Raw genomic sequence first — 57,671 nt, forward strand, 5'->3', positions numbered from 1 at the left:
AATTGTAAAGTTCATGCATGAATACTACAAGGAGTCCATCAATGAAGCAAGTACAGACAGCAATCAAGCTTATATTTTCGGCAGTCAAGATGATGCGGCCAGGAGCTTCCACCTTGCAGAGATGGTCCAACAGCATGATATTGATGTCTATGCCCTCAATGAAGATATCACAGTCAATGGAGTGAATTTTCAAAAAGAAAAAGCCTACATCGTACCGCTCAATCAACCGCAGTACAACCTGATCAAAGCAATGTTCGAAACAAGAACTGAGTTTCAGGATAGTCTCTTCTACGACGTTTCCGCCTGGACAATGCCCATGTCATTTAACCTGGACTATATGGCCATGAGTAGTAGAATCATGAACATCGCCGATGTTAATAAATTGGAAAAAGACTTCAAACTTACAAATGGTCAATTGATAGGTGAGGAAAAGGATTATGCTTTTACCTTTGAATGGCATGATTACTATGCTCCAAAATTGACTTACCAATTGTTGAAAGAAGGTTACTTGGTAAGGGTCGCTCATGAGGAATTCAAATTGGCGGATGGCAAAGAAATGAAGCGGGGAAGTATCATTGTCAGCACAAAGCTGGATGCTGAACCTGAATCCAAATCTAAGCTTTACAGCATATTGAAAAGCCTTGCCGAAGAAAACGCCATTAAAGTTTATGGCATTGCCAGTGGCCTTACAGGTGGCATCAACATAGGGTCTCCCAATATAGATGTGCTTAAGGAGCCAAAAGTAGCCCTATTGGTAAGTAATGGAGTCAACAGTCTGGAGGCCGGTGAAATCTGGCATCTTTTAGACCAAAGAATAGATATGCCAATCACCCTACTCCCAACAGAAAGAATGGGTAGCGCAGACCTGGCAAAATACACGGTTATAGCAATGCCAAATGGCACCTATACCAACCTTGATAGCAATGATCTAGGTAAACTGAAAAACTGGATCAGCGCTGGAGGAACCCTGATTGCAAGGGGCAATGCCCTATCTGTCCTTAACAAGCATGAAGTGGTGACTTTCGATTTTCGAAAAGAAGATGAAGATGCAAAAAAGGAATTGCAACCCTATGAAGACTATGTCAAAAATACGGGTGCCAGATTGACAAGAGGTACGATCTTCAATGCCAAGCTGGACATCAGTCATCCATTGGGATATGGTTATAGCAAGTCAGAAATCTACAGTTTCAGAAATGACAACCAATTTCTTGCTCCATCGAAAAATCCTTATTCCAACCCACTCCTTTATACTGAAAGTCCTTTGGCAAGTGGTTATATCCATCCCGAAAACCTTGAATTCGCCAAGAATTCAGCTGCCCTACAGGTAAAATCATTGGGAAGAGGAAAAGTCATAGCCTTTGTAGACAGTCCCAACTTTAGGGCGATTTGGTACGGAACCAACAAAATGTACCTCAATGCCATATTCTTTGGAGACCTGATCAAATCGGGAACCGCTGATTAGGTTTTCACAACAAACTCTCGAAGGCACAAAGTTTTCACAAATTTCTTTGCTTCGGTTAGTGTCTCCACTAACCGAAGTATAGCTTAGTGCTCTAGTGGGTTAAAAACATTATCTTCCTTGTTGATTTCTTCGCTCCTTCGAGTCTTTTTGGATAATTGACTTTGCGGCTAAATTAAATGAACCTTTTAAGTTTAAATCTCGATTTGAAGAGACCTCTCCTAAGTCGAGGTGACAAGGTGAAGTACAATTCAGGAATAATCGAGAAATATTGACTCTGGAATAATTCACTTTAAACAAAAAAAGTGAAAGCCTTCTCTACCTCGGTTAGTGTCTCACTAACCGAAATTTAGCTTAGTGCTCTAGTGGGTTAAAAACATTATCTTCCTTTTTGATTTCTTCGCGCCTTCGGGCCTTTGTGGCAAAATCAAAGAATTAACTAAAAGTCTTCAAGTAATCTTTTCTATACGCCATAGGTGTCACCCCCATCCTTTCCTTGAACTGCCTGTTGAAATTGGACAAAGTCTGAAAACCACTTTCGTAGCAAATTTCACTCACATTGGCTTCGAGCTCATGCAACAGTTTACAGGCATGCCCGATGCGGACATCAGAAAGGAACTCAGAAAAAGGCTTGTTCATCCTTGATGTAAAATATCTGCTAAAGGCACTTTCAGTCATATTGGCAAGCGCTGCCACTTCCTCCAAAAAAATCTTTTTTTTGAAATTCTCCATCACATACTCATACACCTGGCTCATCCTGTCTTTTTCCGACTCCTTATTGGTATTGATATAGCCCGCATGCGTGATCAGTTCACAATCTTTAGAATGTGCCAAGACATGGAGAATTTCCAATAGACCTAAAATTCCACCAGCTCCCTTTTCGTGAACAATGCGCTTAAGCAATTCTCTCAACTTAAAATTAGTCGGTCCCTTGATTTCCAAACCACGTTGAGATTTCAGAAGCAAATTACGGATATCCTCGAACTCCTCCTTTTCCCAAAGGGTACCTCCTAAGAAATCCTCAGGAAAATACACCACAATCCCATGTGTGGATAAAGTTGAGTTTTTTTGAAAATATTCTTGGTCATTTCTCCATAAATGAGGAAGGTTAGGTCCCGTCAATATCATCTCCCCTTCCTTAAATGGCTTCATCTGATCACCGATAAAGCGCGTCCCTCTTCCTTTCAATACCCAGAACAACTGATACTCTGAATGGAAATGCCAGTTTTTATCAAAAAATGGAGCTATAAGCTCTTTTACCACAAAAGCTTTTGACTCAGGAATTCGTGATTTTTGAAGTGGTTGCTTCATGTATTAGTCAATTTTGTTACAAATTACAAAACTATCGTCTTTTTATATCAAAATACAGTCAGTATCGATCAAAAAACAGTGAGAAAAACTCCCTAGAATCCACCATATTAGTTTCTCCTAATCTAACTGAAACATCCCAAAATGACGGACCTCCTCAAATCATCGCTTTACACCCTTTTGGCTGCCTTGGTTTTTATCAGCTGTAGCCAGCCAAAACAAGAGAGTTTTCTTAAAGACGAACCACGTCGCGCCGAAATTCTTTTTCTAGGCCATGATAGCAAGCACCATGACTCAGAAAAGTTGCTTCCTTATCTGGCTAGACCTCTTTTTCAGAAAGGTATCAACTTTACCTACACTTCAGACCCAAACGATCTGAATGATGACAACCTGATGCACTATGACGGTTTGGCTATATATGCCAATCATGACGAAATCACTCCTTCTCAGGAAGCTGCGCTCAAGAAATTTGTGGAAAGTGGAAAGGGTTTTATTCCAATTCACTCTGCCTCTTTTTGTTTTAGAAATTCTGATTGGTTTGTAAAAGCAGTTGGTGGGCAGTTCAAGTCCCATGGTACCGGTGATTTTACAGTGGATATCATTGCTCCGGAACACCCCATCATGAGCGGAGTGGATGTATTTGAGACTTGGGATGAAACTTATCTTCATTCTCAAATCAACCCTGACATGACTGTATTGATGGAAAGGGAGGAAGATGGACACAGAGAACCCTGGACCTGGATCAGAGACCAAGGTGAAGGTCGGGTATTTTATACCGCCTATGGACACGATGAAAGGACATGGTCCAAACCTGAATTTCATACGCTAATGACCAATGGAATTCTATGGGCAATAGGGGACAAGGCTGCAGATCTTGTGGCTTCTTTTGCTATCCCTCAACCAGAATTCAGAGACGCAGAAATACCCAATTACGAGGGAAGGGATCCTGCTCCGAGATTCCAATTGCCTCTCTCCCCAGAGGAATCCATGAAATTGGTGCAAGTGCCTGTCGGTTTTGAATTGCAGCTCTTTGCATCAGAACCTGATATTGTCAACCCAATGGCCATGTGCTGGGATGAAAAAGGCAGACTTTATGTGGTAGAAACAGAAGATTACCCCAATGAAGTCAGAACAGAAGGTGGCAATGACAGAATTAAAATTTTGGAAGATACCAATGGTGATGGAAAAGCTGACAAAATCACCATATTCGCAGAAGGACTAAATATCCCAACCAGTTTGGTGGCTGTAAATGGCGGAATCATGATTTCTATGGCTCCCGACTTTATTTTTCTCAAAGATACCAATGGTGATGGCAAAGCAGACCTACGGGAAACAATCATCACAGGTTGGGGTAAAAGTGATACCCATGCGGGACCATCTAACTTGAAATATGGCTTTGACAACAAAATCTGGGGAGTGTTGGGTTATTCAGGTTTCAAAGGCACTGTTGATGGGAAAGAATTCAACTTTTCCCAAGGCATTTACCGATTTGACCCGAATGGTACCAACCTAGAATTCTTAGGTTCGACAAGCAATAATACCTGGGGTCTAGGTTTTTCTGAAGATTTCAATGTCTTTATTTCTACAGCAAACGGCCAGCACAGCGCCTATTTGGCCATGAGCAATGATTATGTGCGTAGACCCATCAGTGGAGGCATGAACAATACCGTTTTTGGTATCGATAGTCATTACGATATGCCACACCTGACACCTGCTTTGAGGCAAGTGGATTATCATGGTGGCTATACAGCAGCTGCAGGACACAATTTTTATACAGCAAGAAACTTCCCGAAAAACTACTGGAATAGAATCGCTTTCGTGGCTGAACCCACCGGAAGGGTTTTGCACAACGCAATCATTGAAAAAGATGGTTCCGGGTTTAAAGAGAAAAACGGGTTCAATATCTTGGCGAGTTCCGACGAGTGGTTTTCTCCAGTACATGCCGAAGTAGGTCCAGATGGGGCACTTTGGGTGGCTGACTGGTACAACTTTATCATTCAGCACAACCCTACACCAAAAGGTTTTGAAAATGGTCCTGGAAACGCATATATCAACCCACTTAGGGATGCCAAGCATGGGAGAATTTACCGCTTGGTGTATACAGGAAATGAGGATTACAAAACCATGTCACTAGATCCTCAAAAAAATAAAGATCTGATTGAAGGATTGAAAAGTGACAACATGTTTTGGAGAATGACTGCACAAAGACTGATCGTAGAGAACCAAAACACTTCGATTATCAAAGACCTGAACAAACTTATCCAAGACAGAAAGACCGATGAACTTGGTCTCAACACCCCTGCCATCCATGCACTTTGGGCATTACATGGCCTCGGACAATTAGCTGGAGGTGATAAAAACAGTCTACAAGTAGTGGGCAAAGCTTTGAATCACCCTTCTCCCGGTGTCAGGAAAAACGCCATAGAAGTGCTTCCAAATACTGAAGAAACCTATAAGTTGATTTTGGCAGCAAAATCTCACGAAGACAGTGACATGAATGTTCGTAAATCAGCATTCCAAAAACTGGCAATGATTACAGACGTCAAAGAACTTTCCGAAATGTTATACAAAAGCAGTTTGGATGAGTCAAATGCAAAAGATCCATATGTAGCTCAAGTGATTTTTGCAGGGGTACTCAATTCCCCGGATTATTTTGATCAAAGATTGTCAGAATTGATGCCAAGGAACAAGCCGGATTCAAGCCTTACCCTGACAGACAGGATTGCAAAAAGCCTGGTAGAAGAGGAGTACAATTTGGATAGAAGGGCACCGATTGCATTTCCTCCAAGTATTAAGGGCAAAGAAATTCGAATCCGCACCGAGTTGGCAAAGGGTCCTGAGGGCATAGAGGGAGTTATCGTTGCCCAAGGGGATAAAGAAAACGGTTATGTACTTTATGCCAAAGAAGATATTTTGAATTGGGTGGTCAAGCAAGATGGGAAGACTTACAAGGTCTCTACTGCAAAAGGGATCCCAAGCAGTCTATTTGAAGTAAATGCCACACTTCTCGAAGATGGCCTGATGGAAATGTATATCTCCGGCAATAAAGTTGGAAGTGTACAAACACCTGGCTTGTTTTCAGAAGACATTATCCCTGCCAATGTACGGGTTGGAAATGATTATGGCGGTCAAAACCAAGTTGGCGATTACGAAGGAGCTTCGTGGCTGAGAGGTAGAATGGGAAGAGACAGTTACATCAGTTTTAGGAATCCTGAATTGGGAATCGATCAGGTCATTTCTGATGATGACACCAGCGACTCCCCTCAAATCACCAGGGAAAATGCTTTGATCGTCAAAGTAGGGGTAATTCCACATGAAATGAAATATGACATCACCAGCTTCAAAGTAAAAGCAGGACAAGCTGTAATTATTGACTTTGAGAACAAAGACTTTATGCAGCACAACCTCATTATTGGCAAAATAGGCTCTTTGGAAAAACTCGGAAAAGCAGCCGATGAGATGGCCAGAGACCCGAAAGGAATGGAAAAACAGTATATTCCTGAAACTCCTGAAATCATAGTAGCTTCCAAACTTGTAGATCCAGATAACCTGGAATCCCTCATGTTCATTGCGCCAGCACAAGCAGGAGAGTATCCCTTTGTATGTACCGTTCCTGGTCATTGGCGAATCATGAATGGAAAAATGATTGTAGAATAAAACAGAAAAATATGTCTTTAAATATAAGTTTCGGAGTAAGTACCTGGTTATGGACCTCTCCTTTTCACCATGAAACCTTAGCTCTTTTTCCCAAAATCAAGTCTATGGGATTTGACGTGGTGGAAATTCCCGTGGAAGATCCAGCTTTGATTGATGTGAAAACGGTCAGTAAGGCCTTGGAAGCAAACGGGCTACAACCTGTAATTTGCGGCGCTTTTGGTCCGACACGGGATTTGACCCATGATGATCCTGCATACCATGAGACATGCTTTGAATACTTGCGGGCCTGTTTTGACATCAGCAATGCTTTGGGAGCAAAATTCGTGGCAGGGCCCATGTATTCCGCAGTGGGAAAAGCCAGGAAGGTATCAGAGGATCAAAAGAAAAAAGAATGGGAAAGGGCCGTCAATAACCTCCACAAGGTTTGTAAAATGGCAGAAACAGTTGGCCAAAAAATCGCATTGGAATCCCTCAACCGATTTGAAACTGATCTGATCAATACTACAGAAGAACTGATGCAATTGATTGCAGCCATCAACCATCCCGCAGCGAATGTTTTGATGGACGGATTTCACTTGAGTATAGAAGAAAAAAACCTGGAACAAGCTATCCGGTCTGTGGGGGATAAACTCATTCATGTGCAGGTTTCTGAAAACCACCGTGGCATACCAGGCACAGGGATGACCGATTGGGATTCCTTCCGAAAAGGATTGGATGCTGTCAATTACCAAGGGGTAGTTTCTATTGAAAGTTTTACACCACATGTACAGGAGCTCGCAGATGCTGTGTGCATCTGGAAACCCTTGGCCAAAGACCAAGACTATTTTGCCACTGAGGGAATTAAATTCCTGAAGGACTGGGCAAGCAAATAATTGAACCTTAAACTAACCAATTTTAAAAATGAGCCAGAAAAAAATCAATATAGCCATCATTGGCCTGGGCTTTGGGGCTGAATTTATCCCCATTTACCTCAAGCACCCAAATGCAAATATGTATGCCATCTGCCAGCGAAACGAAGAGCGCCTGAACGAAATCGGAGATGCTTTTGGCATTGAAAAAAGGTATACGGATTATGATGAGCTTCTCAAAGATCCAAACATTGATGCAGTGCACATCAATACTCCCATTCAAGCACATGCCGAACAGTCCCTTAAAGCACTACGGGCAGGAAAACATGTAGCGTGTACAGTTCCCATGGCTACTACAGTAGAGGAATGCAGGCAAATAGTAGAAGCATGCGAAGAAACCGGACTCACCTACATGATGATGGAAACTGTGGTGTACAGCAGGGAATATCTTTTTGTCAAAGAAATGTATGAGAAAGGCGAATTGGGAAAACTTCAGTTTCTCAGAGGCAGTCATCAACAGGAAATGGCCGGTTGGCCGGGATACTGGGAAGGCTTGCCTCCCATGCATTATGCAACTCATTGTGTAGGCCCTGTATTGGCATTGCCAAAAGCTAAAGCGGAATATGTGTCTTGCTTTGGATCAGGCAGAATAGATGAAAACCTGATCGAAAAGTACGGATCTCCTTTTGCAATTGAAACTTGTCATATCAAGTTGAAGGATTCTGACCTGTCTGCAGAGGTCACAAGATCTCTATTCAATACAGCAAGGCAATACAGGGAAAGTTTTGATGTCTACGGTTCCAAAAAATCTTTTGAATGGACCTTGATCGAGCACGAAGAGCCAGTTATCCATACCGGAGAATCTCCAGAAAGGGTGAAAGTGCCAGACTATGCCCATCTATTGCCAGAAGAAATTGCTTCATTCACTACCCAAGGAGTATATGATTCTGACGACAATCAGCACTTATCATTCATTCAGGGAGCAGGTCATGGAGGTTCCCATCCTCATTTAGTGCATGAGTTTGTCACTGCACTGGTAGAAGGAAGGGATCCATATCCGAATGCCAAAGAATCAGCCAACATCACATGTGTAGGAATTCTAGCCCACGAATCCGCCATGCAGGGTGGCAAAATAATTCCCCTGCCTGACTTTACCTTTTAAACCTATATGGCCTGTGCTCTCGCAGGCCATTTTTTTAAAACTTTTTTTGCCAATAAGACCCGAATGCACGAAGGAAACTCAAGGGCTTTGTGGTGAAAAAAAATAACCACAGAGGCACGAAGAACACAAAGAAAACGCCGTGTTTTTATTATAAAGGAATACTCTGTTTGTGATTTCTCAGTGAACTCTGTGTACCTTTGTGGTAAATAAACATACATAAAAAAAGCACTACAACATTTTGACATTACAGGGCTTTTATAATTCTTCCTTTCTTATCTAGCCGTCCCAGTACTAATAGTCTGACCAAAGAAAACCGCATTCAAAAAAAGCTTATTGGTCCCAAACCAGAATGCCCTGAAGTTAGGGTTATCAACAAAACCAATCACCTTGCCTCTACCTTGTGCTGACACTCTTATTGCTCCTGTATCTTTCATTTCTTCCAGATTGGATGGATGCACATAGCCACTGGCCAATGGTGATGAAGTATAAATCAATGGATTGGCATAAGCATTTTTTGAAGGCTCCATAAACAGGTTGCTGTTTCGGAAGGTGTACATCTCAGTTCTGGAATACCCATAACCCAAAGGATGGGTAGTATCAAGTTTCACATTGAAAATTGCTCCTCCTGTCACCTTAGCACCTGTCTCACGACTGTAGTCTGCATAGCTCCTCTGTACTTCTTCATCCTCCCTTTTTGGTGTTTTAAATTTGAATGGGCCAATACCATTACCATCCAACCACTGTAGCGCATACCCTCTTGCTACCAAGGTGCCTCCATCACTTACCCATTCCTTGAGTTTTTCCGCGGCTGATTTTCCCAATGAACTGTAATTACCATTGGACATGACAATGACATTGTACCTGCTCAAATCGACAGAAGTTATCCTATCCACAGGCAATAAAGTAGCTGGAATCTCAAACCTTTGATCAAGCAAATGCCAGGTTTCACCGGCCTCGGAACTACTTACACCACCCTCCACAAAAATGGCAATTTCAGGTTTTTCCAACACATCAATGGTTGGAGAACCAATATTCACTCCTTTGGTATATCCTGTGCTCACAGCATAAATGTCAACACCACTTGATTTTGCTGCTTTTTGCAGGTCTGCATAAAACTCCTCGTCGGTAGCTTTTGCCTGACCTTTGCTGATGAGTATGCTTCCCCTTGGCATTTTGACACCCTCTGGAATTGTGATTTCTTCATGAGCAACTCTGGTCAGGTAACCTTTATCCATGAGTGCAAAAAGGGCCTTTGGCGCATAATATTCACCCCAGCCGAAGATGTAACTGTATGCTCCCGATTCTCCAATCACCTGTCCTTCTTTCAAGGAAAGTTCTTTAGGCACTTTTTCCACATTGGCCAGGTTGTAGATTCTGCTACTCAAAGCCATGTAGTCTAAGTTGAATGCCATAGGCATAGTCCAAGCTGACACATCATAAAAGAGACTGTCTTCGAAGGTAGTCCTTGTCTCAAAAATCGACTTGATTAACCTGTATTGGGGTTGATTGAGCGGGACGATATATGCTTTTTCTTTTTTGAACTCAACGCCATTGACAGTGATATCTTCCTGTAAACTAAATACATCTACATCATGCTGCAAGATCATATCAGCCAAATGAAATGTTCTTCCTCCATCTTCGGGGGCACCAAAAATAAAAGCCCTGTTGGAATCTTCATCGTACTCAGATTTGACCTGGGTATAAAACTCCTTCATGTAGGTATTCAACTCGGTCCGCATTTCTTTGGCCGCTTCAAAAGAAGACAAAGTCGTGGTGAATTGATTGCGGATGGTAAATGCGAAGGTCAAAGGGCCATAGACACTTTCCTGAACGTGACCCCTTGAGGATGCTTGTTCAAACAAAATCCCAATAGATCCCTGCACATCAGGATAAGTAGAACCTTTCCCATAGTAAAAGTCATCAAAGCTTTCTTGGGTATAGTAAAGAGAACCTATTTTATCCAAGAATCTTGCATGGTATTGACCGATTTTCTCAGTAAGTGTAAAGTTCTTTTTAGGGGTCAAAGGGTGATTGCGGGCCGGAATCCCAGGCTGGAAAAAGAAAGTGGAGTTAGTGCCCATTTCATGATGATCCAATTGAATGTTGGGGAGCCATTCCTGAAACTTAGAAACACGGTTTCTGGACTCGGGATGCTGTACTGGCAACCAATCTCTGTTTAAGTCAAACCAATAATGGTTGGTTCTTCCTCTTGGCCAAGCTTCATTGAACTCTCGGCTGTTGGGGTCTGCATTCAATGTGTAACTTTTGTGGGTATTGACCCAAGAGGCAAACCTATTGACACCATCCGGATTCATGGCGGGATCAAGTAGGATCACGATATCATCCAAATCAGCTGCTATTTCATTGGCTGCAGCAAAATAATAAGCTGCCAAAAGTGCTGCATTTACGGCACTGGGTTCATTTCCGTGAACAGAATATCCTGCCCACATGACCAAGGGTAAATTATCCAAATCAAGGTTTTGGCTTGGATCTCTTAGTTTTTGCCTTTCTGATTTGATCTCATCCAGCCTACCATGATTGGATGGTGAAGTGATGGTCAAAATTGTCTGAGGCCTTAGTTCATAAGTCCTCCCAATGATTTCAAAGCTTACCCTTTCGGATGCCTCGGCTACCGCTTTCATGTAATTGACTACTTGGTCATGGGAAGCGTGCCAATCACCAACTTCAAATCCCAGCACTTCCTTTGGCGTAGGAATATCAGGATTGTAAGTATAGCCTTCAGGTAGGTAATAGTTGAGGTCATTTTGAGCTGACAGATGCCATTGAAAAGTCAATGTGATCAAAACCAGTATCAATATTCTTTTTATCATAATCGTTTTTGTAATTGATTTTTAAACACTTTATGGAACCGTTAACTTGGATACTTTGCTAAAATAAGTGTTAATTGCGTACATGACTAGCACAGATACAACAATGGGGATTACTTTTATTTTAGCTGTACTTTATGGCTCATTGAGTCTTTGGGCTATGTGGGATTGGTCAAAAAACAACAGACTGTCAAAAACCAACAAAATAATCTGGCTTGGTTTGATCTTGTTTTTACATCCTATAGGTCCCTTCCTATATTTCCATGCTGAATTCAACAAAAGAAAATACACAAGATTTCAAAGACACCATAACGCTTAACATATGTTCGGACTCGGAATTATAGGCTTTTTGATTTACGCTTACACCATTTATGACGTACTGACCAGTGGTTTTGGTCCAGGAAATGATAAAATTGTATGGATACTGGTAGTCATTTTTCTTCCACTCCTAGGCACACTATTGTGGTTTTTGGTAGGCAAGCGGTCGGCTCGATAAGGTCTTGACAATCCTTACACAAAAATCTTCTCCAAAGCCTCTTCCAAGCGTGGGTACCTGAATTCAAACCCTGCTTCTTGAATCTTCTTAGATGAAGCTTTATTGCCTCCCAGTACCATTTGTGCCATTTCACCTAAAATGATTTTTAGGCCAAAACCGGGAACCCCTATGTTTACAAAGAGCTTCCCTTTCTTTTTTGCTGCTTTTTCTGTGAGCTCGGCATTCGTCGCTGGGTTAGGCCCTACTGCATTGTAAATACCTTTTACTTGCTCATTTTCGATGGCATAAAAAAACATTCTAGCCAAATCGTCAACCTGAATCCAGCTCATCCATTGTTTTCCTGAACCCAGAGGTGCTGCAACAGGGGGCTTCAACATTTCCACGAGTGCACCACCTTCTTTTGCTAGTACGATACCGATACGCAACATCACAGTGCGTAATCCAAGGTTTTCGATTTTGCTCACCTCATCTTCCCAAGCTGTGACAACTTGAGCCAGAAAATCATCTCCAGGCTTGGCATTTTCATCAACCATCTCATTTTCTGTATTGAACCCATAGTAGCCCACCGCTGATGCAGACACGAAAACTGAAGGTTTTTGAGAGGATTTTTCTATATATTTTCTCAACAAAGAAGTGGACATTGTCCGACTTTGAAGTATCGCTTTTTTTCGTTCTGCAGTCCACCTTTTATCTGCCACACCCGCTCCCGCAAGATGGATTATTCCATCCGCCCAATTGATGGCTTCCTCATCCATTTCTTGATTCTGAATGTCCCATTCAAAGGATTTCTGACCTTTATTATCTGCATTTCGGCTCAACCAAGCCACTTCATAACCTTTCCTTTCCAAAAGATGGGTGATCTTTTTCCCGATCAGTCCCGAACCGCCTGTAATCAATATATGCTTCATACTTTTCTCCATAACATTACAATCCTTAAGTTATGGCTTTGTTTGGGAAAGAATAATATTCTGACAATAATTTATGGTTTTTGCGAAGAAAGGCTATTTTTGTCAGTATAAAGGTGATGGGGTTCCACCTACAACCGCTTCTTTTTGAATGCTGATGACTCCTACTTCAACACATTTTACAACCGTGGCATGCATGCCATAAAAAAAATTGAGCCTTTATGTTGAAGAGGATTTCTGATGAACTGAAAGCGAAAAAATTTTTCCAAAAAGAATTCTTTCCAAGTATCATATTCACGGCCAAATGGCTTCTCATTGCAGGAATCGTAGGATTCTTGGCAGGTTCTGCATCCGCTTTTTTCTTAGTATCACTCGACTGGATGACCAACTACAGAGAAGCAAATTTGTGGATAATAGCACTATTACCCCTCGGAGGATTGGTCATTGGATGGACTTATCACAAGTTTGGAGAGTCTGTGGTAAAAGGCAACAACCAACTTTTGGAAGAGTTCTATAATCCCCAAAAAACCATTCCACTAAGGATGGCGCCCTTGGTCCTATTTGGCACTTTGGCTACACATTTGTTTGGTGGGTCAGCAGGTCGAGAGGGTACTGCCGTGCAGATGGGTGGTGCAATAGCTGACCAGTTCAGTAAATGGCTTAAATTCACCAAAGAAGACAGGAAGATACTGATCACCATAGGTGTAGCGGCCGGATTTTCTTCCGTATTTGGGACACCTTTGGCAGGGGCGGTTTTTGCTTTAGAATGGTTGGTAGTTGGCAGAATCAGGTATGAGTCTATTTTACCGGCATTTCTTGGAGCTTATGTAGCCGATTATGCCTGTGCAGAATTCTGGTCCGTCCACCATACACAATATGCGATTCCTTTTGTCCCGAATGTTGACATCACTACTTTGTTGTGGATCATTCCAGCGGGCATTTGTTTTGGATTGGCAGGACGTTTATTTGCAAAAGCCACACACGTATGGTCAAAGCTCTTTAAAAATTACATCTCATATCCACCCTTGAGGCCTGTGATTGGTGGAGCAATTGTGGCATTATTGGTATTGGCCATGGGCACCACCAAATACATTGGACTTGGCATTCCTACAATTGTGGATGCATTTTCGGAGAATCTCCCCTGGTACGATTCATTGGTAAAAATAGGTATGACCTCCTTGACATTAGGTGCTGGGTTTAAGGGTGGAGAAGTGACGCCTCTCTTTTATACAGGCGCCACCTTGGGCAATGCACTTTCCGGCGTGATTCCACTACCAGTTGCACTTTTGGCAGGAATGGGTTTCGTAGGCGTTTTTTCAGGAGCAACCAACACCCCTTTGGCATGCACGTTGATGGGAATAGAACTTTTCGGAGCAGAGTCGGGAATTTTTATAGGTGTTGCCTGTGTGGTAGCATATATTTTCAGCGGGCATGCCGGCATATACAATTCACAAGTCATCGGAAGCCCTAAAAGCATGAAGGCCAAATCAAATAAAGGGCAAAAATTGGGGGAATTGTAGCTCTCTTGATATTTATACATTACCAACAATCCATTAAATTGGATTGATGAAATGTTACACAGAACCTAAAGTCGAATTGGACGGTTTAAATTTAGAAATCAATCAACCTCCTCATAAAGCCTCCCACGTTCCTCCCAAATTTTGAATATGATGCCAAAAAATTTAAACCCTTTCTTTTTCCTTCTTCTATTTCTATTTCCCTACTGTACCTTTGGCCAAACTGACCTCTCCCAAAAAGTTCCCCTTGATCCCAGAGTCAAAAAAGGGACTTTAGAAAATGGCTTGGTCTATTATATACAGCAAAACCCAAAACCTGAAAACAAAGTCGAACTACGACTCGCTGTCAATGCTGGGTCAGTTTTGGAAGATGAAAATCAGCGTGGACTTGCTCATTTTACAGAGCATATGGCCTTTAATGGGACAGAAAACTTCGAGAAAAATGAGCTCATCTCCTACCTGCAATCCATTGGTGTCTCATTTGGTGCTGACCTGAATGCCTATACGGGGTTTGATGAAACAGTATATATCCTTCCGATTCCATCTGATGATCCGGAAAAATTGAAAAGTGGCTTTAGGGTGTTACGTGATTGGGCGGGAGGCATATCTTTCAAAGAAGATGACATAGACGCAGAAAGAAGTATCATCGTGGAAGAATGGCGCACCGGGCAAGGCTACAGTCAAAGGCTCCGTGATCAATACCTGCCCAAACTCCTTTACCAAAGTCAATATGCCGAAAGACTCCCCATTGGTGATATGGAAGTCGTCCAAAACTTCGAGTACGAGACCCTGAGAAAATTTTACCGTGAATGGTATAGACCCAATAATATGGCTGTCATCGCAGTAGGAGATGCGGATCCTGATGAACTGGAAAAACTCATTTATGATTTTTTTGGAGATTTGGAGAATCCCATAGTCTACCCCGAAAGAAAAAAATTCGAAGTGCCGGAACACCAAGAAACCTTGGTAAGTATCGTTACTGATGAGGAAGCTCCAGGCATTCAGATACAGATTTTTTACAAACACCCACCACTCAGATTCCAAACCAAGAAAGACTATAAGGCTTACTTGATCAGAACCATGTATGCAGGTATGCTTACCCAAAGGTTGGATGAAATCCGCCAAAAACCTGATGCCCCATTCATCTTTGCAGGCACGGGGTATGGCAACTTTGTAAGGAGCATGGATTATTTCACAGCATCAGGAGTAGTCTCTCCTGGCAAAGTTGAAGACGGAATACTTTCCTTGATTGTGGAAAACAAGCGTGTAGCCTCTCATGGTTTTACCCAGCCTGAGCTAGACAGGGTCAAAAGAGCCCTGCTCAACAGTGCCGAACGGTCTTTCAAGGAGATGGACAAAACTGAATCTAGGGCAGTGGTAGGCAGGTATATCAACCATTTTTTAAAAGGAAATTTTGCAGAAGGCGAAAAATGGAAATATGCATTTTATCAGGAAATATTTCAGGAAATCAGCCTGAATGATATCAATGCCTTGGCTGATGAATTGATTACAGAGGAAAACAGGGTGATCATCATCACCGCACCTGACAGCGAAAAGGAAATGCTGCCGACAGATGGTGATATTTTGAATTTGTTTGAAAAGGCTTCTGCACTTGACCTTGCCCCTTATGAAGAAAAAGAACTTGGGGAGAAACTGATCAGCAACCCTCCATTACCTAACCCCATTACAGAAATATCGGAAGTGGAATCTGTTGGGATTTTTGAGTATGTGCTTCCAAATGGAGCCAAAGTGTTTGTCAAACCCACTGATTTTAAAAATGACGAAATTGTGTTTACCATCACGGGCAAAGGTGGGGTATCTGTTTATCCTGATGAGGATCATTACTCAGCCAGTTATGCAGGTGTGATGGTCAATGTTATGGGTGTTGGAGATTTTTCTCCCAGCGACCTAAGAAAAATGCTGGCTGGAAAAACCGTTTCTGTCACCCCCAATATTGGTACTTATGACCAAAATATTTCAGGATCTTTTTCTCCTAATCAATCAGAAACAGCCCTACAATTGATACACCTTTATTTTTCGCAACCAAGAGAAGATAAGGAGCTATTCGACATCTATATCAATAACCAAAAAACCCAACTTGCCAGCGCTCAAGCCAATCCTGATTACCAATTTTCAAAGCAACTGAATAAAATCATTGCCGATGGAAACAAAAGAGGAATGGGGGTTTTCGAACCCGAGGAACTGGATCAGGTTTCCGTGGATCGGGGCTTGGAAATATTCCGAGAAAGCTTCTCAAATGCAGCTGATTTTGAATTTTACTTTTCAGGGAATATCGATTTAGAAACCTTCATACCTCTTTTGGAAACGTATATTGCCACTTTGCCATCTGATCCTACTCAATCGAGAAATTTTAAGGACCTTGGTATCCGTCCGCCAAGAGGAACTACCAAAACCATAGAAGTGGGGACAGATGAAAAGAGCCAAGTCATACTCTTCTTTTCTGGGGAATCAGAATACAGCAGAGATAGGGCAAGAGACATCACATACCTTGGCGAAATACTCACTATCAAATTGATAGAAAGTCTAAGAGAAGAAATAGGTGGCGTATATGGTGTAGGTGCCAGAGGCAGTTTGGTCAATAAGCCTGTAGATCAATTTACCTTTTCTGTCAGCTTCCCATGTAGCCCTGACAGGGTTGATGAATTAATTGAAGCAGTATGGAAAGAAATCAAAAAGATCCAAGAAAACGGCCCTGAAGAAGCTGATCTACAAAAGGTAAAGGAAAAAAGAAAGATTGCATTGGAAGAGAACCTGAAAAGAAACAACTATTGGGTAGCTCAAATGAATGCCATCAGAGAACATGGATTAGATTGGGAGATCGTTTTAAATGCTCAGGATCATATTGAATCAATTGATGAAGAGAGAATCCAAATAGCTGCTCAGGAATTTTTGATTGAAGAAAATTTGCTTGAAATCAAAAAGTACCCAAAACGAATCAATCCATCAACCGAAGACAATCAGTAAACTTAAATCATCTACTGATACAAAAGAGCGGGGCTTTTGCTTAGAATCCCCGCTCATGTTTTCCATTTTGATATTTTCTAGCTTTCTTCGCTTATGGATTTTTCTTGGATTTGGATCGGCATCAAAGAAGGCTTTGCCGAAATGACTTGGTTAGAAGCTGTTGCTGTCTTTTTTGGTATAGCAAGTGTGATATATTCTATCAAAAAAAACATCCTGGTATTTCCCACCGGAATGGTAAGCACTATTATTTATGTGTACATCTGCCTCCAATACAAACTGTATGCAGATATGGGCATCAATGCTTATTACTTTGGCATGTCTGTATATGGGTGGTATCTATGGAGCCGTCCCCCAGGTGAAAAAGAGGAGCTTCCTGTCACATGGCTGAGCAAAAAAGGAATTATTCAGTCTGTTGCCCTGCTTTTGGGTTCTTATGCAGCTTTGTATTTTGTTTTGTCCAATTTCACGGATAGCGATGTGCCTTATTGGGATTCTTTCACAACTGCATCTGCTTTCGTCGGTATGTTTCTGATGGCTAAAAAGAAGGTAGAAAACTGGATTGCATGGATCATTACAGATATCGTATCAGTTCCATTATACTATTACAAAGGATTGATGTTGACATCTTTCCAATTTCTTTTTTTTACTGTATTGGCTACCATTGGATTGATCGAGTGGATCAAATCCGCGAAGAATAAAAAAGCAGAATATGCTTAAAAAAATTGTGGTTATCGGTCCTGAATCCACGGGAAAGAGCACCCTTGCCAAATCCCTCGCAGATCATTACAAATGTAAATGGGTACAAGAATATGCCCGGCAATATCTAAACAACCTTGATCAACCTTACCAGTACGAGGATCTCGAAGCAATTGGCAGAGGACAGGTTGGGCTTGAAGATGAAGCCATTCAGAATGCAGCTAAACTTCTGATATGTGACACCGACCTCCGAGTGATACAGGTGTGGAGTGAGCACAAATATGGCAAAGTCTCTCCTTGGGTAAAAAGTCAAATAGAGTCAAGAAAATATGATTTATATCTCTTGACAGATATTGATATCCCATGGCAAGAAGACCCACAAAGAGAACATCCGGATCCTGTTATGAGAAAGTATTTTTTTGAATGGTACGAAAGGCTACTCAAACAAAGCAAAGTTAATTATGCGGTGATTTCCGGTGATTTTGAAAACAGAATGAAAGAATCCATCCGAACTATTAATAAGCTTCTGCAATAAATAGTCAAAAGGAAAGAGTTGAATATTTAATTACTGACAAAAATTTAGGTATCTTTGGAAGGAATGTAGGATAATCACCCGGCTTATTTTTCATTCGAGTATAATTAATAACTAATTCAATTACAATAAGATGCGTCCCCCTAGATTCAATGCCGCGTCCTCCTTTCATTCAGATTTAAAAGGGAGGGTCAAAAATTACTTCACAGAAAAAAACATCAGTCCTACGGGAAATTTCAAACTGTATTTCAAAGCTGTTTTAATGGTTACATTGTATGTAGCTATATTTATACATTTGGTTTTCTTCACGCCTTTCTGGGCCATAGCCTTGCTTGAAGCAATCTTGTTAGGAGCACTGGCTGCCGGAATCGGTTTCAATGTAATGCATGATGGTGCACATGGTAGCTTTTCACAAAAATCCTGGGTAAATGAACTCGCAGGTGTTACCATCAACTTTTTAGGTGCTAATGTATTTATGTGGAAAACAAAGCACAATGTGGTCCATCACTCTTTCACCAATGTGGATGAAGTAGATGATGATATGAATGCCCGCCCTCTTTTGAGGTTATGCCCTAATCAGAAAAAATACGCTATCCATAAGTATCAGCACAAGTATTTCCTTTTGGTGTACTCTATACTTTACATTTATTGGGTGTTTGTTACTGATTACAAAAAATACATCACCAAAAAAGTAGGTCAGACACCTATTGCAAAAATGGACGTCAAAGAGCATTTGGTTTTTTGGGGCTTCAAAGCAATCCACCTGGCTTTATTTGTGGCCTTGCCATTTTACACTGTTGGATTTTTGCCTTGGTTGATAGGTTTCCTTACCTATGGTATAGCGACAGGAATATGCTTAAGTGTAGTCTTTCAGCTTGCACACTCTTTGGAAGAAACTGAATTCCCTATGCCTGATCAAGTTACCAACAAACTTGAAAATGATTGGGCAGTTCATCAACTCAAGACCACAGCCAATTTTGCCACCAACAATAAAGTGCTTTCTTGGATGATCGGTGGTTTGAATTTCCAAATCGAACACCATCTTTTCCCAAATATTTCCCATATCCACTATCCTGCCATCAGCAAGATCATCAGGGAAACTTGTGAGGAATACAAAATAAAATACATAGAGCATCCTAAAATGCGCCTTGCATTCGCCTCTCACGTCAAGCACTTGAAGTACTTAGGAGAAAATTGATTTTAACCTATTTATGATTATCAGCTAATCTTCTCCTAAGCAAAAAACCTAAATATTTGGTCAGTTGGATATTGATTGATACTTGTGATCGATATCTAACTTGTTATTTTGATCCTGCTGATTAAGAGGCAGATAACCATATTGTTATAAACCGGAGACATAAATCTCCGGTTTATATTTTTTTAACCTAATTCAAATGAATTCCTTTCGATATTCACAATGCCGACAGAAAAACTTAAAATCATTAATTATTCGTTGATTTCTGAATTAATATCCACTTATATCCAGTATCTACAAATATCAAATACAACTGGAACTCACAGGTTATAATGAATGACAGATTTTGTCAATAGTGTCATGAAGTATTTATAAAACCTCATTTTTTTGCTTCATAAGGTTTTCAAACTACCTTTGTGCTCAAGATCATTAGGGGTGCCCCAATACAACGGGCTGAGATCATACCCACAATACCTGATCCGGGTAGTGCCGGCGAAGGGAAATGAGGAACCAAAAAAGAAAGGAAAAGACCTAGGTCATCGGGTACTATGTACCTGATCAATCGCATGCAAAACAGTTTTTCTTTCCACTTTGGTAACGGGTAAACAATTTGAAGAAAATCCCCCTTGATTTTCTGATGTTTAACCAAAAATCCGGCAACGGAAAAGTATCAATCAACATGAAAAAATCTTTATGCTCTCTGGCCTTATGGCTGTTTGCCTTAACTGCTATGGCGCAATCCAACATTGGAGGTGTAGTCAAAAGCAATACGGGTGAACAATTAGTAGGTGCTAATGTCATCCTCAGTGGAACAGGTAGAGGTTCTACCACAGACCTTGATGGCAAATTCCAAATCAGAAACATTCCTGCAGGTAATTACACACTAAGAGTGAGTTACCTGGGATTTGAACCAATGACACGGGAAATATCCGTCCCTACCTCTGAACAGCTGGAAATAAACCTTGAATCCAGCAGTCTCCTGACAGAGGAATTTATTGTCTATGCCACAAGGGCCACTGACAAGACTCCTACCACCTTTACCAATATCGACAAGTCAGATATTTCCAAACTCAACCTTGGGCAGGACTTACCAATATTGCTGAATTTCACACCCTCTGTAGTCAGCTTCTCTGATGCCGGGGCAGGAGTAGGTTACACAGGACTGAGAATTAGAGGTTCTGATCAAACCAGAATCAACGTCACCGTCAATGGTATCCCTCTCAATGATGCTGAATCGCATGGGGTATTTTGGGTAAACATGCCTGATTTTGCCTCTTCAGTAGATAATATCCAAATTCAAAGAGGCGTGGGAACCTCCACCAATGGTGCTGCGACTTTTGGGGCAAGCCTCAACATACAGACAGACACCCGACAGGAGGAAGCCTATGGAGAAATTGACAACTCCTTTGGTTCATTCAATACCAGACGACATATGGTCAAAGTTGGGTCAGGCCTTATCAATGATAAGTGGGCCTTTGATGCAAGGCTTTCCCAGATCTCATCTGATGGATATATTGACCGAGCTTCTTCAGATTTGAGGTCATATTTCTTATCAGGTGGCTATTATGGGGAAAATCATGTGGTGAAATTGAATGTTTTTTCTGGTGCAGAAGTGACTTATCAGGCATGGGAAGGTGTTCCAGAAGCTCTTTTGGAAACAAACCGCACTTTCAATCCATACACATACGACAATCAAGTAGACAACTACAGGCAGACGCATAACCAATTGATCTATACCGGCATATTAGGCCCCAACTGGAAAGCCAATGCTGCATTGCATTACACTTATGGGAGAGGCTATTATGAGCAGTTTAGGCGCAATGACAGGTTGAGCAATTATGCCTTGTCACCTGTAGTGATTGGTGGAGAAAGCATAGCCAGAATGGATTTGATCAGAAGAAGATGGTTGGACAACGATTTCTACGGAGCTGTTTTTTCCCTCAACTATCTCTCAGATGATGGGCGACTTGATGCAGTAATTGGTGGTGGTGCCAATAGGTACGATGGTGATCATTTCGGTGAATTGATTTGGATGCAATTTGCAGGAGATGTCAATATCAGAGACCGATATTATGATAACAAGGCTGTCAAAGATGATTACAATATTTATGCGAAAGCTACCTATGAAGCTACTGAAGGACTTTTTGTATTCGGTGATCTTCAGTACAGGAAAATAGATTATACCTTTGAAGGAATCAACAATGACCTTAGGGATATTTCTGGTGTAGCAAATTTCAATTTCTTCAATCCCAAAGTAGGCTTGACTTATCAGCCTGACCCTAGCAAAACATGGTATGCATCTTATGCTGTAGCTAACCGCGAACCTGTAAGGAGAGATTTTACAGATAGCCCAATCGTAGATCGAGCCCCGCAGTCAGAAAATCTCCAAAATATAGAAGCAGGGTATAAAAGACAGGCCGCTGGATTCACCTATAGTGCAAACTTGTACTACATGAAATACAGAGACCAATTGGTGCTTACCGGTCAATTGAATGATGTGGGCGCATATGTAAGAGACAACGTAGACAATTCCTACAGAGCCGGTATTGAGGTGGAAGGTGCTTATCAAGTGACCAGCAAGTTTACAATCGGTGGAAATGTCGCCTTCAGCAGAAACAAAATCGAAGAGTTTTTGGAGTACATAGATGACTACTCAGCCTCTCCTTTTGTGCAGGAAGTCATAGTTCATGAAAACACAGACATTGCCTTCTCCCCTAATGTCGTAGCCGCAGCAATCTTAGATTATAGACCTATCAAAAATCTCGAAATAAGTTTGTTGAATAAATATGTCGGTAGCCAATTCATGGACAACACCCAAAATGAAAATAGGATGTTGAATGCTTTTTGGACATCTGACCTTCGCTTCAATTATGCCATGAGACCAAGGTTTGTGAAAAATATGGAATTCACTTTGTTGGTCAACAATATCTTCAATCAGCTCTATGAACCCAATGGGTATACCTTCAGCTACTTTTTACCCGCTGAAGGAGCCACAGGAAGAGAGTTGGTGACAGAGAATTTCTACTACCCACAGGCAGGAACCAACTTCTTGGCAGGAGTGAAGTTCTTGTTTTAATTTCAAAAAGCCCCTCAGATTGATTTCTGAGGGGCTTTTTTCAATTCCTTATCCCCTCAGCAAAAAAATTCTTGACCCATAAGGTCCTGCTTACCAAATTTACGACATTGAGGATGTCGTATATGCTCTTTGGAACAAAAGGAGAAATTGTGACTTTAAAGTGACCTTTTCGGTCCTTTTGCACTTCCAAATCAAACTTTTTCTGCAAATCCAAAAGTTCCTTTGGAAAAAACACTGAACTCATAACCGGAGAAGCGACCTTCGGTTTTATGCCAAATCTTTGCTTTTGACTCATGAATTTTTGGTGCGCCAAATTGTCTTGAAAACTCCTTTCCTGAATCAAAAGGCTTGATTTACTGAGAAATTTAGGATTAAACTGATGTGTAAGCTCTAGGCCACCTTTCACTATTGAATACTTCATCTCATCATGAAGGCTGTAATTCACAGATAAGTTGTTTTTAATGCCTAAAAACTTCCACAGATTATCGATTCTGCGAAGTTCCATTTTGGTCTATTTTGGGTTATTGATCAAGCGGTAGAAGTCAACTAACGTCACCCTTACTGATTCTCTTTCACGGTCTTCTTCAAGGATAGGCACCCAGTTTTCTTCGTACCACATCTCAAAATACGTATTTTCGATCAGTAAGGGATAAAAACGATCCGCAAAATCAAAATGGGCAAATTTATCGCCACCCAAAAACTCAAGCTCCCCTACCTCTTCGGTATCTAGATTCTTCCATTTTAATTTCATAGGAAAATCTTCCGGAAATGCCTCCAAATAGATATAGGCCTCATTTTTCACCCTATTGAGCAAAATCATAAAGTTGAGATGAGGTTCAGACGTAGATTGCTTTCTTTTCCCGTGTCTATAAATATTCATTTTGGCATCCTCTCTACCCTCCCTGTCATAAACAGACGCCCTAAGGTTTTTGAAATAAATCCTTTCTGGGTCAGCCATATACATCACACTATCCGCTTCTCCAGTGTTATCAGCCTTCCTCTCATTGAAAAAAGAAAGTACAAAGACAAAAATCAAGGAACCAAACCCAAAGATCTTAAGGATACGGACCATCTCAGGAGAAAAAGAATCTGGAGAATTTGCCGGCATATTGTTTTTTATACAATAACTGGAAGCAAAAGACAAAAGTTTAACCCAAACAAATTGTCCTTTACTTCCTAAGTGATCTTTTCATTTCAAATAAATACCCTTTTTTCTAATTCATCAATGTACATATGAACCTGCATTGATGTCGATAGTACAACCTGTAGCATGATCTGCCAATCCTGAACATAGCAAGGTGACCATAGGTGCTAAGTCTTTGGGTTCGGTGAGTTGGTTCAATGCGATGTCATTGAGTGCATATTCCTCTCCATATTGGTCCATAAAGTCTTGGGCCATGTCTGTCCTTGTAAATCCAGGAGCTATCAAAAAAGCTTTGATGCCTTCTTTTCCATAATACCTCGCAATCGAACGCGTCAGAGACACAATCGCTGCCTTGGAAGCTCCATAAGCAAGGTAATCTTTGGTATCTCCTCTAAAAGCAGCTCTTGAAGAGATATTGACCAAACGTCCGTTCTTGTTTTGCTTGGCATGCTCTACAAACTCTTTACAGATAATACCCATCGCATTGATATTGACATTCATTGTCTTAAGCCAAGCTTCTGTCCAAGTATCAGTGTCCGCATCATCTGCTACAGAAATGGCAATTCCTGCATTATTGACAATAGCGTCTATTGGACCAAATTTTTCAACTAAAGAAGGAATCCAACCTTTGACACTCTCCAAATTTTCGAGATCGCAAGGGCATAAATGTGAAGGATTGGGAAGACTTTCTTGAAGTGTACTGGCTAAAGCTTCATTGCTGTTGTAATGGATCAATACTTCCGCCCCGGATGATGACAATTGTTGGGCAATAGCCTTTCCGATACCTCTTGAAGCACCTGTTACCAAAATTCGTTGACCTTCTAATGAAATGTGCATACTGGCATAAGTTTAAAATTGCATTTGAGACTATTTGAGTAATTCTTTGATTTGGAAATCTTGTAAGTTGCAATTGACCCATTCTTCCTCTAGGCTGGCACCATATTTTTTGTAAAAATTTATAGCGGGGGCATTCCAATCCAATACTTGCCAAGTCATGCCAGAACAACCTTCCTCGATGCTTTTGTCCAAAGTCTGGTCAAAAAGCAACTTCCCAGCACCATTTCCCCGCTCACTTTCTGTGACAACTATATCCTCCAAATAAAGACGCTTGCCTTTCCAAGTGCTGTAACGATAATAATAAATGGAAATTCCAATGATTTCACTGGAGCTGTCCTTTACCGCTACAAAAAAGCCAAAGACAGGGTTTTCTCCAAAACCATCTTTCTCCATCATTTCAACCGTATTGATCACCTCATTTGGAGCCTTTTCATATACGGCCAATTCATTTACCAATTCCAATACTCTTGGAAGGTCTTCAATTTTTCCTTTTCTGATTGTATACATAATTTAAATTTATTGATAAATCTTCAAATTTGCCGAAGGATATGATTTGAATGGTTGTTTTTTCAAAGGACAAAACATCCCAAAACGGAATATTCTGACTTTTTCCTCTAAAACAAAATCAATTTCTATCTTTGGACAAGGGCTACGTCCACCGAGAGACTTTCATTCACACCAGATTTTATGTTTTTAGCAATAGATGCCGGCAATTCCAATATTGTTTTTGGATTTTATGATGAAACCAAAAACAAATGGATATATGAATTTAGGGTAGAGACAAGCAGAAACCTTTCTGTGCTCCAGCTCGAAAAAACGATTCACCTTTTTTTCTTGGAAAACAATATCAAAATAGACCTTATCACACAGGTGGGTATTTCTTCCGTAGTGCCTGAAGTCAATCCTATCCTCCAACAGTTTTGCATGGAGTACTTGGGTCATACCTGCTATTTGATTGATGGCAATAGCTATAAAAAATTAAAGGTGAGTACAGCCAGACCTAATGAAATCGGTTCTGATTTGATGTGTAATGTCGCCGCTGCATATGAGAAATTCAAGGACACCGCTATTATTGTGGATTTCGGAACTGCGCTTACTTTTACTGCCATAGGCCAAGACGGAAAAGTTCTGGGTGTAAATATTGTTCCCGGCCTGAAAACCGCTATCAAATCTCTTTTTTCAAATACATCGAAATTGCCTGAAGTAGAATTGAAACTGCCTAAGTCAGCTTTAGGTCGCGATACCATTCACTCCATCCAATCTGGTATCCTATATGGTTACACAGGATTGGTCAAGGGCATGTTGGAAACGATGCAACAAGAAATCGGTAAACCTTGCCATGTAATTGCAACAGGCGGGCTTTCATCAATTTTGACTACACTGAAAGATACTTTCGAGTCAGTGGACCGTAACTTGACCATGGAAGGTATAAGACTCATCACGCAGGGGAATACGACCCTTGAAATGGGATCAAAAGATTAGGGTCAGGACAAATTTTCCTGAATTTTTGCATCTCTCTGTGAGAACAAACGCCTGGAAAGTCACCAACCATTCCTAACATGTCCCACATCAATTGAAAATGCAGGTGCGGTGGCCAATCTCCATTCTCTGGAAAAGGTCCCAAATGACAAAACCTTTGCCCCTTTGGGATCACTTGGCCAACTTCCAAACCTTTCAAGTCTTCTAAAGCCAGATGTCCATAAAGACTGAAAAGCTTTTTACCATCCAAATCATGTTCAAGAATAATGGTAGGACCGTAGTTTCCAAAACCTGCATTGTCCTGAAAGCTGTGTACAACTCCATCAAGCGGTGCAAACACAGGAGTCCAGGATTCTGACCATATATCCACACCCATATGGATATCCCTGAAGTCTTCCTTATCTGTAGCAAACACAGCACTTCTGCTATAAATTGCCCTGTGTTCGAAGTATCCACCAATTCCGTACTTCTTGTCGGACTTGGCAAGCTGTTCAAAAACAAAGGCATCAAACTTACGTGTATCCGATAAATCTACTGTATCAAGGGCTCTATTAGATGGGGAAAAATCAAGGGAAAGGGTGTTGAACTTATCTAAAGCTTCTCCCATCACAGGGAAAGTCTCTTGATCTTTCAGCAATGAAATGAGGTTGTTTTGCATGGGGCGCAAGATAATTAAAGAAATGAAAAATATCTTCGTCTCAGAAAAGACATCTAGTCGTAGGGATCAATTTTATATATTAGCACAAGATTTAAAAAAACACCAATCCATATGCATTTTCCAAGCCTTGCTGACATACAAGAAGCCCATCATCGGATCCAATCCTTTATTCACCGCACACCACTCATGAGTTCGGAGGCAATCAACAAAATAGCAGGTGCTGAAATATTTTTCAAGTGCGAAAATTTTCAGAAAGTCGGGGCTTTCAAAGCCCGCGGTGCTGCCAATGCTGTAAGCAAATTAGGAGAAGAGGAAAAGCTCAACGGGGTAGCTACACATTCGAGTGGCAACCACGCTGCAGCTTTGGCAAGGGCAGCAACAGTCGCAGGAATCCCATCCTACATCGTCATGCCTTCCAATGCTCCTGAAATAAAAAAGAAAGCTGTAAAAGGATATGGGGGAGAAATAATAGAATGTGAACCAAATCTTCAGGCCAGAGAAAGCACACTGAATGAGGTAGTTGCCAAAACAGGAGCTACTTTTATCCATCCCTATGACAACATCGATGTGGTAGAAGGCCAAGCGACCTGTGCACTGGAAATGTGGGATGAAGGGATAGCCTTTGATACCATCATGGCGCCAGTGGGTGGTGGCGGACTTCTAGGTGGAACTGCCCTTACGACGCATTACTTGTCGCCAAACACTAAGGTCATCGCTGGTGAACCAGCAGGTGCTGATGATGCCTTCCGCTCTTTTCAAGCTAAAAAACTCATTCCAATGCAAGGCCCCAATACCATCGCTGACGGACTGCTGACATCATTGGGTAAAATCAACTTTGAGATCATTATGCAACATGTAGATGATATTCTGACTGTAAACGATGAAGAAATTATTGATGCCATGAGGTTGATTTATGAAAGGATGAAGATTGTCATTGAACCAAGTTGCGCAGTTCCATTGGCAGCCCTATTGAAAAATAAAGAGAGGTTTCAAAACCAAAAAATTGGGATCATTCTCTCAGGAGGAAATGTGGATTTGGCAAAGTTGCCTTTTAAATAAAAAAAGGGGAGTTAGAATATCCAACTCCCCTTTTAGCTAAAATTTAGGTTTTTAAACCTCCACCAAAATCTGCTCGTGAATCCCATCCCATAGGACTTTTCTGGCTTCTAAAGCTTCGATGGCAGCGGCTTGGGTTTCCTGCCATTTGATCTCATCGTCACCACACAAATATTCCAGCATTCTCAAAGCCAGGGGTCCATGGTGGTCCTCATCGAGGTGAATATGTCTTTCGAAATAAAATTCAAGGGTCTTTAGTTCTTCAGGCTTAGAAGCTATCAAGTCATTCACCAATTTTCTAAACATATCTGGAATCAGATCTTCCCTACCTAATGTGAAGGAGGCCGCAATCTCATGAGGCTTGCCATGAAGTACTTTCTTGAAATTAGTTTTCAAAAAAGTTATAGTTGCCTGTGGGATATTGACCTGATCTAAAGCTGAGTCTAATGTTTCTCCCTCTGCCAATAATTCAAGAAGCCTATCAATAGCAAAAGTACTTGCACCCGCTTCTTGCATGGCTCTCAAATACAACTCAAAGTGAGAACAATAATCGCCATTTCCATCCTCATCACTTTCTTCTGCCATTACGATGTCATTGATCAAGCGGGTCACCATAGGTTCACCAGATGGCCTCCAAGGCAAGTTCATTCCTGTTAATCTTAACTGCAGGGCTTTGAGCAAACTCATGAAATCCCAAACTGCAAAAACATGCTGTTCCATAAAAACCTGAAAGTCTTCCAAAGAATTTATGTCTTTATAGATGGGGTGATTCAATAATTGATCTCTGTAAGGCTGAATGGCCTCCATCAATTTTTCAGTATTCATATGATTATAAACTTTAGGGTAATTAAGTACACAACCAGAAATTGGTAAATTTGATTTAAACCAATGCAAACTTTTTAGAAAAATCGCATTAGAACAGAGTCTGAACTCATTAAAGGGTTAAAAAAATCATCTTTTTTTATTCAGCAAACTGAAGCCGAACCAAGTTGGCATAAAAGCCATCTTCTTGAATCGCCAATTCCTCATGCGTCCCTTCTTCTACAATCTGCCCTTCACGCAAGACGTAAATTCGGTCAACTTTACGGATAGTAGCCAATCTATGCGCAATGATAATTGTGGTTCTGTTTTTCATCAATTCGTCCAATGCTTCCTGAACGAGCGATTCTGATTCAGCATCCAAAGAAGAAGTAGCTTCATCCAATATCAGAATAGCAGGATCTTTTAAGATTGCCCTTGCGATAGCTACGCGCTGCCTTTGACCTCCAGAGAGCTTGATTCCACGCTCACCTACTTTGGTCTCCAATCCTTCAGGGAATTGGGAAATGAACTGCCAAGCATTGGCTTTTTGAGCAGCTTCAATAATCTCTTCTTCTGTGGCATCAGGTTTGGCATAGGCTATATTTTCCCTTATACTTCCACCAAAAAGTAAAACTTCCTGCGGAACTATACCTATACTAGATCTCAACTGCTTGAGGTTCCAATCCGAAATCGGTCTATTATCTACGGTCAATAACCCACTCTCCACAGCATAAAATTTCAAGAGCAATTGCACTATAGTGGATTTTCCAGCACCACTGTGACCGGCTAAGGCCACTTTTTCTCCAGCTCTGATCTTCAGGTTGATATCTTTCAATACCTGAGCCTCAGTCCTAGTAGGGTAGGAAAACGCCACATGTTCAAAAGATATATCACCAGCTACAGGCACATTTTGATAATCTGCTGTGGCCTCTTCGGGTGTTTCCTCTAGAATTTCCAGGACCCTTTCCGATGAACCAATAGCCTTTTGGATCTGCCCATAAATATCTCCCAGACCAGCTATAGAACCACCAATAAAAGTGGTGTAGAGTACAAAGGAAACCAAATCACCAACACTCATGTCCCCCGAAGCCACCAAGGAAGCACCGTACCACATCACCGCTACAATTCCCCCAAAAAGGGCAAAGATGATAAAGGAAATAAATGCACCCCTAAAACCTGCTGCTTTCAAGGCTACTTTTACTACCCTATTGAGACCTGTGTTGTATCGATTTGACTCATATTCCTCTCCTGCAAAGGATTTTACGGTCATGATTGACTGCAATGTCTCCTCTACTATTACATTAGCCGCAGCCAATTCGTCTTGAGTTTGCTTGGAAAGTTTTCTTATAAATTTCCCGAAAACCATTGCGATAATAACCAGTATCGGGAATGTGGCCAGCATAAAGAAGGTCAATTTTGGAGTAGTCACCATCAGGAAAATTACACCTGCAAGAAGCGTAATAATCTGCCTGAAAAGTTCTGCCAGTGTGGTGGAAAAGGTCTCCTGAAGCATACTCACATCCGCCGTGATCCTGCTGATCAATTCACCCGTTCTTCTTTTATCAAAAAATGTCATGGGCAATTGTACCAATTGACGGTAAAGAGCAACCCGAATATCCCGCATACTGCGCTCACTGACCTTTGCAAAAAGCCATACTCTGAAAAAAGAAAAGATTGACTGAATCAGTAAAATCCCAAGGAGTATAAATGCAATATTATTGATGCCAGAGACAAGCCATTCCTCTCCAGAAGCTGCATCAATAAGTTTTCCCGCTACAAATGGGAACGTCAGTAGCGTCAAACTTGAAAATGCCAGGAAAAGCAGACCTAGGAAAAAGTTAAGTTTGTATGGCAATACAAATCTGAAAATCCCTCCCAACTTACTCAAATTCTGTTTATTGAGTTTCCTTTTTTCGTGCTCCTCTAAGGTTTTACTTTTCTTTTTTGCCATTACTTATCACTAATCACTTAAGTCCAATCTGCAAATTTAATGAATCCGCCTCCCTAAAGGCTATTATTTCATGGTTTTTTATACCATGTTTTTTAAAAGAACCTTCTTTCTAGCCTAAGCTCTTTTTAACTGTTCACAACCTATTTTTCTTTCGACCTATGATTCTTCTGAAAAATTGTTTTTCTTTTTCCCAAAAAAATGAAAACTGTCCAAATATAAAGCCCCACATCAATAAGATGATTTGGTAAAGCGGCAAAACCAATAACAGGTAAAGGACTGTTTTCCAGAACCCACCTCTTTCCATACTGATACCCAGAAAATCAAAAATTGGCTTTTTGATAAAGAGTATGGTGAAACCAGTAAATGCAAATACAATCAAAACTAAAATCACCTGCCTCAGGCTCTTTAGATTCCATTTCTTCTGCAGTCTTTCCAGAAAATTTGAATTTTCTTCTTCTTCCATCATGTTGGTAAACAAAACTGACACAAAAAAGTGTCATTATTTTTCAAGCCGGTAGACAGGGTACCTGTTGTGCTCTTTTTCCTTCCACGGAGATCTTTCATATACCCATCTTAATTGGGCTGCGGCACTATTGGCCAGTGTTTCATCTTTTGCCTTTTCTTCTTCCAAAACTTGCCTCATCCTTGGATGGTCATTTAGAAACTCATTGGCCAGGTCTTCAAAGACATACGCAGAGTAGCCCTCTTTGGCTTGCAATACGGTATCGAAAAAATTCCAATTGAAAAAACTGTCTTCAGATTCTGGTTCCAATACCTCAATCACATAGCGATTAACAGGTTGATCCATCATCAGAACAAAATCTCCTTTACGAAATGTGTGTAACTCCTCATGCCTTTTGACTTTGGTATTGGAATGAATGTAATGACCTTCAAATGGCCTAGTAGCTGTCTGAAAATCCAAAATCTCATAATAAGTGACACGCATGACACTGTCTTTTCTTAATTCAGTCATTCGTACCCCGTTCCTTTGAAGGTTTTCGATCACTGTATACCAACCTTGAGGAATGATGTAAGCTATCGGCTTTTTGATTTCCAATCCTGCCTCATAAGAATCATAAAACTTAACTTCTTTGGTAAATGGCTTTTCCCTATCATAATACAATCTTGGCAGACCTGAGATATCGGAAGGCTTTTGCCCTGACTCATAACCCATAAAAGTAATGGTGTTACTTTTTTCACGATTTAATATATGATTCAATTCAAAAATCTCCTGTGCGCGTCTCCTTTCCCTATCTCCATTCACTTTTTCGACAATTTCGTTGCCTTCTTGGTTCAACACTTCTGCGAAGGATTCCAAAAGCTTGTAGGTAGACAAAACACGTTGATCATAAGGCTTAAGCATATGGGTTTCGGGCATAAAGCTCAAAGTACTAAAAAGAGCTGCGTAACCGCTACTATATCGTCCATTGTCTTTGAACTGAGCCCATCCATCTTCAGGCTTACCTCCCCAGGCATTGACATAAGGAACCATTGGGAAATCTTTCTCCTTCATTTTCGAATACAGGCTCGGATTAAGTTTTTCATGCAGATAGCTACCCGCTTCACCTCCAAGCCTATCATGCTGAGTAGAAATCAGCGTCATAACATGTTGGTAATCGGCTCCATTGCTGACGTGGGTATCCACAAACACATGCGGCCTAAGCCAACTGAAAATCAATTGAAAAGACCTGGCATTTTTGGTATCAGCCTTGATAAAATCCCTATTGAGGTCATAATTTCTCGCATTTCCTCTAAATCCAAAAGCATCAGGTCCATTTTGGTTGACACGGCTAAAGGAACCTCTATTAAGATGCCCTCCTATGTTGTAAACAGGAACAATGGCAAGCGCTATATTTTCATCCAATTGCTGCTTTCCCAAGAGAATATCTCTTAAAAACATCATAGAGGCATCTATACCATCCGGCTCTCCTGGATGAATGCCATTATTGATAAACCAAATAGGTCTTTTTGCTTCGTGCCACTTTTTGGGATCAAAAATCTGTTCATGATCTAACAAAACAAGGTGAATAGGATGACCAGAATCTGTTATTCCCATTTCCACTACTTTGACATGATCAAAATCATCCGAAAGATCTTTGAAATACTGGATGACCTCTTCATAGACAGGCGTTTCTTTTCCCTGCGTACTTTCAAATAATGTCTGATAGTTATCCTGGGCCATTAGAGGTATACCCAATAAAAACCCAAACAAAAGGCATAAAATAGTTTTCATGCTCAAATTTGGTCAAAAAGAAGAATACTAACCAAACGAATTACATCATTGGGGGAATTACAAAGCAATTTTCTCAGTGATGCTTAAATATATTACGAAAATTAAGTTAAGAAAAGATGATGACGCAAACTTCAAGTCAGTTATAAAAGAAGAATAAGAGGTAGAGGGTGCTTATAGTGGTTCAAAAGCTAGAGATGGTTATCGTTGACGAGGAAGCTTACCTTGTGCACGATGTAATCCTTGCCCGCTGGATGTCAAGGCTATAAAAAAAACTCCAGACCTTCGGGTCCGGAGTTTTGATATTATTGAATAATATGCCAATCAATTCCACTCAAAAAGTCCATTATTCAGACTCCTTAAAGCATCATTTTTATACTTTGCATCCAACAATAAAGAGACGTTATGCCTACTTCCTCCATAAGAAACCATTCTCAATGGGTAGTCTTGTAAGCAGTTCATTATTTGAGCTACTGAGCCTTTTGACTCAGCGATCATATTGCCAACGATGGAGATGATAGTCTGGTTGTTATCCACCTCGACAGTCCCATACACCTCAAGTTCTTTCACTATTTCCTTTATATGGCTGAGGTCATCAATAGTCAAAGAAACAGCTACTTCAGAAGTAGTAATCATGTCTATGGAAGTCTTGTACTTCTCGAAAACTTCAAACACCTTCCTCAAAAAACCATAGGCCAATAACATCCTGCTAGACTTGATTTTTATTGCTGTAATACCATCTTTGGCCGCCAAAGCTTTTACACCAGCCCCTTGCTCTTTTGCGGTAATGGTGGTACCAGCCGCATCAGGTTCCATCGTATTGAGCAATTTGACGGGAATATTATATTGCTGCGCTGGCCATATTGAAGCAGGATGTAAGATTTTGGCACCAAAGTAAGCCAACTCTGCCGCTTCGTCAAATGACAATTGGGCTATGGGCCTGGTCTTGTCAACTACCCGAGGGTCATTGTTGTGCATGCCATCTATATCTGTCCAAATTTCCACCACCTCAGCGCTTATAGCTGCACCGATAAGAGAAGCGGAATAATCTGAGCCTCCTCTCTTAAGGTTATCTACCTCATTGCGGTGATTTTTACAGATATAGCCCTGAGTAATAAAAATCCTATCATCCGGATAATTGGATAAGATTACTTTTATTTTTTCAGAGATTTTATGAAGCTCAGGTTCGTTATTTTCATCAATGCTCATAAAGTCCAGAGCGGGAAGAAATACAGCTGGAACATCAAGCTCTTGCAAAAGTGTGTAAAACAATTTGGTAGAAAGCAATTCTCCTTGAGCGAGGATATCCCTGTTGATTGCCTCATTGAAGGATATTTTTAGGATGATGTTCAAAAACTCAAAATGCTCTTTTATGATTTTTTCAGCTTTTGTCCTTGCTCCATCAGTTTTAAGCAATTCTTTGTAGAAAGTTAAGTAGTGCTTATGCAGCGCATCTATTCTCTCTTTGGCCAATTCTTTATTGGCTTCTGCCAATGCATCACCAATTCCAACAAGAGCATTTGTTGTTCCTGATAGCGCTGAGAGAACCACAATCTTTTTCTGACTGTCTCTTGTAATCAGGTCTTTCACTTGGTGCATTCTTTCGGGTTTACCTACGGAGGTGCCCCCAAACTTCATGATTTTCATATTGTATGGTAGGTTTGAGTTTTATTAAAAGATAAGAAGCGAGACACACCTGACGGCAGGCAGATATTAGACTTTCTCGACTCGCGTTTCTCAGGTCTTGTTTTCTTAATGATTTTGCCCCATTTTATCTTAGACCTTTGAGGAAGTGGACCCCGATAACTATCGGGGCTCAAAGGTCACCCCCTTTCGCTTTTTCTCTCTTGCTTCTAATTAGAATCCAAGCATCTTCACAGCTGTAATAGCAGCTTCATCGCCTTTATTGCCATGCTTACCTCCAGCCCTATCCAAAGCTTGTTGAAGAGTATCGGGCGTAAGAACACCGAAAATGACTGGTTTGTTGAATTTCAACCCAACATTGGTAATTCCATGGGCCACGGCATCACAGATAAAATCAAAATGCCTTGTCTCGCCTTGAATCACACAACCAAGACAAATGACTGCATCGATTTCTTCTATTTCAGCTAAAAATTGAGCTCCAAGAGTAAGCTCAAATGATCCCGGAACATTTTTCCTGAAGATATTTTCTTTTTTTACACCGTGTTTGAGTAGCGTATCTACAGCCCCTGAAAAGAGAGATTCTGTTACTTGGTCATTCCATTCGGACACAACTATGCCGAATTTTTTTTCAGACATATCCAGTATGTTTTTATCTGAATACTGGCTCAGGCTTTTTAATGAAGTCGCCATAGGATTTGTTTTTTTGATTTCTGTAAATAAAAAAAGAGTAAGACCATCAGGGTCTTACTCTTTATAAAATGCTTTACACGTCAAAAGCATTACTTAGAGGCAAGACCTTCCAAGCGCGCTTTATGCTTTCGTGCGTTAGTAAATTCGAAAGATTCGAAATACTTATCTTCAATAGTTCCCCATGTTTTGATAGCATTGTCAAGCTCACCTGCTTCTTCATAAGCGATGGCCAATTTGCTCAAATACCTAGGAGCAAAATGCTTATTTTCTTTATGGTCAACTGCTTTTTTGTAATTAGATATAGCCTCTTTGGTATTTCCCAATTCCATATAAGCATCTCCAAGCAAGGCAAAAGCTCTTGCTTGAACAAAATAGTCACCAGCTGAGAATTTCTTCAAGTGATCAACAGCCTTTTGGTGGTTACCTTCAGAAAGGTAAATTGAACCAATATAAAAATGAGCCAAATTTGCTGAATTAGTTCCACTATATTGGTCTACTATTTTCAAAAAGCCAGCGTTTGACCCATCACCGTTCAAGGCATAGTCCGTGCTATCCTGCTCAAAATAATAGACTGCCTGAAACATTTCAGCTTGGGCTTTTTTGTCCTTATTTTGTTTATCTATTTGAAAATATAGTACGGCAGCAATCAGTAAGATACCGGCAACCAATATTCCACCAAATATTTTTGAGTTCTTTTTAACAAAGGCTTCTCCTCTTTCTAACCTTCCGGCTATCTCTTCTGGTTTTTCCAAAAGTTCGTATTCTACTTCAGGAGCCTTTTTTTGATTTTTCTTCGCCATTTTAATTTTTTTTGCAGCCGCAAATATAAAGCTTTTACTTAATTCACAAACACCAATAAAAAAATCAACCATGAATGTCTACATGACATTCATGGCTGACTTACAGTGTTTCATATTTATTCCATTACAAAAGGATAATCTTCCTGCATGTAGACATCTTTGAAAGCATTCTCTCCATCAGGCCAAGGGGACTCTTCAGCAAATTTTACTGCTTCAGCCACTTGTTTTTTCACTTTCTCATCAATCTTGGAGATTTCCTCTTCTGTAAGGATATTGTTATCCAGAATGGTTTTTTTAACCTGTTCTACAGGATCACGCATTTTGTATTCTTCAACCTCTTCTCTTGTCCTGTATTTCTGAGGATCTGACATAGAGTGTCCTTTGTATCTGTATGTTCTGAATTCTAATAGAGTTGGACCATCTCCCTTTCTAGCACGATCAGCAGCTTCTGCCACAGCCTCATGTACTGCTTCTACATTCATCCCATCTACAGGGAAAGAAGGCATATCATAAGATTCTCCTATTGTATACAGTTCCGTGACGTTGGATGTCCTTGCTACAGAAGTACCCATGGCATAACCATTGTTTTCGATAACAAATATCACTGGAGTTTTGTAAAGCATAGCAAGATTAAGTGCCTCATGAACAGCACCTTGTCTTACCGCACCATCTCCCATGTAACATATACAAAGATTTTTGGTGCCTTTATATTTTTCAGCGAAACCAATTCCTAGACCCATTGGAACTTGAGCACCAACGATACCATGGCCACCCATAAAATTCCTTTCCTTGTCGAAAATATGCATAGAACCACCTTTACCTTTTGTGGTGCCTGTAGCTTTTCCGTAAAGTTCCGCCATGATAGCTCCCGGATCTGTACCTAAACCAAGTGGATGAGCGTGATCTCTGTAAGCGGTAATCCACTTATCATCTTTTTCCAATGCAGAGATTGCACCGGAAGCACACGCCTCTTGACCTATATATAAGTGACAAAATCCTCTTATTTTTTGCTGTCCATAAAGTTGTCCGGCTTTTTCCTCAAATCGCCTCATCAACAGCATGCTTTCATACCAGAATGTGTAGGTTTCTTTTGAATATTTTGCTTTTGCCTTACTGGCAGTAGTCTTTTTCGCCATATCGATTGTTATAAAATATGCTAAATTAGGCCTCAAATATAAGCAAATGGGTCGAATTTTAAGGCCGATTGCGAAAATAGTCAAAAACCCTTCAGAATACCCAACATGCACCTCAAAAATATCCGCCTTCATCAGTTTAAGAATTACAATAAGGCATCGGTCCATTTTTCTGAGGAAATAAATTGTTTTGTTGGCATCAATGGAAGTGGCAAAACTAACCTCCTCGATGCGATACATTATCTCTGCCTGACCAAAAGTGCGCTCAACCCTGTAGACAATCTCAACATTAAACATCAAAAAGATTTTTTTACGGTGTTTGGCGATTTTGACCTTCATGGGAAAGAAATTGAAATCAAGTGCATATTCGAATCGGGCAAGAAAAAACAGCTCATCCAAAATGGCAAGGCTTATGATAAAATGAGTGAGCATATCGGCTTGTTGCCTGTGGTGATGATTGCTCCTGATGACACTTCCCTGATAAAAGATGGCAGCGAAGAACGCCGGAAGTTTTTCGATAACATGCTATGTCAACTCAACCGTAAATACTTAGAAGACTTGATTCGCTACACACATTTCCTGAAACAAAGAAATGCTCTGATCAAGCAATTTGCTGAAAAAGGCCGCTGGAACGCCGAATTGATAGAACCCTATACAAGGGAAATCATGCAGCTTTCAAAAAGCATTGCACGCATGCGTCATGATTTTCTTAAAGAATATGAACCACTTTTGATTGAATACTACAAAACCATTTCCGGTGATCAGGAAAAAATCAGCATACAATATGAAACTCAATGCCTTGAAGATGGATTTGAATCCACATTTAAGGCAAACGAGCAAAAAGACTTCATACTTAGACGAAGCACAATGGGAATTCATAAAGATGATTTCGTCTTTCAAATTTCCGAATACCCGATCAAAAAATTCGGTTCTCAAGGACAGCAAAAATCCTTTGTCATTGCCTTGAAACTAGCTCAGTTCATGGTTTTTTTCAAGCATCTCAACACCAAACCAATTTTGCTTTTGGATGATATTTTTGACAAACTTGATGACAACCGGATCGAAAGGTTGATGAAATTGGTGGCAGACCACGAATTTGGACAACTATTTATCTCAGATGCGCGCCCTGAAAGATCCCAAGGGATCCTGGCTTCAATGGATGCTGATTGTAGGTTTTTCTTAATAGAAGAGGGAGAAGTTACTGACTGGAGTTAATAATTCCTTCCCTTTTTGATTTGAGCATCTACAGAATATCTACCTGGCCCCAAAAACAACAGCACAATAAAAATCAGCAAAAACAACAAACTTTTCTCTTTTGTCGCAAACGGATCATCAGCATGTGCAATAAATGCGGCTACAGCCATTGTGATAATCATTGGAACAAGTGACAATCTTGTCAAAAACCCCAAAGCCAAAAGTATTGCACAAAAGAACTCTGCAAAAATAGCCAACTGCAAAGATACCGCAGGACCAAGCCCTATCGGATCTCTAAAGGTGGTCAGGTTATTACTGAAATTCGCAATTTTTGCCCATCCATGGGTCAACATCATCAATGCAGCACCGATACGCAATAAAGCCAAACCTATTCCAGGAAGAAATTGGGAAGTAGAAAAAAAGAGTCTTTTCATGATAGGAAGTTAGATAATGAGTAGTTTATTGATGCTAATGTTTGATAAAATTAATTAAATCGTTTTTAGATAAAAAATTAAATTCATTGCAAATTGACACTTACTCAACCATTGACCAGTCATAAAGTAAAAAATCCCTAAATAATAAAGAGAAGGGGCTATCGATAAAAAGACAGCCCCTTCTTCTTTTCTTACATCCAAAGATTCTCAGGATACTCACCTGTTTCATGCAACTTTTTCAAGGAATCGATCACTACAGGTTTGTCCTCTGTGTATGTGACTCCAAACCATGTTTTACCACCTTCCAAAATCTCAAACGCGGCTTTACCCTCCTGAATCAGATTATTGGCAACACTTGGAATGTAAAATTCCGATTTGAGGTTTTCCTGATTGGCTGGCAGAAACTCATCCCACATTCTTTGGATATCTCCAAAAACAGCGTGGTGGAATCCCCAAAAATTCATTGAAACAGGAGTACCCTCTTTTACTTCAAAGACTTCTCCCTCTCCTTTAGAGATTATTTTTCCATTCTCTCTGGCTATTGAGGTCCTTTCTACCATACCTACAAGCTGATTGGCCTCATTCATATCACATACACCTCTCGATACAGTCCCATTTGCAGAAAGTACATGTTCAATTGCATAACCTACCATAGCATGTAAATTAGGCTGCACACCATTACTTAAGAATTTACCCAATACTTCAAATGCTTCTTTTCCATAAAAATCATCTGCATTGATAACTGCAAAGGGTTCTGCAATAGCATCCTTGGCGCAGAGAACTGCATGAGCTGTGCCATATGGTTTAACACGAGCAGGGTTTTGATAGGCCTCAGGCACAAAGCTTTTGATGGACTGAAGCACAAAATCAACTTCGATCTTCCCTTCTACCTTGGGTAGTATCAAATCTTTTGCGTCTTGAAGGATTTCTTCTCTTACGATCAAAACTACCTTCCCAAATCCTGCCCTTATGGCATCATAAATGGAATATTCCAAAATTGTCTCGCCATTGGGACCAAAGCCATCAATCTGCTTATTTCCTCCATACCTGCTGCCCATTCCGGCTGCTAATACTAAAAGTGTTGGTTTGTTATTCATCTTCAAGTTTAATGTTTTAATGTCTCAAATTTAGGTCTTTCCCTTTTGATACAAAGAAAGCAAAGACATTAATTTGATTTTTAATTACTCAGCCACTAAAACTTACCTAAAAGCAAACTAAGCTTATTTTTTAAGGCAATTTCTATCAATTTATACCATAATGAAATTTTATTGGCTCCAAAAAGACCCTTATTGAGCAAATATTTACATTTTTTTACCCAAACTCGTTATTTTTTAAACTGTAATTACTTTTTTTTCAAAATTTGCTTTAGATTAGCGCAAAAAACCTATTAAACCATTCATATCATTGACTAAAATGAAAAAAATCGAAGCAATTATTAGAACATCAAAATTTGAGGAGATTCATGAATGTCTGCTTTCATTAGGTGTGAAATTCCTAACCACTTACGAAGTGAAGGGAATGGGAAGGGAGCCTGCAAAATCTCAAACCTACAGGGGTGTCGCTTATGAACCTGCTTACATTCCCAGAACAAAAATCGAAGTAGTCGTGCCTGATGCCTTGGTAGACGGAGTGGTCAAATGCATTCTGGACAATGGCAGGACAAGCCATGTAGGAGACGGTAAAATCTTCATTTACGAAGCACTTGATGCTTACAGGATAAGAAACAGTGACAAGGGAGAAGACGCATTATAAGTTTCTTTTAACACCTCTATCAAGAATTAATTTGTATTAGTCTACCAAAAATCCATTTCTCAAAGAATTCTAACCTATTCAAACCTATGAATCAAGAAATATTTACCATCAACAACCTCTGGGTGCTGGTAGCGACCATATTGGTGTTTATCATGCACCTTGGGTTCGCAGCATTGGAGGCCGGGCTTACAAGAGCCAAGAATACTGTCAATATTTTATTTAAAAACACAATCATTCCTGCCATAGGTCTTTTAACATATGCTTTTGTAGGATTTAACTTGATGTATCCTGGTGATGCATTTGTAGGGAGTTTCTTCGGGCTTTCCGGCATAGGATTAAGTTTGCCGGAGGGATGGGACACTTCCACTTACAACGAAGGCTTTACTTTTTATACGGACTTTATTTTCCAGGCCATGTTTGCCGCTACAGCGGCTACCATAGTATCGGGAGCAGTAGCCGAAAGAATCAAGCTTGGTCCATTTATTTTCTTTTCCATATTATATGTGGGCATCTGTTACCCAATAGTCGGTATGTGGAAATGGGGAGGCGGATTCCTTGACAGCTTGGAAACTCCTTTTTATGACTTTGCCGGTTCCACTATAGTGCATTCTGTAGGTGGCTGGGGAGCTTTGGTAGGAGCATTTCTGTTAGGTCCTAGACTTGGCAAATATACAGAAAAAGGCATGAAAGCTATTCCTGGGCACAGTATTCCAATGGCTACCATCGGTGTCTTTCTATTGTGGTTTGGCTGGTTTGGTTTCAATGGAGGCTCGGTATTATCCGCGGATCCAGGTGATGTTTCCAGGGTATTCGTCACTACTGCCCTTGCCGGTGCAGCAGGTGCATTTGGGGCTTTATTTGCTTCTTCTTGGAAGTTCAAAACCTATGACATCACCATGGTGCTCAATGGTATACTTGCAGGACTAGTAGGAATCACAGCTGGCGCCGACCTTATGGGTCCAGGTGAAGCTGCTATTATCGGATTTATAGGAGGAATTATTGTTGTGTTTGGTGTGATCTTATTTGACAAAATCAGGATTGATGATCCAGTAGGAGCTATTTCCGTTCACTTATTAGGTGGTATCTGGGGAACATTGGCCGTAGGTCTTTTTGGTGATCTGGCTAGTATGAGTCAAGTACTTTCTCAGTTATTGGGGATTGCTGTAGTTGGCGCATTTTGCTTTGCAACCAGCTGGTTGATTTTCTTCAGTATGAAAAGGAGTATTGGTATCAGAGTTGATGAGCGTGAGGAGTTGGAGGGGCTTGACATCAATGAACATAGTATGCACGCATATCCTGATTTTGCATCAAAAGACTGACAATAAAAATATGATTGATAAAAGCCCTGTTTGAATCTACAAACAGGGCTTTATTTTTAGAAAGCTTTTAAGCTAATATCAAGACTTTTAACCTGATGGGTCAGGGCACCTACCGAAATATAGTCTACACCACACTCTGCAACCTCCTTTAAATTATATTCTGTAATTCCCCCTGAGGCTTCCAAAGGATAGAGGCCATTAACCATCTCAACCGCTTTTCTCATGGTATCATAGTCCATATTATCCAGCATGATAAAATCTACACCCCCATTATCAAGCACTTGTTGTACTTCGTCTAAGTTTCTGGTCTCTATTTCTATTTTTAGGTCCAGCTTATTTTCTTTTAAAAATTTTCTGGTATTGTTAATGGCATTTGCAATACCTCCTGAAAAATCCACGTGGTTATCTTTCAACATTACCATATCATAAAGGGCAAAACGGTGATTCAAACCTCCACCTAACACGACTGCCCATTTTTCCATCATCCTAAAGTTGGGAGTGGTTTTTCTGGTATCCATCAATTTGGCTTTGGTGTGGGCTATCAGTTGACTCAATCTCCGGGTTTTTGTAGCTATCCCACTCATGCGTTGCATGCAATTGAGTACCAGCCTTTCTGTGCTGAGGATCGAGATGGCAGAACCTTCGACAGTCAGGCCAATATCACCTTCACTGACTTCTACACCATCCTCAAGCAGGATATTTACTTTAAGTGCTGGATCATAATTTTCGAAAATCATTTTCGCCAATTCCAGACCGGCAATTACACCTGATTCCTTGATCAAAAGTTTGGCCTGACCGACTTGGTCCTGTGGGATTGATCCAAGGCTAGAATAGTCTCCAGGACCAACATCTTCCAAGATGGCTAGTTTTATAAAATCATTTACAGATTTTGTACTGAGGTAGGGTATATTTTTCACTCAGTAAAATTAAAAAAATATTCACAGCTTCTAAGATTTACTTACACCTTGACGATGTCCAGACTGTAAATCCGGATATTGGTTTCATCCTTTTTACCTCTTATGAAAACCCTGAATTCCGAACTATCAGAACTGTAAGTGCCTATATAATTGATGATTTGGTCTGAGCCATTTCCTTTGTGTACTATGGAAAAATCATTGGGAGGGAATTTTTTAAAAAAATCCCTCATTACCAATTCAGCCTGACTTTTAGAGTAATCTCCTTGATTTCCTGAAATGTTGATATCGATTCCTTGATCAAAAAATTTTGCAAGATCCTTACTTGACCCATACTTGAACGTAGACGCAATGTCATCTATATTGTCCGTGGAATGATATTCCAAACCCGCAACAGCAAGGGTACATATCATTATTAATGCAGACAATATCGAAATCACTTTTTTCACAAGTTGCTGGAAAAACAAATATTAAGCCAGAAATGCTATAAATGTAGTTTTAACCCAAAACTGCACCGAATGGTAAATAAAGTGACCGAAATATATATTAGCCTCAGAATTTAAGTCGTCCATATTTTGTGCACTTGACAAAGAATAAGCATTTTTACGGCTGATTAAATTTAATTTTTACACTCAGCATGATTGGAGAGATGAAAAAGAAAGTAATTCTAATGATTTTGGATGGATGGGGTATTGCGACAAACCCGACTGTTTCGGCTATTGACAAGGCGCAAACTCCATTTATTGATAGCCTTTATCATAAATACCCGCATTCTAGATTGGACGCTTCCGGTCTTGCGGTTGGCCTTCCTGAAGGACAGATGGGCAATTCAGAAGTTGGCCACATGAACATTGGAGCGGGTAGAGTAGTATATCAAGACCTTGTGAAGGTAAATAAGGCCGTTATTGACGGCGAACTCAATACACACCCAGTTCTGATGAATGCTTTCGAATACGCAAAGACTTCAGGCAAAAAGGTTCATTTCATAGGTCTTGTTTCAGACGGTGGAGTTCATGCACATATAGGTCATTTAAAGGGACTTTGCGATGCTGCAAAAGCCAATGGTATCACAGAAGCCTTCATCCATGCATTTACGGACGGAAGAGATACAGACCCTAAAGGCGGTGTCCTTTACTTGAAAGACTTGAACGAGCATCTCAAAACCTCAGTAGGAAAAATTGCATCTGTAGTGGGACGCTACTACGCAATGGACAGAGACAAAAGATGGGAAAGAGTGAAGCTCGCCTACGATGCAATGGTAAAAGGAGAAGGAGAGAAATCAAAGGACATCATTGCCTCTATTACTAAATCATACTCCAATGACGTCACAGACGAATTCATAAGACCCATCATACAAATGAATGAGGACAATAGTCCCATGGCCGTGATTGAGGAAGGAGATGTCGTAATTAATTTCAATTTCCGTACAGATAGGGGCCGAGAGATTACTGAAGTCCTGACCCAATCAGATTTTGTGGATTACCACATGAAAAAGCTAAAACTTCATTATGTGACTTTTACAGCTTATGATGAGACTTTCAGTGATGTGAAGGTGCTTTTTGAAAAAGACAACCTAAACAATACCATTGGAGAAGTGCTGGAAAGGAACAATAAGAAGCAGATCAGAATAGCAGAAACAGAAAAATATCCTCACGTAACTTTTTTCTTTTCGGGAGGAAGAGAAAGGGAGTTTGAAGGCGAAAGCAGGATCCTCTGCCCTTCTCCCAAAGTGGCTACTTATGACTTAAAGCCAGAGATGAGTGCTTTTGAAATTTCCTCTAAAATAAATGTGGAATTGAAAAAGAAGGAAGTGGACTTTGTATGTCTAAATTTTGCCAATGCAGATATGGTGGGGCATACAGGTGTGTTTGATGCTGCCGTCAAAGCTTGCGAAGCCGTAGATAAATGTGCTCAGCAGGTGATCGAACAAGCGCTTGAAAGCGGTTACACTACCATAGTAATTGCAGACCATGGCAATAGCGACATGATGATCAATGAGGATGGCACGCCAAACACTGCTCATACTACCAACCTTGTTCCTATGATCATGGTAGACGGCACTGATGTATTGCATGTCAAAGACGGTAAACTGGGAGATTTGGCACCAACAATCCTAAAATTGATGGGCATAGAAATTCCAAGTGAAATGACAGGTGAAGTTCTCCTTAAATAATTAAAATCAAACCATTACTATCTTCATTCAATATGAAATTGAAATATTTAAAATGCAGTATTATCCTGCCTTTCTTGTTGTGGGGCTGTTCGAATATTTCAGATGAAGGCCTAAACAATCAGCCTGCATATTTTCCTATTCAGGAATTTGTAGAGGTAGTGGCAGAAAAAGCTGAAGGCAAAAACCTCATCAAAGAAGTAAATATCAATGGTGAAAAAGAGCGCGTCACGACAAAACCTACGACCGAAGACTGGCTAAAAGAGTTAAGCTTCTTTCTTGAAGCAGATATCAACAGACCTGCATTGGCTCAGTCCTATCATTCGGAAAGAAGTGAGTCAGCTCTCATTCATGAATTGAAAGAAGGTGAAAAAGGGAAGATCAAAAGAATAGTGGTGAAATTCAATGAAGACAAAGTCAAAGAAATAAGTTTTCGCTCTAGAACTGAAAACCCATTTTACTCTTCAGAAACAAGAGGGGTAATGATTTTCCACTCTGAATATGGAGAGCTAGACCAATTTTCTATAGAAAATACCCAAGAGGTTGTTTTTTCTAAACCCAACAAATTGATCATTTCTGCCTCTGTCTTTGAATAAATTGGCCGATACATCAATGATTTAGGTGCAGTAAATAAAATCTTTTGGTGCTTCATATTTTACATTTGATTCCCCAGCAGCCATTCTACACTTTTTGGAAGGCTTCTGGGGAATATTTTTGTGAAGGCCCATCTGAGAGCGTCATGCCGAAAATACAAACTTCACGCTGATCTCTATCTCCTGAGAAAAGCTGCCCCGATGTTTCAAGGTGGGCTACAAGTCTAAAGTATAAGTTTTTTCCCTGCATCTAGAAAGAAGTAGCATTTGATGTCATTCTCATTACTTTGCATTTTCTGATTCTTAAAAATATAAGAATGATGAGGGGTAAAAATTCATTGCCACTTTAATTTCCAATTAAGCCTAAATGATGATCTGCAATCATGCCGCTAATCAATTTAACAATGGTTTTTCAGCAGACAGATACTAATGAAGAACTGGACTCTGGAAGGCGAGCCAGAACCATCAAGGACAAGTTTTTTTTCTGATAACAGTACGAAATCACAGGTTAATTTAATTGTATAGTTTTTGCCGATATGAAAGCGGATATACATAAAAAAGAGGCCCTAATTTAGAGCCTCAAATGTTTTTCACCAATAAGATGTAGGTGCTATTCTACACGAATGCGAAGAATATTAGCCACGTAATGATCAAAACAGGCAACAGTATAGGGATAGAGAACCTGATGACATATCCAAAGAAAGAAGGCATCTTGATACCGCTTTGCTCAGCAATAGATTTCACCATAAAATTAGGACCATTACCGATATAAGTCATCGCACCAAAGAATACAGCTGCTATTGAAATAGCCATCAATTCAAAGGCAGAATCATCATAATTATTCAAAGCAAAATCTCTAACATTTTCAATATTACTGATTTCCGCCCCTTGTGAAGCCATTGCAGCTGCAAGGAAGTTAAGGTAAGTAGGAGCATTGTCTAAGAATCCTGAAAGGATACCTGTACCCCAATATAAAGTGTTATGGGTTATCAATTCTGCCCCTTCAGGTGATTTGGCAAAGTTGCCAACCAGCTCCAAAGCTGGCATCATGGTACCGAATATACCAATGAAAATAAATGCTACTTCACGAATCGGTTCAAAGTTAAATTCATTGCCTTTGATGGCTTTTTGGTCTGCAAACCTGTAACTAAAATACGCCACAGAAAGCATGATGATCTCTCTAAGGAAAGAAAACTTCTGTCCGTCATACCTGATTGCAGGAACCCAATCAATCACATTGGGATCTAAGAAAACAGAAAGAATAACAATAAGTAACCAAAGGAAATTTCTGGAGCCAATTAACTCAAACTTGTTGGTATAATTTGTTTCTTCCAGCTCTTCTTCTTTTGCACGACCGTATTTTCTATCAATAAAGAAGAATATCACAGCCAAAATCACCAAGGCAATGACCCAGGCAGGCCAGTTGAATTCTAATGTCCAGAAAAACGGTACACCTTTCAGGAAGCCAAGAAATAGAGGAGGATCCCCAATAGGGGTCAATGAACCACCAATATTACTTACCATAAAGATGAAGAATATGATGTGATAAGGCTGAATATTCCCCTTATTAAGTCTTATAAATGGTCTGATAAGCAGCATTGAGGCGCCAGTGGTTCCGATAAGATTGGATATCACTGCACCGATCAGAAGAATGGTAACATTGGCCATTGGAGTGGCTTTCTTATCAATTTCAATCAAAATCCCACCTGAAGCAATATACAGAGAGGCCAACAAGGCAATAAACTGCACATATTCTGCTAAAGCATGTACAGGGCCATGAACGTTATGAAGTATAAAGAGGTAATAGGATATCACTATGATGGCAAGCCCCACGGCAATTTTGGGATAGTTATGATGCCAAAAATGCTCGTAAAACAGAGGGCCTGTAGCGATCATAAGCAAGAGGGCCACAAAAGGAATAACCAACCATAAGGGAGCTATACCATGTTCATGCCCATCTTGTATATGAGCTGCAACACTGGTAATCTTATCACTTTGTGCAGTGGTATCAACTTGCTCTGTCTGGTTATCAGCTTGTGCTCTGGCTTCGGAGACATTTACCATAAAGGTCAGTCCTAAAAACAATGCAAAAACAGCGATTAAATTCTTCATTTAGCTAAAATTAAACTAATTCTTCAACAGGTTTGGAGGTAAAAAACTCATAATATAAGCCTCAGAAAGGTACATATTTGAAGTTTTTTTTGCTAAACTACTTATTTTGAATGAAAACAACCATATAAAATAATCACGCCGAGACGAATTGTTTTATAACATTTCACCCCGGCTGATGATTGGTTTTATTCTTATACAAGTTGTTTCAATGCCAACTCCAATGATGTTTGTGCAATTTTTGTCTTTTCTTGGCTTTTGGCAAAGGATTTCTTTAACGCTTTTGAAATTGTCTTGCTCACATCTTTGAAAATAGCGTCATCAGTGACTTCCGCATTGCCTGACATCAAATATGCAAAAACTCTGGCCATTCCACAATTGGCTATAAAATCTGGTAATACAGCTACATTGTCGTCAACCCAAACACCGGTTGGTCCTAGAAATATCTCCGGATCGGCAAATGGAACATTAGCTCCACAGGAGATAACTTCCAAGCCTGATCTTACCATTTTTTCAGCTTGTTCTTTGGTGATAAGTCTTGAAGATGCCGCCGGAATGAAAATCTCGCTTTTCAGATCCCAAACTCTCTGATTCATTTCATCGAAAGGAATTAAATTATCGGCTACAAGTTTATTACCATCTCTTTTTACAAAGAGCTCCCTTATTTGATCCAAAGAAAAACCATCTTCCTTAATCAGTCCACCTTCCCTATCAATAATTCCTACGATTTTCACTCCTTCCACAGCTAAGAAACAAGCTGCTGCCGCACCTACATTGCCCCATCCTTGAATGACAGCTCTTTTACCTTTTAGATTACCTCCCCATATTTTGTAAAAATGCCTCACTGCCTCTGCAACTCCAAAACCAGTAATCATGTCAGCCACTGTATATTTTTTCACGCCATTAGGAGTATACTGCGGATCTTCCAATACTTTGGAGACACCTTGTCTAAGTTGTCCGATTTTACGGATTTTTTGTGGTTCTGTAGCGTGAAAATGCCCGTTTACTATCCCTTCCTGTGGATGCCAAAGGCCATATGTCTCAGTAATCGGGATTACTTCATGGATTTCGTCTACGTTCAAGTCTCCACCTGTTCCATAGTAATTTTTGAGCAAAGGCATCACAGCCTTGTACCAGCGTTTCAATACTTCTTCCTTTCTAGGGTCATTTGGATCAAAATTAATCCCTGATTTAGCACCGCCTATGGCAGGACCAGAAACCGTAAATTTGACTTCCATAGTTTTCGCCAAGGATTCAACCTCTCTTTTGTCTAAGCCTTTGCGCATACGGGTGCCTCCACCTGCAGCTCCGCCTCTTAGGGAATTGATCACAACCCAACCTTCGGCTTCAGTCTCATGGTCACTCCATTCAAAAACTATTTCCGGTTGTTTGTTTTCAAACTTTTTCAATAATTCTTTCATAAAACATATTTGGGTTTAGTACTGGCAAAAATATGAAAATAAAAGACTCCAGAAAGAACCGACTGTCATAGTCCGTACGCAGTCCCTCCGCAATTGTCTCTTTTTGCACCTGTCACCGAGGAAAGGCAATTATTTTCTCCTCTCATGCGCAACACCCCTAAAAACCCAAAAATCAAGGCTTCTTTGAAATTTACAATGCTTTCATCAACCTTTTCTATTTCAAAATATTGCTCAATAGAAGACCCTAATCTTTCTATAAAAAATTTATTGAAAGCTCCTCCTCCAGTTATCAAAATGGATTTTTTACGTGATTTAGAAGATGAAAGGACGGCCATGATTTGTACCACATAATGCTCAACTAAAGTCCTCATAATATCTTCGGGGGCGTTTTCTTTACTCCTCTCCAGTAGTTCAAAGTACACATCCAGGTCCTCCCTCCCTAATGATTTGGCTCCCTGTTTTTGATAATAGGAAAGTCTATTCAATTGGTCAAGCACATTTTCTAATACCTTGCCTTTTTTGGCGATAAGACCATCCTCATCATATGGCTTTCCGAAAGCTCCAGCGTATCGGTTCAACAACAAATTAAATGGGCATATGTCAAAAGCCAACCTTTGGTCTCCCTTTTCCATGCTGATATTGGCAATTCCTCCAAGATTAATGCAGTAATCCATCTCTCCAAAAAGCAGCTGATCACCAATCGGCACCAAGGGGGCACCTTGTCCACCCAACTGTACGTCCAACATCCTGAAGTCATTGATTACAGGAAGTGCAGCAGCCTGATGCATTGCCCATCCATTTCCAATTTGAAGACTAAGTCCATTTTGTGGTTGGTGAAACACAGTGTGTCCATGTGAACAAACCGCATCAACTTCAATTGCTAGTTTATCCACCACTTTTCTGACTTCTTCTCCCATCCATTTACCAAACGACACATCCAAAAGCGCCAAAGACAGGCTGTCTAGTTCATGGGAATATTGTAAGTCCTTTCCCATTTTTTCGGGAAAAGGTACCGTTTCACCGTGGATGATTTCAAAACTCCAATTGGCTCGTTTTTCAAAAGTACAATAGGCAATATCCAATCCATCACCGGAAGTACCTGACATAAGACCTATGACATTGTAGGAATCTTTCATTGATTTGGGTTAAATTTTGTTAAATACACAACTCTAAAGTTAAATTTAATTTAAGCAAAAATCACAGATGGTTAAAATCTGTATTTTCGCTCATGACAAAAAACCATTTGTCTAACAACACATATAATTTGAGTAATCTAGTCGTAGATATAGGCAATACCAGAATCAAAACTGCGGTTTTTGATAATGATGTCTTAATTAATGAAACTCCATTTGAGGATATCAAAGATTTTCTCAAATACAGTAAAGAATTACATTTCAGAAATGCAATTATCAGCTCGGTGAAGTATTCTGAAATTGAACTTCAAGAGTTGCTAGAATTTGATTTTCTTTATTTGAATAAAAGCACACCAATTCCTATAACCAATATGTATAAGACCCCTGAGACACTAGGGGTTGATAGAAAAGCGGCGGTAATTGGTGCAAGAGCTACTATAGGCAATGGCGCGATCTTGACAGTTGATATGGGTAGTTGTATAACCTATGAAATATTGGACGCAGAGAACAGGTACCTTGGAGGAGCTATTTCTCCTGGGTTGAAAATGAGGTTCAGAGCAATGCATGAGCAAACGGCAAGGTTGCCAATGGCTGCATTAGAGGGTGCAACTACTCCGGAACTCACCGGAAACACTACTATTTCATGCATGCAAAGTGGTGTTTATCATGGCATTCTTCACGAAATTGAAGGATATATTCAAGCATACAGTGCCAAGTATGATGATTTGAAGGTCATTATTTGTGGCGGCGATTCAAAAGTTTTTGAAAGCTTAACAAAAGACCACATATTTGTAATCCAAAATTTAGTCCTTTATGGCCTAAACAGAATTCTAAGCTACAATGTCAATCTCCACTAGGATAAAATTATTGAGCGCGTTTTGCTCATTTTTCATATTTTCAGAAGTTTACTCCCAATCAAGTGCCTCTACATACAGTGCTTTAGGTATTGGTGATTTCAACAACTCCGGTCTGACCACCAACCAAGGTATGGGAGGATTGGGTATCAGTTTTGGTACGGGATGGTCTGTCAACTATATGAATCCGGCCCTTTCTACCCGAAACACGATTTTCAATTTTCAGGCAGCCTTCAATTATGAGCGCATTAACGTAAATTCAGGCGAAATCTCTGAATTGGCTGATGGTGGAGGCCTTTCCTATGTATTGATGTCATTACCTATCAATTCAGGTAAATCATCAATCGGCATGGGGATCAATCAGCTTACCAGTGTAAATTACAACTTGCTGGTTTCCGGGCAAGTTGCAGGTACTGACTTCAACTCTCTCAATAGAATTGATGGTGTAGGGGGGATTTCCGAAGCATACCTTTCTACAGGTTTTATAGTTGCAAAAAACCTAAGTTTAGGGGTTCACGGTTCTTATCTTTTTGGATCTACCATCAGAACCAATCAACTTACGCTTTTGGACGAAACAGGAGCACCTATAGGAATTTCTTCAGAATTATACCAAAGATTCAGTGTGAGTGACTTTGCTATTAAAGGTGGAGCACATTATTTTTTCCGTGCAGGAAGTAAGCACAATGTTCATATCGGTGCCATTTATCAGGCATTTGGAAATATTAATGGAAAAGAATTTGCTAAGACAGGCAATTTTGGAGAAGCTAGCAGACCCGATTCAGATGGAGAAGTCATAAGTGACAACATTCCAGGGAGTGTTTATGTGCCTAATAATATAGGTTTTGGGATATCTTTCGAAAAAATTAATAAATTTGTAATTGGCCTTGAAGGTCAATACCAACAATTGAGCGGATTCCGGTCCTTTGATGGCAATACAGGTGAGTTGGGAGATTCCTTCAAGGTGGCATTAGGTGGTCAAATTACTCCGGATTTTGGAGCTGTCGATAATTTGCTCAAAAGAACTACTTACAGATTTGGGCTGGAATATCAGCAAACTCCTTACGTGCTGTCAAGTATCCAAGTGCAGGATGTTGGCATTAATTTTGGAGGATCGGTTCCTATAAACAGTTTATCTTTGACAAACTTCGCCATCAAACTTGGAACCCGCGGCACCACTGAAAATGGATTGATAAGAGAAAATTATGTAAACTTTAGTTTAGGGTTTTCTCTCAATGATAACACATGGTTTTACAAACGAGTATTTGAATAAATTCAACGAACATGAAAGTTAAAAGTGTATTAGCCGGGTTACTAACCATAGTTACGGTGGGATTTGCCCAGGCCCAAGAATGGAACTGGCCTTCTGATCCAGCAGAAGAGGCAAAAGCAAGAGAGCTTAATGCTGCTTATACAGATTATATGAAGTCTGAGCAGTTTGTGGAAGCTACAAAAGGATTGCATTGGCTGTTGACCAATGTACCTGACCTAAACGAGTCCATTTACATCAATGGTGTGACCATTTACAATGGAGCAGCTAATATTACTACAGATGCTGCACAAAAAAGGGTCTATCAAGATTCTGTCATGACTGTCTATGATCTTCGAAAAGAAAATTATGACAACGAAGCAAGGTGGATTGAAAACAAAGCTTATTACGGTTACCAGTACTACAGAGATGACAAAACCAAATTGGCTGATGCAGTTGGCGTATATGATAGGGCATTTGAAGTAAATGGAACTATCAACCCAGCTTACACAGCAGCTTACTTTGATTTGGTAAGAAGGCACTACTTGTTGAACAAAGCTTATTCTGATGTTGAAGTACTTGGTATTCACGACAAAATATCTCAGTTGTTGGACGAAGCCGAAGCACAGGGAGTGGATGTATCTACCCCTAAATCAAATGTGGAAGCACTTCTAGTAGCAATGGAACTAATCAACTGTGACTTTATAGATAACACCTTAGGTCCAAGACTTGAAAAAGACCCTTCAAACCTATTGTTGGCTCAGCAGATCTTTAAATATTCAGTACAATACAAATGTCTAGGTTCTCCAACTTTCCTGGCTGCCTTGGAGATGATCGATAATGACAACCCAACATTCTCTACCTCTCAGGTGAGAGCAATGAGATACATGCAGAATAGAGAATATGAGAAAGCTCAACCAGTATTGGAAAAAGCTTTGACACTTGCAGAGAATGACAAGCAAAAGGCAGAAGTTCATTTCGACCTTGCTAAAGTTCACGCTCAAGCCGGAAGAAAATCAGCTGCAAGATCTTCAGCTCAGGAAGCTGCGAAACTTGACTCAGAAAGGGTATCTGACGTTTACACAATGATTGGCCAATTGTATATGGGTTCATTCAATGACTGTAAAGGTGGAGAAAGTAGAGCAAAAGATTACTCTGTTTACATCGCCGCTTACAATGCTTTCCAGAGAGCAGGAAACAATGAAGGAATGAGAGATGCAAAAGCAAGATTCCCTTCCAAAGAGGAGTTGTTTACAGAAGGACTTCAAGTAGGTTCTACTTTAAGCACAGGATGCTGGGTAGGTGAGACTGTTACGCTTGCCACAAGAGATTAACAAAATATAAAAAGCAATACCTAAAGGCAGTCTATATGGCTGCCTTTTTTTGCATCTATACCCAAAGATTTCCCGTAAACGATCGGGAGAATTAACAAAATCATGTATTTATCAATCTTTTGATATCTTTGCGCCAATGTTAGCAATTGAAAGGTTATTTCTTCCCCTTATTTTTGGGTTTGTTATCTTGACCTTCTCTTCCTGTGAAGAAGAAGTGGACAGTAGTCTACTTGAGCCCTATTTGGGTCCAGTCAGTGAAGCTATAGACGTTCAATTATACCACAGTGATTCCGCTTTGGTGAGAACACATTTAGTTGCAAAAAGGCAGATTGAATTTGGAAACGGAGATCAGGAGTTCCCAGAAGGTATTGACATCACTTTCTTTGATGAAGATGGAGAAATCACTACCACTATGCGGGCTGATAGGGGGTATTATACCAACAAGGACAACTTATATAGGGGAGAAGGGGATGTCCGCGTGCACAACCTTGAAAAAGAACAAAAACTCTCTTCCGAGGAATTGTTTTGGGATCCCAATGCCAAAAAAATATACACAGAAAAGTTTGTGACCATTCAGGAAAGAGAAACTCTCTTTAACGGAACCGGGATGGAGGCAGATGAGAGTTTCAATGAATATAAATTATTTAAAGTTACCAATAGCCGTACAATACTTCCCGGCGAGAATTGATTTTGATGAAAATAAGTAACATTTCTATACTTTCTTTAGCAGCTGCCACTGTAATTATCGGTACCCACCAGATGATTACTGTAGGGCTCTTCGCATCTTACCCGATTTTCATGCTTTCTGTGGCATTGCTGTTTTGGTACAAATACAGAGCAAATAAGGCTAAAGAGAATCAACCAGAGAGTAAACAAAAATCAAATAGCAAGAAGAAAAGATAATGGAAAGCCAATACCTCATTTACGTATTGATTACTTTGACGTTTTCCGCATTCTTTTCCGGAATTGAAATCGCATTTATTTCTGCCAATAAGCTGCAAATTGAATTGCAAAACAAGCAAGGATTGATTTCTGGTAAGATACTGTCTAATTTTATGCAGAAGCCGGGACAGTTTATCGGAACGACTTTAATCGGTAATACCCTGGCTCTCGTCCTTTATGGTATTTTTATGGCTTATCTCTTAGATCCTTGGATCAAAGACATGCTACCGGATGATTTCGAAAATCCTGCAGCTGTTTTGTTTATACAGACCATCATTTCCACTATCATCGTTTTAGTGACAGCAGAGTTTTTGCCTAAAAGCATTTTTATCCTCAACCCAAATAGGATGCTGTCTGCATTGTCCTTCCCTTTTCAGGCCATTTACATCATCATGTACCCCATTGTATGGTTTGTAGTGGGTTTATCACGCTTTTTCATCACCAAAGTACTCAGGTTGGATTACAATGAAGACAAGCCTGTTTTCAAAGTAACAGACTTAAACAGCTTCATCCAAAACAATTTGCAACATATGGATGAAGACTCTAAAGTAGAAATCGACCATAAGATTTTTGACAATGCAGTCGAATTCAAAACTATCAAAGTCCGTGAATGTATGGTTCCAAGGACAGATATTGTAGCGGTAGATATAGAAGAAGACATTGACGAACTCAAAAAAGCTTTTGCAGAAAGCGGGCATTCAAAAATTATAGTTTATAAAGAATCTATTGATGATGTCATAGGATATTGTCATCAATTAGAGCTTTTCAAAAAGCCTAAAACAATAGCAGACATACTTACCAATATTATAATTGTACCAGAATCAGGACTAGCCAATGAGCTTTTGATTCAATTTATAAAAGAAAGAAAAAGCTTGGCCCTAGTGGTGGATGAATTTGGCGGTACCAGTGGTATCGTCAGCATGGAAGATATCATTGAAGAGATTTTCGGAGAAATTCAGGATGAATATGACAATGATGATCTAGTGGAGCAGAAAATCTCCGATATAGAGTACCTGATGAGTGCAAGACACGAAATTGACTACTTAAACGAAAAATATGGATGGGACTTGCCTTATGGTGAATTTGAAACCCTGGCAGGATTTATCCTGTCATTGACAGAAGATATCCCACAAAAAGGACAATCCATAACATACGAATCCTTTACATTTACCATTGCTTCCAAGCAAGATCACAGAATAGAAACACTTAAAATTAAAATCAATCCCAACCTTAAATCCAATAAGTAATTTATTGACAGTGATATTATTTTGAATTTAGCACTAGATGTAATTATTTTGCGGCACTTCAAAAAACCAGTAGAATGGCATTAATTAAAAAAATCAGACAGAAAACAGGTCTTGCAATCGGCGTAATAGCAGTGGGCTTGATCTTCTTCCTTGTAGGAGGAGATATCTTAAGTCCAAACTCAACCCTTTTGGGCGGAGCTTCAAACAAGGTAGGTGAGATTGCAGGTGAAAGTATTTCTTATGAGGAATACGTCCGCAAAATAGAAGAAATCAAATTCCAGTTTCAGCAAAACACTGGAAGGACTCCTTCTGAAAATGAAATGAACAGTATCAGAGAGCAAGCTTGGCAGGCTCTCATAGTGGACAAAGTCTTTGATTCTCAATTTGAGGAGCTTGGTTTGACCGTATCTGACGCCGAATTGGTGGACATGGTGCAGGGCAAAAACATCATTGCTGAATTGAGGCAACAATTGACCAACCCACAGACTGGAGAATTTGACAGAAATCAACTTGTAGCTTTCCTTCAGTCATTGGAAGATGCTGCTCCAGAGCAGAGGGCATTCTGGGCACAGCAAGAACAGCTTTTTGCAGATGCAAGACTAAGGGTGAAATATGACAACCTTTTGTCTACTTCAGAATATGCTACAAAAGCAGAAGGCAGAATGGAACACAAAATGTCCAACACTATTGCTGATGTGGATCATTTGTTCATTCCTTTTTATGCTATTCCAGACACAGCGGTTAGTGTTTCTGATAGTGAGTTGAAAGATTACATCAGTAAAAACAAGGAAAAATTCAAAGTTTCCAATGCCGCAGATTTGGCATACGTAAGTTTTGCAATCAATCCTAGCAGCGAAGATTCTGCCGCAGTTATTTCTGAAATGAGAGAATTGACTCAAGCGCTCAGAAATGCAGAAAATGACTCTGTATTTGCCATCAGAAATTCTGAAGCTCAGAGACCATTCCAGACAATACTGCCTGGAGATGCACTTCCTACATCTTTGACATCGAATGTAGATAACATCGAAGCTGGTGAAGTATATGGACCTTTTTTAACCTCAAGGTCTACTTATGTGACATACAAAATCACATCTCAGTTTGACGGAACACCCAGGATGCGTGCAGCGCATATTCTCTTTGGTACTCAAGGCCTAAGTGAAGATGCCAAAGCTGAGGTCAAGCAGAATGCAGAAAGCGTATTGAAAGAAATCCAAGAAGGGTTGAATTTCGCCACTGCAGCTGCTCAATATGGTCAGGACGGAACCGCACAGAGAGGTGGAGACCTTGGATGGTTTGCCAAAGAAGACTTTGTAGATGAATTTGCAGACGTATCTTTTGCGCAAAGAAATACAGGCTTGATCAATAGATTGGTAGAAACGGAATATGGTTACCATATCATTAGTGTGACTGATCTACCTAAAAGTGAAACATACAAAATTGCAACGGTAGAAAGAGAGTTGATAGCAAGTGATGCTACAAGAAATGATGCTTACAGAAAAGCTGATTTCTTTGCAGCCAATGCCGGAAACGCCAATGAATTCAATGCTAACGCTGAGAAAGAAGGAATTAGAGTGATTCAGGCCAACAATGTAGATGCATTCTCTAGAAACCTGAATAACTTGACCAACGCAAGAGAAGTCATCAGATGGGCTTTCAATGACGCTTCAGAAGGTAGTGTATCCGGAGTATTTGAATTAGACAATGCTTATATAGTGGCTACCTTGAAAACCAGATATGAAGAAGGTACTGCAACATTGGATCAGGTAAGACCACAAGTCTTGATTCAGGTACGAAATGAGAAAAAAGCCAAAATGATCAAGGACAAAATTGCAGGAAAGTCCAGCTTGGAAGAAATGAAAAATGTCTTCCCTGATGATGCTTCTTTGGACAATACTCCTGATCTCAAGCTTTCAGCTTCCGTA

The 57,671-nt window shown here is 40.2% G+C and carries 49 protein-coding genes and 2 riboswitches (2 of these 51 only partly in view); of the genes, 26 read left to right on the plus strand and 23 right to left on the minus strand.

The window, feature by feature from the left end:
- Positions 1–1,462, plus strand: the 3' portion of a protein-coding gene (locus CLW00_RS07390) for a M14 family zinc carboxypeptidase (RefSeq protein WP_106133015.1). 1,124 nt of this gene lie to the left of the window's left edge; the window shows 1,462 of its 2,586 coding nt (coding positions 1,125–2,586); the start codon falls outside the window, past its left edge; it ends in the stop codon at positions 1,460–1,462.
- Positions 1,463–1,894: 432 nt separating this feature from the next.
- Here CLW00_RS07390 and CLW00_RS07395 read toward each other — a convergent pair whose 3' ends face one another.
- A complete protein-coding gene (locus CLW00_RS07395) occupies positions 1,895–2,770 on the minus strand; it encodes an AraC family transcriptional regulator (RefSeq protein WP_106133016.1) in 876 nt (291 codons plus the stop codon).
- A gap of 141 nt (positions 2,771–2,911) precedes the next feature.
- Between CLW00_RS07395 and CLW00_RS07400 the strand changes: the two genes are divergently transcribed.
- Genes CLW00_RS07400 through CLW00_RS07410 form a run of 3 tightly spaced genes read left to right on the plus strand, consistent with a single transcriptional unit; the run spans position 2,912 to position 8,434 of the window.
- Entirely contained in the window at positions 2,912–6,424 is a 3,513-nt protein-coding gene (locus tag CLW00_RS07400) for a PVC-type heme-binding CxxCH protein (protein ID WP_106133017.1), read from the plus strand.
- Between the two features lie 11 nt (positions 6,425–6,435).
- Positions 6,436–7,296 (plus strand): sugar phosphate isomerase/epimerase family protein, encoded by an 861-nt coding sequence (locus CLW00_RS07405; protein ID WP_106133018.1) that lies wholly within the window; start codon positions 6,436–6,438, stop codon positions 7,294–7,296.
- 28 nt (positions 7,297–7,324) lie between these two features.
- On the plus strand, positions 7,325–8,434 hold the full coding sequence (locus CLW00_RS07410; RefSeq protein WP_106133019.1) for a Gfo/Idh/MocA family protein: 1,110 nt from the start codon (positions 7,325–7,327) through the stop codon (positions 8,432–8,434).
- Between the two features lie 272 nt (positions 8,435–8,706).
- Here CLW00_RS07410 and CLW00_RS07415 read toward each other — a convergent pair whose 3' ends face one another.
- Positions 8,707–11,265 carry a M14 family metallopeptidase gene (locus CLW00_RS07415; RefSeq protein ID WP_211300161.1) on the minus strand — a complete coding sequence of 853 codons (2,559 nt, stop codon included), beginning with the start codon at positions 11,263–11,265 and terminating at the stop codon, positions 8,707–8,709.
- Between the two features lie 82 nt (positions 11,266–11,347).
- Between CLW00_RS07415 and CLW00_RS07420 the strand changes: the two genes are divergently transcribed.
- Positions 11,348–11,581 (plus strand): PLD nuclease N-terminal domain-containing protein, encoded by a 234-nt coding sequence (locus CLW00_RS07420; protein WP_106133021.1) that lies wholly within the window; start codon positions 11,348–11,350, stop codon positions 11,579–11,581.
- A 3-nt stretch (positions 11,582–11,584) separates the two neighbouring features.
- A complete protein-coding gene (locus tag CLW00_RS07425; protein ID WP_106133022.1) occupies positions 11,585–11,758 on the plus strand; it encodes a PLDc N-terminal domain-containing protein in 174 nt (57 codons plus the stop codon).
- Positions 11,759–11,772: 14 nt separating this feature from the next.
- On the opposite strand, the gene CLW00_RS07430 is transcribed toward CLW00_RS07425, so the two are convergent.
- Positions 11,773–12,666 (minus strand): TIGR01777 family oxidoreductase, encoded by an 894-nt coding sequence (locus tag CLW00_RS07430; protein WP_106133085.1) that lies wholly within the window; start codon positions 12,664–12,666, stop codon positions 11,773–11,775.
- 103 nt (positions 12,667–12,769) lie between these two features.
- A riboswitch (Fluoride riboswitch) is annotated at positions 12,770–12,837 on the plus strand.
- A gap of 47 nt (positions 12,838–12,884) precedes the next feature.
- Between CLW00_RS07430 and CLW00_RS07435 the strand changes: the two genes are divergently transcribed.
- The 6 genes from CLW00_RS07435 (at position 12,885) to CLW00_RS07460 (ending at position 22,664) form a co-directional block, all read left to right on the plus strand.
- A complete protein-coding gene (locus CLW00_RS07435) occupies positions 12,885–14,183 on the plus strand; it encodes a voltage-gated chloride channel family protein (protein WP_106133023.1) in 1,299 nt (432 codons plus the stop codon).
- A 147-nt stretch (positions 14,184–14,330) separates the two neighbouring features.
- On the plus strand, positions 14,331–17,165 hold the full coding sequence (locus CLW00_RS07440; RefSeq protein WP_245917192.1) for a M16 family metallopeptidase: 2,835 nt from the start codon (positions 14,331–14,333) through the stop codon (positions 17,163–17,165).
- Positions 17,166–17,258: 93 nt separating this feature from the next.
- The gene (gene pnuC / locus CLW00_RS07445; protein ID WP_106133025.1) at positions 17,259–17,882 is read left to right on the plus strand and encodes a nicotinamide riboside transporter PnuC; all 624 of its coding nucleotides are present in this window, start codon (positions 17,259–17,261) and stop codon (positions 17,880–17,882) included.
- Positions 17,875–18,396, plus strand: a complete 522-nt coding sequence (locus CLW00_RS07450; protein WP_106133026.1) for an AAA family ATPase — start codon at positions 17,875–17,877, stop codon at positions 18,394–18,396. Before pnuC ends, CLW00_RS07450 begins: the two co-directional genes overlap by 8 nt.
- Before the next feature lie 130 nt (positions 18,397–18,526).
- Complete coding sequence (locus tag CLW00_RS07455; RefSeq protein ID WP_106133027.1) at positions 18,527–19,591, plus strand: fatty acid desaturase family protein; 1,065 nt, start codon at positions 18,527–18,529, stop codon at positions 19,589–19,591.
- A gap of 418 nt (positions 19,592–20,009) precedes the next feature.
- Positions 20,010–20,106, plus strand: a riboswitch (TPP riboswitch).
- Between the two features lie 161 nt (positions 20,107–20,267).
- Positions 20,268–22,664 (plus strand): TonB-dependent receptor, encoded by a 2,397-nt coding sequence (locus tag CLW00_RS07460; protein ID WP_106133086.1) that lies wholly within the window; start codon positions 20,268–20,270, stop codon positions 22,662–22,664.
- A 40-nt stretch (positions 22,665–22,704) separates the two neighbouring features.
- Here the strand turns inward: CLW00_RS07460 and CLW00_RS07465 are convergent, their stop codons facing one another.
- From CLW00_RS07465 to CLW00_RS07480, 4 genes are all read right to left on the minus strand, one after another.
- Positions 22,705–23,169 (minus strand): hypothetical protein, encoded by a 465-nt coding sequence (locus CLW00_RS07465; RefSeq protein WP_106133028.1) that lies wholly within the window; start codon positions 23,167–23,169, stop codon positions 22,705–22,707.
- Positions 23,170–23,175: 6 nt separating this feature from the next.
- The gene (locus tag CLW00_RS07470; RefSeq protein ID WP_106133029.1) at positions 23,176–23,772 is read right to left on the minus strand and encodes a hypothetical protein; all 597 of its coding nucleotides are present in this window, start codon (positions 23,770–23,772) and stop codon (positions 23,176–23,178) included.
- Between the two features lie 114 nt (positions 23,773–23,886).
- Positions 23,887–24,645 (minus strand): SDR family NAD(P)-dependent oxidoreductase, encoded by a 759-nt coding sequence (locus CLW00_RS07475; RefSeq protein WP_106133030.1) that lies wholly within the window; start codon positions 24,643–24,645, stop codon positions 23,887–23,889.
- Positions 24,646–24,675: 30 nt separating this feature from the next.
- Positions 24,676–25,152: a GNAT family N-acetyltransferase gene (locus CLW00_RS07480; RefSeq protein WP_106133031.1), complete on the minus strand. Its 477-nt coding sequence runs from the start codon at positions 25,150–25,152 to the stop codon at positions 24,676–24,678.
- Between the two features lie 180 nt (positions 25,153–25,332).
- Here CLW00_RS07480 and CLW00_RS07485 point away from each other — a divergent pair, with 180 nt between their 5' ends.
- Entirely contained in the window at positions 25,333–26,127 is a 795-nt protein-coding gene (locus tag CLW00_RS07485) for a type III pantothenate kinase (RefSeq protein WP_106133032.1), read from the plus strand.
- Here CLW00_RS07485 and CLW00_RS07490 read toward each other — a convergent pair.
- Positions 26,084–26,782 (minus strand): peptidoglycan DD-metalloendopeptidase family protein, encoded by a 699-nt coding sequence (locus tag CLW00_RS07490; protein WP_106133033.1) that lies wholly within the window; start codon positions 26,780–26,782, stop codon positions 26,084–26,086. The genes CLW00_RS07485 and CLW00_RS07490 overlap by 44 nt on opposite strands.
- Positions 26,783–26,893: 111 nt before the next feature.
- Here CLW00_RS07490 and CLW00_RS07495 point away from each other — a divergent pair, with 111 nt between their 5' ends.
- Complete coding sequence (locus CLW00_RS07495) at positions 26,894–27,841, plus strand: pyridoxal-phosphate dependent enzyme (RefSeq protein ID WP_106133034.1); 948 nt, start codon at positions 26,894–26,896, stop codon at positions 27,839–27,841.
- A 51-nt stretch (positions 27,842–27,892) separates the two neighbouring features.
- On the opposite strand, the gene CLW00_RS07500 is transcribed toward CLW00_RS07495, so the two are convergent.
- The 8 genes from CLW00_RS07500 to pdhA all read right to left on the minus strand — a co-directional run bounded on the left by CLW00_RS07500 (position 27,893) and on the right by pdhA (position 37,090).
- Positions 27,893–28,663 carry a DUF3050 domain-containing protein gene (locus tag CLW00_RS07500; protein ID WP_211300162.1) on the minus strand — a complete coding sequence of 257 codons (771 nt, stop codon included), beginning with the start codon at positions 28,661–28,663 and terminating at the stop codon, positions 27,893–27,895.
- A gap of 136 nt (positions 28,664–28,799) precedes the next feature.
- Positions 28,800–30,590: an ABC transporter ATP-binding protein gene (locus CLW00_RS07505; protein ID WP_106133035.1), complete on the minus strand. Its 1,791-nt coding sequence runs from the start codon at positions 30,588–30,590 to the stop codon at positions 28,800–28,802.
- Positions 30,591–30,723: 133 nt separating this feature from the next.
- Positions 30,724–31,056: a DUF6787 family protein gene (locus CLW00_RS07510; RefSeq protein WP_106133036.1), complete on the minus strand. Its 333-nt coding sequence runs from the start codon at positions 31,054–31,056 to the stop codon at positions 30,724–30,726.
- A gap of 33 nt (positions 31,057–31,089) precedes the next feature.
- Positions 31,090–32,823: a M14 family zinc carboxypeptidase gene (locus CLW00_RS07515; protein WP_106133037.1), complete on the minus strand. Its 1,734-nt coding sequence runs from the start codon at positions 32,821–32,823 to the stop codon at positions 31,090–31,092.
- Positions 32,824–33,144: 321 nt separating this feature from the next.
- The gene (locus CLW00_RS07520; RefSeq protein ID WP_106133038.1) at positions 33,145–34,467 is read right to left on the minus strand and encodes an aspartate kinase; all 1,323 of its coding nucleotides are present in this window, start codon (positions 34,465–34,467) and stop codon (positions 33,145–33,147) included.
- 210 nt (positions 34,468–34,677) lie between these two features.
- The gene (gene ribH, locus CLW00_RS07525) at positions 34,678–35,154 is read right to left on the minus strand and encodes a 6,7-dimethyl-8-ribityllumazine synthase (RefSeq protein ID WP_106133039.1); all 477 of its coding nucleotides are present in this window, start codon (positions 35,152–35,154) and stop codon (positions 34,678–34,680) included.
- An 89-nt stretch (positions 35,155–35,243) separates the two neighbouring features.
- Positions 35,244–35,954, minus strand: a complete 711-nt coding sequence (locus tag CLW00_RS07530; RefSeq protein WP_170073183.1) for a tetratricopeptide repeat protein — start codon at positions 35,952–35,954, stop codon at positions 35,244–35,246.
- A 116-nt stretch (positions 35,955–36,070) separates the two neighbouring features.
- Positions 36,071–37,090, minus strand: a complete 1,020-nt coding sequence (gene pdhA, locus CLW00_RS07535; protein ID WP_106133041.1) for a pyruvate dehydrogenase (acetyl-transferring) E1 component subunit alpha — start codon at positions 37,088–37,090, stop codon at positions 36,071–36,073.
- Positions 37,091–37,195: 105 nt separating this feature from the next.
- Here pdhA and recF point away from each other — a divergent pair, with 105 nt between their 5' ends.
- A complete protein-coding gene (gene recF, locus CLW00_RS07540; RefSeq protein WP_106133042.1) occupies positions 37,196–38,302 on the plus strand; it encodes a DNA replication/repair protein RecF in 1,107 nt (368 codons plus the stop codon).
- Here recF and CLW00_RS07545 read toward each other — a convergent pair.
- Positions 38,299–38,715, minus strand: a complete 417-nt coding sequence (locus CLW00_RS07545) for a DoxX family protein (protein ID WP_106133043.1) — start codon at positions 38,713–38,715, stop codon at positions 38,299–38,301. The genes recF and CLW00_RS07545 overlap by 4 nt on opposite strands.
- Before the next feature lie 191 nt (positions 38,716–38,906).
- A complete protein-coding gene (locus tag CLW00_RS07550) occupies positions 38,907–39,812 on the minus strand; it encodes a nucleotidyltransferase family protein (RefSeq protein WP_106133044.1) in 906 nt (301 codons plus the stop codon).
- 316 nt (positions 39,813–40,128) lie between these two features.
- Here CLW00_RS07550 and CLW00_RS07555 point away from each other — a divergent pair, with 316 nt between their 5' ends.
- Positions 40,129–40,467 carry a P-II family nitrogen regulator gene (locus tag CLW00_RS07555; RefSeq protein ID WP_106133045.1) on the plus strand — a complete coding sequence of 113 codons (339 nt, stop codon included), beginning with the start codon at positions 40,129–40,131 and terminating at the stop codon, positions 40,465–40,467.
- 86 nt (positions 40,468–40,553) lie between these two features.
- Positions 40,554–41,786 carry an ammonium transporter gene (locus CLW00_RS07560; RefSeq protein ID WP_106133046.1) on the plus strand — a complete coding sequence of 411 codons (1,233 nt, stop codon included), beginning with the start codon at positions 40,554–40,556 and terminating at the stop codon, positions 41,784–41,786.
- A gap of 56 nt (positions 41,787–41,842) precedes the next feature.
- Here the strand turns inward: CLW00_RS07560 and nadC are convergent, their stop codons facing one another.
- Both nadC and CLW00_RS07570 read right to left on the minus strand, forming a co-directional pair.
- Complete coding sequence (gene nadC / locus CLW00_RS07565) at positions 41,843–42,703, minus strand: carboxylating nicotinate-nucleotide diphosphorylase (RefSeq protein ID WP_106133047.1); 861 nt, start codon at positions 42,701–42,703, stop codon at positions 41,843–41,845.
- A 41-nt stretch (positions 42,704–42,744) separates the two neighbouring features.
- Complete coding sequence (locus CLW00_RS07570) at positions 42,745–43,128, minus strand: DUF4783 domain-containing protein (protein WP_245917193.1); 384 nt, start codon at positions 43,126–43,128, stop codon at positions 42,745–42,747.
- 221 nt (positions 43,129–43,349) lie between these two features.
- Here CLW00_RS07570 and gpmI point away from each other — a divergent pair, with 221 nt between their 5' ends.
- Positions 43,350–44,873, plus strand: coding sequence for a 2,3-bisphosphoglycerate-independent phosphoglycerate mutase (gene gpmI, locus CLW00_RS07575; RefSeq protein ID WP_106133088.1), 1,524 nt, complete (start codon positions 43,350–43,352; stop codon positions 44,871–44,873).
- Positions 44,874–44,905: 32 nt separating this feature from the next.
- Entirely contained in the window at positions 44,906–45,466 is a 561-nt protein-coding gene (locus CLW00_RS07580; RefSeq protein ID WP_106133049.1) for a hypothetical protein, read from the plus strand.
- Between the two features lie 612 nt (positions 45,467–46,078).
- Here the strand turns inward: CLW00_RS07580 and CLW00_RS07585 are convergent.
- From CLW00_RS07585 to CLW00_RS07595, 3 genes are all read right to left on the minus strand, one after another.
- Positions 46,079–47,575, minus strand: coding sequence for a sodium:proton antiporter (locus CLW00_RS07585; RefSeq protein WP_106133050.1), 1,497 nt, complete (start codon positions 47,573–47,575; stop codon positions 46,079–46,081).
- Positions 47,576–47,766: 191 nt separating this feature from the next.
- On the minus strand, positions 47,767–48,993 hold the full coding sequence (locus tag CLW00_RS07590) for a Glu/Leu/Phe/Val dehydrogenase dimerization domain-containing protein (RefSeq protein ID WP_106133051.1): 1,227 nt from the start codon (positions 48,991–48,993) through the stop codon (positions 47,767–47,769).
- Positions 48,994–49,058: 65 nt separating this feature from the next.
- The gene (locus CLW00_RS07595) at positions 49,059–50,129 is read right to left on the minus strand and encodes an anhydro-N-acetylmuramic acid kinase (protein ID WP_106133052.1); all 1,071 of its coding nucleotides are present in this window, start codon (positions 50,127–50,129) and stop codon (positions 49,059–49,061) included.
- 92 nt (positions 50,130–50,221) lie between these two features.
- On the opposite strand from CLW00_RS07595, the gene CLW00_RS07600 reads away from it, so the two are divergent.
- From CLW00_RS07600 to CLW00_RS07630, 7 genes are all read left to right on the plus strand, one after another.
- On the plus strand, positions 50,222–50,983 hold the full coding sequence (locus CLW00_RS07600; RefSeq protein WP_106133053.1) for a type III pantothenate kinase: 762 nt from the start codon (positions 50,222–50,224) through the stop codon (positions 50,981–50,983).
- On the plus strand, positions 50,967–52,250 hold the full coding sequence (bamG, locus tag CLW00_RS07605) for a BamG family beta-barrel-assembly machinery protein (protein WP_106133054.1): 1,284 nt from the start codon (positions 50,967–50,969) through the stop codon (positions 52,248–52,250). The genes CLW00_RS07600 and bamG overlap by 17 nt, the downstream gene beginning before the upstream one ends.
- Before the next feature lie 11 nt (positions 52,251–52,261).
- Positions 52,262–53,560, plus strand: coding sequence for a tetratricopeptide repeat protein (locus CLW00_RS07610; protein WP_106133055.1), 1,299 nt, complete (start codon positions 52,262–52,264; stop codon positions 53,558–53,560).
- 136 nt (positions 53,561–53,696) lie between these two features.
- On the plus strand, positions 53,697–54,248 hold the full coding sequence (lptC, locus tag CLW00_RS07615) for an LPS export ABC transporter periplasmic protein LptC (protein ID WP_106133056.1): 552 nt from the start codon (positions 53,697–53,699) through the stop codon (positions 54,246–54,248).
- Between the two features lie 5 nt (positions 54,249–54,253).
- A complete protein-coding gene (locus CLW00_RS07620; protein WP_106133057.1) occupies positions 54,254–54,463 on the plus strand; it encodes a hypothetical protein in 210 nt (69 codons plus the stop codon).
- The gene (locus CLW00_RS07625; protein ID WP_106133058.1) at positions 54,463–55,749 is read left to right on the plus strand and encodes a hemolysin family protein; all 1,287 of its coding nucleotides are present in this window, start codon (positions 54,463–54,465) and stop codon (positions 55,747–55,749) included. The genes CLW00_RS07620 and CLW00_RS07625 overlap by 1 nt, the downstream gene beginning before the upstream one ends.
- A gap of 74 nt (positions 55,750–55,823) precedes the next feature.
- A protein-coding gene (locus CLW00_RS07630; RefSeq protein ID WP_106133059.1) for a peptidylprolyl isomerase crosses the window boundary here: on the plus strand, positions 55,824–57,671 show its 5' portion. It continues 264 nt past the right edge of the window; the window shows 1,848 of its 2,112 coding nt (coding positions 1–1,848); the start codon lies at positions 55,824–55,826; its stop codon lies beyond the right edge, outside the window.

It is taken from the genome of Mongoliibacter ruber, from assembly GCF_003003005.1.
In the GTDB taxonomy this organism is placed as follows: Bacteria; Bacteroidota; Bacteroidia; order Cytophagales; family Cyclobacteriaceae; genus Mongoliibacter; species Mongoliibacter ruber.

Excerpts from the sequence above, each read along its gene's own strand:
- CLW00_RS07585 (WP_106133050.1), bottom strand. The coding sequence starts at position 47,575 with ATGAAGAATTTAATCGCTGTTTTTGCATTGTTTTTAGGACTGACCTTT.
- bamG (WP_106133054.1), top strand. The coding sequence starts at position 50,967 with ATGTCAATCTCCACTAGGATAAAATTATTGAGCGCGTTTTGCTCATTT.
- pnuC (WP_106133025.1), top strand. The coding sequence starts at position 17,259 with ATGGATTTTTCTTGGATTTGGATCGGCATCAAAGAAGGCTTTGCCGAA.
- CLW00_RS07470 (WP_106133029.1), bottom strand. The coding sequence starts at position 23,772 with ATGCCGGCAAATTCTCCAGATTCTTTTTCTCCTGAGATGGTCCGTATC.
- CLW00_RS07530 (WP_170073183.1), bottom strand. The coding sequence starts at position 35,954 with ATGGCGAAGAAAAATCAAAAAAAGGCTCCTGAAGTAGAATACGAACTT.
- gpmI (WP_106133088.1), top strand. The coding sequence starts at position 43,350 with ATGAAAAAGAAAGTAATTCTAATGATTTTGGATGGATGGGGTATTGCG.
- CLW00_RS07510 (WP_106133036.1), bottom strand. The coding sequence starts at position 31,056 with ATGATGGAAGAAGAAGAAAATTCAAATTTTCTGGAAAGACTGCAGAAG.
- CLW00_RS07500 (WP_211300162.1), bottom strand. The coding sequence starts at position 28,663 with ATGAATACTGAAAAATTGATGGAGGCCATTCAGCCTTACAGAGATCAA.
- CLW00_RS07590 (WP_106133051.1), bottom strand. The coding sequence starts at position 48,993 with ATGAAAGAATTATTGAAAAAGTTTGAAAACAAACAACCGGAAATAGTT.
- CLW00_RS07545 (WP_106133043.1), bottom strand. The coding sequence starts at position 38,715 with ATGAAAAGACTCTTTTTTTCTACTTCCCAATTTCTTCCTGGAATAGGT.
- CLW00_RS07475 (WP_106133030.1), bottom strand. The coding sequence starts at position 24,645 with ATGCACATTTCATTAGAAGGTCAACGAATTTTGGTAACAGGTGCTTCA.
- CLW00_RS07580 (WP_106133049.1), top strand. The coding sequence starts at position 44,906 with ATGAAATTGAAATATTTAAAATGCAGTATTATCCTGCCTTTCTTGTTG.
- CLW00_RS07610 (WP_106133055.1), top strand. The coding sequence starts at position 52,262 with ATGAAAGTTAAAAGTGTATTAGCCGGGTTACTAACCATAGTTACGGTG.
- CLW00_RS07410 (WP_106133019.1), top strand. The coding sequence starts at position 7,325 with ATGAGCCAGAAAAAAATCAATATAGCCATCATTGGCCTGGGCTTTGGG.
- CLW00_RS07450 (WP_106133026.1), top strand. The coding sequence starts at position 17,875 with ATGCTTAAAAAAATTGTGGTTATCGGTCCTGAATCCACGGGAAAGAGC.
- CLW00_RS07595 (WP_106133052.1), bottom strand. The coding sequence starts at position 50,129 with ATGAAAGATTCCTACAATGTCATAGGTCTTATGTCAGGTACTTCCGGT.
- CLW00_RS07495 (WP_106133034.1), top strand. The coding sequence starts at position 26,894 with ATGCATTTTCCAAGCCTTGCTGACATACAAGAAGCCCATCATCGGATC.
- lptC (WP_106133056.1), top strand. The coding sequence starts at position 53,697 with ATGTTAGCAATTGAAAGGTTATTTCTTCCCCTTATTTTTGGGTTTGTT.
- CLW00_RS07515 (WP_106133037.1), bottom strand. The coding sequence starts at position 32,823 with ATGAAAACTATTTTATGCCTTTTGTTTGGGTTTTTATTGGGTATACCT.
- pdhA (WP_106133041.1), bottom strand. The coding sequence starts at position 37,090 with ATGGCGAAAAAGACTACTGCCAGTAAGGCAAAAGCAAAATATTCAAAA.
- ribH (WP_106133039.1), bottom strand. The coding sequence starts at position 35,154 with ATGGCGACTTCATTAAAAAGCCTGAGCCAGTATTCAGATAAAAACATA.
- CLW00_RS07435 (WP_106133023.1), top strand. The coding sequence starts at position 12,885 with ATGTTGAAGAGGATTTCTGATGAACTGAAAGCGAAAAAATTTTTCCAA.
- CLW00_RS07395 (WP_106133016.1), bottom strand. The coding sequence starts at position 2,770 with ATGAAGCAACCACTTCAAAAATCACGAATTCCTGAGTCAAAAGCTTTT.
- CLW00_RS07420 (WP_106133021.1), top strand. The coding sequence starts at position 11,348 with ATGACTAGCACAGATACAACAATGGGGATTACTTTTATTTTAGCTGTA.
- CLW00_RS07400 (WP_106133017.1), top strand. The coding sequence starts at position 2,912 with ATGACGGACCTCCTCAAATCATCGCTTTACACCCTTTTGGCTGCCTTG.
- CLW00_RS07520 (WP_106133038.1), bottom strand. The coding sequence starts at position 34,467 with ATGAAAATCATGAAGTTTGGGGGCACCTCCGTAGGTAAACCCGAAAGA.
- CLW00_RS07625 (WP_106133058.1), top strand. The coding sequence starts at position 54,463 with ATGGAAAGCCAATACCTCATTTACGTATTGATTACTTTGACGTTTTCC.
- CLW00_RS07465 (WP_106133028.1), bottom strand. The coding sequence starts at position 23,169 with ATGGAACTTCGCAGAATCGATAATCTGTGGAAGTTTTTAGGCATTAAA.
- CLW00_RS07550 (WP_106133044.1), bottom strand. The coding sequence starts at position 39,812 with ATGAATAACAAACCAACACTTTTAGTATTAGCAGCCGGAATGGGCAGC.
- CLW00_RS07440 (WP_245917192.1), top strand. The coding sequence starts at position 14,331 with ATGATGCCAAAAAATTTAAACCCTTTCTTTTTCCTTCTTCTATTTCTA.
- recF (WP_106133042.1), top strand. The coding sequence starts at position 37,196 with ATGCACCTCAAAAATATCCGCCTTCATCAGTTTAAGAATTACAATAAG.
- CLW00_RS07460 (WP_106133086.1), top strand. The coding sequence starts at position 20,268 with ATGAAAAAATCTTTATGCTCTCTGGCCTTATGGCTGTTTGCCTTAACT.
- CLW00_RS07415 (WP_211300161.1), bottom strand. The coding sequence starts at position 11,265 with ATGATAAAAAGAATATTGATACTGGTTTTGATCACATTGACTTTTCAA.
- CLW00_RS07560 (WP_106133046.1), top strand. The coding sequence starts at position 40,554 with ATGAATCAAGAAATATTTACCATCAACAACCTCTGGGTGCTGGTAGCG.
- CLW00_RS07485 (WP_106133032.1), top strand. The coding sequence starts at position 25,333 with ATGTTTTTAGCAATAGATGCCGGCAATTCCAATATTGTTTTTGGATTT.
- CLW00_RS07555 (WP_106133045.1), top strand. The coding sequence starts at position 40,129 with ATGAAAAAAATCGAAGCAATTATTAGAACATCAAAATTTGAGGAGATT.
- CLW00_RS07405 (WP_106133018.1), top strand. The coding sequence starts at position 6,436 with ATGTCTTTAAATATAAGTTTCGGAGTAAGTACCTGGTTATGGACCTCT.
- CLW00_RS07455 (WP_106133027.1), top strand. The coding sequence starts at position 18,527 with ATGCGTCCCCCTAGATTCAATGCCGCGTCCTCCTTTCATTCAGATTTA.
- CLW00_RS07480 (WP_106133031.1), bottom strand. The coding sequence starts at position 25,152 with ATGTATACAATCAGAAAAGGAAAAATTGAAGACCTTCCAAGAGTATTG.
- CLW00_RS07430 (WP_106133085.1), bottom strand. The coding sequence starts at position 12,666 with ATGAAGCATATATTGATTACAGGCGGTTCGGGACTGATCGGGAAAAAG.
- CLW00_RS07490 (WP_106133033.1), bottom strand. The coding sequence starts at position 26,782 with ATGCAAAACAACCTCATTTCATTGCTGAAAGATCAAGAGACTTTCCCT.
- CLW00_RS07425 (WP_106133022.1), top strand. The coding sequence starts at position 11,585 with ATGTTCGGACTCGGAATTATAGGCTTTTTGATTTACGCTTACACCATT.
- CLW00_RS07620 (WP_106133057.1), top strand. The coding sequence starts at position 54,254 with ATGAAAATAAGTAACATTTCTATACTTTCTTTAGCAGCTGCCACTGTA.
- CLW00_RS07600 (WP_106133053.1), top strand. The coding sequence starts at position 50,222 with ATGACAAAAAACCATTTGTCTAACAACACATATAATTTGAGTAATCTA.
- CLW00_RS07505 (WP_106133035.1), bottom strand. The coding sequence starts at position 30,590 with ATGGCAAAAAAGAAAAGTAAAACCTTAGAGGAGCACGAAAAAAGGAAA.